This is a genomic window from Vibrio sp. 10N.239.312.C11 (assembly GCF_041466065.1).
Classification (GTDB): Bacteria; Pseudomonadota; Gammaproteobacteria; order Enterobacterales; family Vibrionaceae; genus Vibrio; species Vibrio tasmaniensis_A.
Genome location: NZ_JBFSRZ010000011.1, coordinates 1 through 53,660 on the forward strand (window position 1 = coordinate 1; position 53,660 = coordinate 53,660).

Below are 53,660 nucleotides of genomic sequence, written 5' to 3' on the forward strand. Positions count from 1 at the left end.
TCTTCAAGGGTTACCGTCCACAGTTCTACTTCCGTACAACTGACGTAACAGGCGATATCACTCTACCTGAAGGCGTAGAAATGGTAATGCCAGGTGACAACGTTCAAATGACTGTTGAGCTAATCGCTCCAATCGCAATGGACGAAGGTCTACGTTTCGCAATCCGCGAAGGTGGCCGTACAGTTGGTGCTGGTGTTGTAGCTAAAATCTTCGCTTAATAGCATTTAGATTTTTGCACACTCTTCATTAGAAGAACTGCATAAGAAAAGGGAAGCTTCGGCTTCCCTTTTATTTTTCCACTTTCCACCACTTTTTTTGCTTTCCCTTAGTATAATCCCCGTTCCTTGTCGTTCTACTTTTGTTACACAACTTTTCTTCGAATGCTCTGCACAAATATATTCCGATTATTTTTCCAACACCACTTGCATACTAAAACGTGATCTGTATAATGCATCGCACTGGCTAACGCCGGTTTGTGAACCAATGAGCACTGAGGAGTAGGTCTTACCTAGTAATGTATACTCAGCTTATGTTCGCGGTTAATAAAAATAGTAAACCTTGTGTTTACTTCAAAAGTTAACTGACAATGCGTCCTAATCTTGGATGCTACGGTTTCACATAAATCAATCGGCATTCTCTCGTTCTTTCGAGCTTGAGTGGCGATATTTTTTGTGTAATTTTTAATAATTGGAGCTCTGTCTCATGCAGAACCAACGTATTCGTATCCGCCTTAAAGCGTTTGATTACAAGCTAATCGATGCTTCAACTGCGGAAATCGTTGAAACAGCAAAACGTACTGGCGCACAGGTTCGTGGTCCTATTCCACTTCCTACTCGTAAAGAGCGTTTCACTGTTCTTACCTCTCCACACGTCAACAAAGATGCACGTGATCAGTACGAAATTCGTACTCACAAGCGTTTGATCGACATCGTTGAGCCAACAGATAAAACTGTTGATGCTCTAATGCGTCTTGATCTTGCAGCTGGCGTTGATGTTCAAATCAGCCTAGGTTAAGGGAGATAAGAATAATGATTGGTCTAGTCGGACGTAAAGTGGGTATGACCCGCGTATTTACTGAAGAAGGCGTTTCTATCCCAGTAACTGTTGTTGAGGTTGAAGCGAACCGTATTTCTCAAGTTAAAACTCTTGAGACAGACGGCTACGCAGCAATCCAAGTAACTACTGGTGCTAAGAAAGCTAACCGTGTAACTAAACCTGAAGCTGGTCACTTCGCGAAAGCGGGTGTTGAAGCAGGTCGCGGTCTTTGGGAATTCCGTTTAGAAAACGGCGAAGAGTTTGAAGTTGGCGCTGAGCTAAACGTAGAACTTTTCAACGAAATTAAAAAAGTAGACGTTACTGGTACATCTAAAGGTAAAGGCTTCCAAGGCGCTATCAAGCGTTGGAACTTCTCTACTCAAGATATGACTCACGGTAACTCTTTGTCTCACCGCGCACCGGGTTCAATTGGCCAATGTCAAACTCCAGGCCGCGTGTTTAAAGGCAAGAAAATGGCAGGTCACATGGGTGCTGAGCGTGTAACGACTCAAAACCTAGAGATCGTACGTGTTGACGCTGAGCGCAATCTACTCCTTATTAAAGGTGCAGTACCAGGCTCAACAGGCGGTAACGTGATCGTAAAACCTGCTGTTAAAGCATAACGTCTAGGAGTAAGTAATGGAATTGATGGTTAAAGGTGCTGATGCACTAACTGTTTCCGAGACTACTTTCGGACGTGACTTTAACGAAGCTCTAGTACACCAAGTAGTTGTTGCGTATGCAGCAGGTGCTCGTCAAGGTACTCGTGCTCAAAAGACTCGTTCTGAAGTATCAGGCGGCGGTGCTAAGCCATGGCGCCAAAAAGGTACTGGCCGTGCACGTGCTGGTACAATTCGTAGCCCAATCTGGCGTACAGGTGGTGTTACTTTTGCTGCGAAACCACAAGATCACAGCCAAAAAGTTAACAAGAAAATGTACCGCGGTGCTATGAAAAGCATTCTTTCTGAGTTGATTCGTCAAGAGCGTCTAATCGTTGTTGATAACTTCTCTGTAGAAGCACCAAAAACAAAAGAACTTGTAGCTAAGCTTAAAGAGCTTGAGCTAAATGACGTTCTGATTGTGACTGGCGAAGTAGATGAAAATCTATTCTTAGCTGCTCGTAACCTATACAAAGTAGATGCACGTGATGTTGCTGGTGTTGATCCAGTATCACTAATCGCTTTCGACAAGGTTCTGATGACTGCTGATGCAGTTAAGCAAGTTGAGGAGATGCTAGCATGATCACTGAAGAGCGTATCTTAAAAGTTCTACGTGCTCCGCACATCTCTGAAAAAGCAACTATGGCAGCTGAGAAAGCGAACACTATCGTTTTCAAAGTAGCTAAAGATGCAACTAAGAAAGAGATCAAAGCAGCTGTAGAAAAGCTATTTGAAGTTGAAGTTAAGTCTGTAAATACTCTTGTATTAAAGGGTAAGACCAAACGTCAAGGTATGCGTGAAGGCCGTCGTTCAGACGTTAAGAAAGCCTACGTTACTTTGAAAGAAGGTCAAGATCTTGACTTCGTTGGCGGCGCGGAATAACAGGAGTAGTAAAAATGGCTATTGTTAAATGTAAGCCGACTTCCCCTGGTCGTCGTCACGTCGTTAAAGTTGTTAACGCTGACCTGCACAAGGGTAAGCCATACGCACCACTTCTAGAGAAAAACTCTAAGAACGGTGGTCGTAACAACAACGGTCGTATTACAGTACGTCACATCGGTGGTGGTCATAAACACCATTACCGTCTGGTTGACTTCAAACGTACTAAAGATGGCATCCCAGCGAAAGTTGAGCGTCTAGAATACGATCCAAACCGTAGTGCTAACATCGCTCTAGTTCTGTACGCAGACGGTGAGCGTCGTTACATCATTGCACCTAAAGGTGTTAACGCAGGCGACCAGATTCAATCTGGCGTAGATGCTGCAATCAAAGCAGGTAACACTCTGCCGATGCGCAACATCCCAGTAGGTTCTACTGTACACTGTGTTGAACTTAAGCCTGGTAAAGGTGCACAACTAGCTCGTTCGGCTGGTGCTTATGCTCAAATCATCGCTCGCGATGGTGCATACGTAACTATCCGTCTACGTTCTGGTGAAATGCGCAAAGTTCTTTCTGAAGGTCGTGCAACGATCGGTGAAGTTGGTAACTCTGAGCATATGCTACGTGAACTTGGTAAAGCTGGTGCTTCACGCTGGCGCGGCGTACGTCCAACCGTACGTGGTGTAGTAATGAACCCGGTGGATCACCCACATGGTGGTGGTGAAGGCCGCACATCTGGTGGTCGTCACCCAGTATCTCCTTGGGGCGTTCCTACTAAGGGCTTCAAGACTCGTAAGAATAAGCGCACTGACAAGTACATCGTACGTCGTCGCACTAAATAATTTATAAAGAGGAATCGCCATGCCACGTTCTCTCAAGAAAGGTCCTTTTATTGACCTACACTTGCTGAAGAAGGTAGAGAAAGCGGTGGAAAGCGGAGACAAAAAGCCTATTAAGACTTGGTCCCGTCGCTCAATGATCATCCCAACAATGATTGGTTTGACCATCGCTGTCCATAATGGTCGTCAGCACGTCCCAGTTTTCGTTACCGAAGAAATGATCGGTCACAAACTAGGCGAATTTGCACCAACTCGTACTTATCGCGGTCATGCTGCAGATAAGAAAGCTAAGAAGAAATAAGGAGTAGATGATGGAAGCTTTAGCTAAACATAACTTTGCTCGTATTTCTCCACAGAAAGCTCGCTTAGTTGCAGACCAAATTCGCGGTAAGTCGGTAGACCAGGCTCTAGAAATTCTAACTTTCAGCAACAAAAAAGCTGCTGTTTTAGTTAAGAAAGTTCTTGAGTCAGCTATCGCTAACGCGGAACATAACGAAGGTGCAGATATCGACGATCTAAATGTCGCTAAAATCTTCGTAGATGAGGGCCCTATCATGAAGCGTATTATGCCTCGTGCTAAAGGTCGTGCGGATCGTATCTTGAAGCGTTCAAGCCACATCACTATTGTTGTAGCAGATCGCTAAAGACTAGGAGAGTAAGCAATGGGTCAGAAAGTACATCCTAATGGTATTCGTCTTGGCATCGTCAAGCCTTGGAATGCTACATGGTTTGCTAATACCAACGAATTCGCTGACAACCTAGACGGCGACTTCAAGGTACGTCAGTTCCTTACCAAGGAACTACAAAAAGCATCATTATCTCGTATCGTTATCGAGCGTCCAGCGAAGAGCATCCGTGTGACTATTCACACAGCTCGTCCTGGCGTTGTTATCGGTAAGAAAGGTGAAGACGTAGAGAAGCTACGCGCAGCTGTAGCTAAAATCGCAGGTGTACCAGCGCAAATTAACATCGCTGAAGTACGTAAGCCTGAGCTAGATGGTCAGCTTGTAGCTGATAGCATCGCGTCTCAACTAGAGCGTCGTGTTATGTTCCGTCGTGCAATGAAGCGTGCGGTACAAAATGCTATGCGTCTAGGCGCTAAAGGCATCAAAGTACAAGTAGGCGGCCGTCTTGGCGGTGCTGAAATCGCACGTTCAGAGTGGTACCGTGAAGGCCGTGTGCCTCTACACACTCTACGTGCAGACATTGATTACGCAACTTCTTCGGCTCACACTCAATACGGTGTGATCGGCATTAAAGTTTGGATCTTCAAAGGTGAGATTCTAGGCGGTATGCCAGCTGCTAACGCAGTAGAGCCAAAAGGCGATAAGCCTAAGAAGCAGCGTAAAGGCCGTAAGTAAGGAGTCGAACGATGCTACAACCAAAACGTACTAAGTTCCGCAAGGTTATGACTGGTCGTAACCGTGGTCTAGCTAAAGGTACTGAAGTAAGCTTCGGCGAATTCGGTCTTAAAGCTGTTGGCCGTGGTCGCCTGACTGCACGTCAAATCGAAGCGGCACGTCGTGCTATGACACGTCACATTAAGCGTCAAGGTCAAATCTGGATCCGTGTGTTCCCAGACAAACCGATTACTGAAAAGCCTCTTGAAGTTCGTCAAGGTAAAGGTAAAGGTTCAGTTGCGTACTGGGTTGCTCAAATCCAACCAGGCAAAGTTATGTACGAGATGAATGGCGTACCTGAAGAGTTGGCACGTGAAGCGTTCCGCCTAGCGGCACGTAAACTGCCTGTTAAAACTACTTTTGTAACTAAGCAGGTGATGTGATGAAAGCACAAGATCTACGCGAAAAGAACGTTGAAGAGCTTAACGCTGAGCTATTGAATTTGCTACGTGAACAGTTCAACTTGCGCATGCAAGCTGCAACTGGTCAACTACAGCAAACTCATACTCTAAAAGCTGTACGCCGTGACATCGCACGTGTGAAAACTGTTTTGACTGAAAAGGCAGGCGCATAATGAGCGAAACTAACCGCATCCAGCAAGGCCGTGTAGTAAGTGACAAGATGGACAAGTCTATCGTTGTTGCTATTGAGCGTACTGTAAAACACCCGATTTACGGTAAGTTCATCAAACGCACGACTAAAGTACACGCACACGACGAAGACAACACTTGTGGCCTAGGCGACAAAGTTGAAATCGCTGAGTGTCGTCCTCTGTCTAAGACTAAGTCTTGGACATTGGTTAAAGTTCTAGAAAAAGCGAAGATTTAATCTTTGTAATTCTATAACTTATAAGCGGCTCCAAATAATTTTTTGGAGCCGCTTGTTTTTTGTCTACCCAATTTAAAAAAAGGGTGGTACAATTCGCGTCCCTTTTAAAGAGGCAGCCCGACCCGAGAGGGTCTAGTTTTAATATTTAGCGGAGCACTAACAATGATCCAGATGCAAAGTACACTTGACGCAGCAGATAACTCTGGCGCGCGCAAGGTAATGTGTATTAAGGTTCTGGGTGGCTCTCACCGCCGTTATGCACATATCGGTGACGTCATCAAGGTTACAGTGAAGGAAGCGATTCCTCGCGGTAAAGTAAAGAAAGGTGATGTTCTGAAGGCGGTAGTAGTGCGCACCCGTAAAGGCGTTCGTCGCCCAGACGGTTCTGTCATTCGCTTCGACAGTAATGCTTGTGTATTGTTAAATGACACTACTGAGCAACCAGTCGGCACACGTATCTTTGGTCCTGTGACTCGTGAACTTCGTAACGCGAAATTCATGAAGATTGTATCACTTGCACCTGAAGTTCTGTAAGGAGCGGCAACATGGCAGCTAAAATCCGTCGTAATGACGAAGTAATCATTCTTGCTGGTAAAGATAAAGGCAAGAAAGGTAAAGTAACTAAGGTTCTGACAACTGGTAAAGTTGTTGTTGAAGGCATCAATCTTGTTAAAAAACACCAAAAGCCGGTTCCGGCTCTAGGTCAACAAGGTGGCATCGTTGAACAAGAAGCAGCTATTGATGCTTCTAACGTTGCAGTCTTTAACGCGGCTACTGGTAAAGCAGACCGTATCGGTTTCCGTATCGAAGATGGCAAGAAAGTTCGTTTCTTCAAATCTAACGGCGAAACTGTTTCTAACTAATTAGAAGTAATTTGGAGTTCTACTATGGCGAAACTGCATGATTACTACAAGTCGTCTGTAGTCGCTGAGCTTACCAAAGAGTTCAGCTACACAAGCGTCATGCAAGTCCCTAGGATTGAGAAAATCACCCTAAACATGGGCGTTGGTGAAGCAATCAACGATAAGAAACTGCTAGAAAACGCAGCATCTGATATGGCAACGATCTCTGGTCAAAAGCCTCTTATCACGAAAGCGCGTAAATCTGTAGCTGGTTTCAAAATTCGTGAAGGCTACCCAATTGGTTGTAAAGTAACCTTGCGTGGTGAGCGCATGTGGGAATTTTTAGAGCGTTTAATCTCTATCGCACTTCCACGTGTACGTGATTTCCGTGGTGTTAGCGCTAAGTCTTTTGACGGACGCGGTAACTACAGCATGGGCGTTCGCGAGCAAATCATCTTTCCGGAAATCGACTACGATAAAGTCGATCGTGTCCGCGGTCTTGATATTACTATCACGACATCTGCGGGATCCGATGAGGAAGGCCGAGCTCTGCTGGCTGCCTTTAACTTCCCATTCCGTAAGTAAGGGTAGGGTTACTGTTATGGCTAAACAATCAATGAAAGCACGTGAAGCTAAACGTGCAAAACTAGTAGTTAAGTTCGCTGAAAAGCGTTCTGCGCTAAAAGTTATCATTAGCGATGTAAACGCATCTGAAGAAGATCGTTGGAATGCGGTTCTTAAACTGCAATCTCTTCCACGTGATTCAAGTGCATCACGTCAGCGCAACCGTTGCAACCAAACTGGTCGTCCACACGGTTACCTACGTAAATTCGGTCTAAGCCGTATTAAGGTTCGCGAAGCTTGCATGAAAGGCGAGATTCCGGGTCTTCGTAAGGCTAGCTGGTAATTGCCACTTAATCATTTGGAGTAAATCTTATGAGCATGCAAGATCCGATTTCGGATATGCTGACCCGCGTTCGTAACGGTCAGGCAGCAAATAAAGTTGCTGTAAAAATGCCTTCTTCAAAGCTTAAAGTTGCAATTGCTGCATTACTTAAAGCTGAAGGTTACATCGTAGACTTCGCTGTTGACAGCGAAGCAAAACCTGAGCTAGAAGTTACTCTTAAGTACTTCCAAGCTAAACCTGTAATCGAGCAAATCAAGCGCGTATCACGTCCTGGTCTAAGAGTTTATAAAAATAAAGACTCTTTACCTACAGTGATGGGTGGTCTTGGTATTGCAGTTGTTTCTACTTCCAAGGGTCTGATGTCTGACCGTGCTGCTCGTAAAGCAGGTCTTGGCGGTGAAATCATCTGTTACGTAGCTTAAGGAGTAGATTATGTCTCGTGTTGCTAAAGCACCTGTCGCTATTCCAGCTGGCGTAGAGGTGAAACTAAACGGCCAAGAAGTTACTGTAAAAGGTAGCAAAGGTGAGCTTACTCGCGTTCTTAACAGCGCCGTAGTTATTGCACAGGAAGAAAACAACCTAACTTTCGGTCCGAAAGAAGGTGTTACTAACGCATGGGCACAAGCTGGTACAGCTCGCGCTCTAGTTAATAACATGGTTGTGGGTGTTACTGAGGGCTTCACTAAGAAGCTAACTCTTAAGGGTGTTGGTTACCGTGCTGCTATGAAAGGCAACGCTGTAGGTCTAACTCTTGGTTTTTCTCACCCAGTAGAGCACGCTCTACCTGAAGGTATTAAAGCTGAGTGCCCTAGCCAAACTGAGATCGTTATTACTGGTTGCGATAAGCAAGTAGTAGGTCAAGTTGCGGCTGACATTCGTTCTTACCGTGCTCCTGAGCCTTACAAAGGCAAAGGTGTTCGTTACGCAGATGAAAATGTGCGTACTAAAGAAGCTAAGAAGAAGTAAGGTATCACTATGGATAAGAAAGCATCTCGCATCCGTCGTGCTACACGTGCACGTCGTAAGATTGCAGAACTTGGTGCAACTCGCCTGGTAGTACATCGTACTCCTCGCCATGTTTACGCTCAAGTTATCTCGGCAAACGGCTCTGAGGTTATCGCAGCTGCTTCTACTGTAGAAAAAGCGATCCGTGAGCAAGTTAAGAACACTGGTAACGTCGATGCAGCTAAAGCAGTTGGTAAAGCTGTTGCTGAGCGCGCTCTTGAAAAAGGCGTAGCTTCAGTTGCATTTGACCGTTCTGGTTTCCAATACCACGGTCGAGTAGCGGCGCTAGCAGAATCTGCTCGCGAAGCTGGTCTGAAATTCTAAGGTAGGGTTGGAAGATGGCTAAAGAACAACAACAAGCTAATGATTTGCAAGAAAAGCTGATCGCTGTTAACCGTGTATCTAAGACGGTTAAAGGTGGTCGAATCATGAGCTTCACTGCACTAACAGTAGTTGGTGACGGTAATGGTCGCGTAGGTTTCGGTTACGGCAAAGCTCGTGAAGTACCTGCAGCGATTCAAAAAGCAATGGAAAAAGCGCGTCGTAACATGGTTACTGTTGCGCTTAACGAAGGCACTCTTCACCACCCGGTGAAAGGTCGTCATTCGGGCTCTAAAGTTTACATGCAGCCAGCTGCTGAAGGTACAGGTGTTATTGCCGGTGGTGCAATGCGTGCCGTACTTGAAGTTGCAGGCGTACATAACGTTCTTTCTAAAGCATACGGTTCAACGAACCCAATCAACGTTGTTCGCGCAACGATTGGTGCTCTAGTAGACGTTAAGTCACCAGAAATGGTTGCTGCTAAACGTGGTCTAACTGTTGAATCTATTTCGGAGTAAGCACACGATGGCAACTATTAAAGTAACTCAAACTAAAAGCTCAATTGGTCGCCTACCTAAGCACAAAGCGTGTCTTAAAGGTCTAGGTCTTCGTCGCATCAACCATACAGTAGAACTTGAAGATACTCCGTGCGTACGCGGTATGATCAACAAGGTTTACTACATGGTTAAGATTGAGGAGTAATCAGAATGCGTTTGAATACTCTATCACCGGCTGCTGGCTCTAAACCTTCTAAGAAGCGTGTAGGTCGTGGTATCGGTTCTGGCCTTGGTAAAACAGGTGGCCGCGGTCACAAAGGTCAAAAGTCACGTTCTGGCGGCTCTGTTCGTCCAGGTTTTGAAGGCGGTCAAATGCCTCTAAAACAACGTCTACCTAAATTCGGTTTCACTTCTCGTAAGAGCCTAGTGTCTGCTGAAGTTCGTCTAGCTGAGCTAGCGAAAGTAACAGGTGACGTAGTTGATCTTAACAGCCTTAAAGCTGCTAACGTTATCACTAAGAACATCGAGTTTGTTAAGATCGTTCTTTCTGGTGACCTAAGCAAAGCTGTGACTGTTAAAGGTCTACGCGTGACTAAAGGCGCTAAAGCTGCAATCGAAGCTGCAGGCGGTAAAATCGAGGAATAATCTCGAGGAACGAGGTACAGATGGCTAAGAAACCAGGAAAAGATTTTCGTAGTGCTCAGAGCGGCTTAAGTGAACTAAAGTCGCGCTTATTATTCGTAATTGGTGCACTTTTAGTATTCCGAGCCGGCTCTTTTGTGCCGATCCCTGGTATTGACGCAGCTGTACTTGCCGATTTGTTCGATCAGCAAAAAGGTACCATCGTAGAAATGTTTAACATGTTCTCCGGTGGTGCTCTTGAGCGTGCATCTATATTAGCATTGGGTATCATGCCGTACATTTCGGCATCGATCGTAGTCCAATTGCTAACTGTAGTTCATCCAGCGTTAGCGGAACTCAAAAAAGAGGGTGAAGCAGGCCGTCGTAAGATAAGCCAATATACACGCTACGGCACGCTTGTACTTGCAACATTCCAAGCTATTGGTATCGCAACAGGCTTACCAAACATGGTCGACAATCTGGTTGTTATCAACCAAACCATGTTTACGCTTATTGCTACCGTGAGTTTAGTAACTGGTACCATGTTTTTGATGTGGTTAGGTGAACAAATCACTGAGCGAGGAATCGGTAATGGTATTTCCATTCTGATTTTTGCAGGTATTGTTGCTGGATTGCCTTCTGCAATCGGTCAAACAATCGAGCAAGCGCGTCAAGGTGAATTGCATGTGCTTCTTCTGTTGTTTATCGCGGTATTGTCTTTTGCTGTAATTTACTTCGTAGTTTTCATGGAACGTGGTCAACGTCGTATCGTCGTTAACTATGCGAAGCGTCAACAAGGTCGTAAAGTTTTTGCAGCTCAAAGCTCTCACTTGCCTCTTAAGATTAATATGGCAGGTGTTATTCCAGCGATTTTTGCATCAAGTATTATTTTGTTCCCAGGAACATTAGCACAATGGTTTGGTCAAAATGGTGAAAGCAGCGCGTTCGGTTGGTTAACTGACGTGTCATTAGCTCTTAGCCCTGGTCAACCTTTGTATGTAATGCTTTATGCAGCAGCTATAATCTTCTTCTGTTTCTTCTATACAGCGTTGGTGTTTAACCCGCGTGAAACAGCTGATAATTTGAAGAAGTCTGGTGCATTCGTACCCGGTATCCGCCCAGGTGAGCAGACAGCGAAATATATCGATAAAGTGATGACTAGGCTAACCCTTGCGGGCGCTCTATACATTACTTTTATATGTCTGATTCCTGAATTCATGATGGTCGCGTGGAACGTTCGTTTCTACTTCGGCGGCACATCACTACTAATCGTAGTGGTAGTTATCATGGATTTCATGGCACAGGTACAGACTCATCTGATGTCACAACAGTATGATTCTGTGTTAAAGAAAGCGAATCTGAAAGGTTACGGCCGTTAATTCGGTAGTAATTATTTCGATTCCATTTACGGAGTTTAGCAATGAAAGTTCGTGCTTCCGTTAAAAAAATCTGCCGTAACTGTAAAGTTATCAAGCGTAACGGTGTCGTTCGCGTGATTTGCAGTGAGCCAAAGCATAAGCAACGCCAAGGCTAATCAGCAGAAATTTTTACTTGAAATACTAGGTAGAGTCGAGTATATTCCTCGGCCTACCTTTTGCGTGCAAAAGAAGTAGTATGCCGCAGCGTATCCATAACGGGCTTTGCTGCGGATAATTCTTTTATGAACCCCCTTAGGAGTGAATAATGGCCCGTATAGCCGGCATTAACATTCCTGATCATAAGCATTCTGTAATTGCACTTACTGCAATCTACGGTATTGGCAAAACTCGCTCTCAAGCTATTCTAGCTGAAGTGGGTATTGCTGAAGATGCTAAGATCAGTGAACTAACTGAAGAGCAGATCGATCAACTGCGTGATGGTGTAGCTAAATACACTGTAGAAGGTGATCTACGTCGTGAAGTATCGATGAACATCAAGCGTCTTATGGACCTTGGCTGTTACCGCGGTCTTCGTCATCGTCGCAGTCTACCACTACGTGGACAGCGTACTAAAACCAACGCTCGCACCCGTAAGGGTCCGCGCAAGCCGATCAAGAAATAGTCGGATAAGGTAGAGTACAATGGCAAAACAACCAACTCGCGCGCGTAAGCGCGTACGCAAGCAAGTAGCTGATGGCGTAGCGCACATTCATGCTTCTTTCAACAACACAATCGTAACTATCACTGACCGTCAAGGCAACGCTCTTGCATGGGCTACAGCAGGTGGTTCAGGTTTCCGTGGTTCTCGTAAATCTACTCCGTTCGCAGCACAAGTTGCAGCTGAGCGTTGTGGTGAAATGGCTAAAGAATATGGCCTAAAGAACTTGGAAGTTATGGTTAAGGGTCCAGGTCCAGGTCGCGAATCTACTGTTCGTGCACTGAACGCTGCTGGTTTCCGTATCACTAACATTGTTGATGCGACACCAATCCCTCATAACGGTTGTCGTCCACCTAAGAAACGTCGCGTTTAAGTTTCGTTTCTAGGAATATTGGAGAAAGATCATGGCAAGATATTTGGGTCCTAAGCTGAAGCTTAGCCGTCGCGAAGGTACTGACTTATTCCTTAAGTCTGGTGTCCGTGCGATCGATACCAAGTGTAAAATTGATAACGCACCAGGTGTACACGGCGCTCGTCGCGGTCGTCTATCTGAGTATGGCGTTCAGCTTCGTGAGAAGCAAAAAGTTCGTCGTATTTACGGCGTTCTAGAAAAACAATTCCGCAACTACTACAAAGAAGCTGCACGTCTTAAAGGCAACACAGGTGCAAACCTGCTTCAGCTTCTTGAAGGTCGTCTTGATAACGTAGTTTACCGTATGGGCTTTGGCGCTACTCGTGCTGAATCTCGTCAACTAGTTAGCCACAAGTCTATTCTAGTTAACGGTAAAGTTGTAAACGTTCCTTCTTTCAAAGTAGCGGCAAACGACGTTGTTTCTATCCGCGAGAAAGCTAAACAGCAATCTCGTATTAAAGCGGCTCTAGAAGTTGCTGAACAACGTGAAAAGCCAACTTGGATTGAAGTAGATGCTGGCAAAATGGAAGGTACATTCAAGCGTATGCCTGAGCGTTCTGACCTATCAGCTGACATCAATGAACACTTGATCGTCGAACTTTACTCTAAGTAAGGTTAAAAAAAGAGAGGACACAATGCAGGGTTCTGTAACAGAATTTCTTAAGCCGCGTCTTGTTGACATTGAACAGATCAATACGACACACGCGAAAGTAACTCTTGAGCCATTAGAGCGCGGTTTCGGCCATACTCTAGGTAATGCTCTTCGCCGCATTCTTCTATCTTCTATGCCGGGTTGTGCCGTAACAGAAGTTGAAATCGAAGGTGTGCTACACGAATACAGCACTAAAGAAGGCGTTCAGGAAGATATCCTGGAAATCCTTCTAAACCTTAAAGGTTTAGCTGTACGCGTTGCTGAAGGCAAAGATGAAGTGTTTATTACACTGAACAAATCAGGCTCAGGCCCTGTTGTTGCAGGTGACATCACCCACGATGGTGATGTAGAGATCGCTAACCCTGAGCACGTAATTTGTCACCTAACGGATGACAACGCTGAGATCGCTATGCGTATCAAAGTAGAACGTGGTCGTGGTTACGTTCCAGCTTCAGCTCGTATCCATACTGAAGAAGATGAGCGTCCAATCGGTCGTCTACTTGTTGACGCTACTTACAGCCCGGTCGATAAAATCGCCTATGCTGTTGAAGCGGCACGTGTAGAACAACGTACTGACTTAGACAAGCTTGTTATCGATATGGAAACGAACGGTACTCTAGAACCTGAGGAAGCAATCCGTCGTGCAGCTACTATTTTAGCTGAACAACTGGATGCGTTCGTAGATCTTCGTGATGTACGTGTACCTGAGGAGAAGGAAGAGAAGCCAGAATTCGATCCTATCCTACTACGTCCTGTAGACGATCTTGAACTAACAGTTCGCTCTGCTAACTGTTTGAAAGCAGAAGCGATTCACTACATCGGTGATCTTGTACAGCGCACTGAGGTTGAGCTACTTAAAACGCCAAACCTTGGTAAGAAATCTCTTACAGAGATTAAAGATGTGCTTGCTTCACGTGGTCTTTCTCTAGGCATGCGCCTAGAAAACTGGCCACCAGCGTCAATCGCTGAAGATTAATCGAAAAGTTAGAAGGATTAGGTCATGCGCCATCGTAAAAGTGGTCGTCAACTCAACCGCAACAGCAGTCATCGCAAAGCGATGTTCAGCAACATGGCTAGCTCTCTTGTTCGTCACGAAGTTATTAAAACTACCGTGCCTAAAGCAAAAGAACTACGTCGCGTAATTGAGCCATTGATTACCCTAGCTAAGACAGACAGTGTTGCTAACCGTCGTCTTGCATTTGCTCGCACTCGTGATAACGAAGTTGTGGCAAAACTATTTAATGAACTAGGCCCGCGTTTCGCGGCTCGCCAAGGTGGTTACACTCGCATTCTTAAATGTGGTTTCCGTACTGGTGATAAAGCTCCAATGGCTTACATTGAGCTTGTAGACCGCCCAGCTGCTGAAGAAGCTGCTGAGTAATCTATACTAGATTCTTAATACAAAAGCCGAGCATTAGCTCGGCTTTTTTGTATCTGTAGAATTAGGAGACCCACATAAGAATTGCACCACGATATTTGGCACTTTTCTTTACCTTCTCTGCTCCATTTCTTAATAATATCTCGTATCTCGTATCTCGTATCTCGTATCTCGTATCTCGTATCTCGTATCTCTTTTGTTCAACGCACAAAAAAGAGCACCGAAGCGCCCTTTAAGTATTTTAAATCAATTATTAATCACTGGTTATTACAACCAAATAGCTTCGAGTGAATCAACGAGACCGCTTGTTGCGCCTTGTGACTCTAGCCCTTGAATAATGATTGGTGCAAACGCCGCAACCATTGATGAATCCATACCTAATCCTGAAAATGCATTTTCAACAGATGTTTTTGAGTCCAATACTGACGTTAAACCGGTAGAATCAAGCGTCGACATTCCAGGGAAAAGCATTTCGAGCTCTTGGTTGTCAAAGTTATCAAGGGTATTCTGGGCAAGAGCTAGCATGGAACCTACTCCACCTATAGCTTGCTCATTTGTTACAGATTCTTTGTCACTTAGGGAATTAGCAAGGGTGCTCGTAAATGGTGTTGCTTCATTTTTTTGAGACCACATGTCTACAGCGGTCATAAGGGCTGTTTGTGATAGTTGGGAATAGTTAATATCAGAAGTTGAACTAACTTGTTCTGACTCGCTAGTACCAGCGCAAGATACCACAGCAAGGCTGCTTAAAACGGTGATGAGTACTTTCTTCATTATTCGTCCTTAAGTAATAAAGTAATTTACTCTTTCACTATAAACGAAAAACGGCGATGTAGTCACATCGCCGTTGAGCTAATTCAGTCTAATTTACCTATAGTTTTTTGTTTCACTAAAGGTTTTTATAGAAATTAAAGAATTGCTAGAAGTTCTACTTCGAATACTAGAGCAGCAAATGGTGGGATAGCAGCACCTGCGCCACGCTCACCGTATGCTAGATCTTGAGGGATGTATAGCTTCCACTTAGAGCCAACAGGCATCATTTGTAGAGCTTGTACCCAACCTTGAATTACGCCAGTTACTGGGAATTCTGCAGGTTGACCGCGAGATACAGAGCTATCGAAAACTGTACCGTCAGTTAGTTCGCCGTGGTAGTGAACGCGTACTTGCTTGTCTGCAGTTGGGATTTCGCCAGTACCTTCAGTTAGTACTTCGTACTGAAGACCAGACTCAAGAACTGTAATTTCTGAACGAAGAGCGTTGTCAGCTAGAAAAGCTTCGCCGTCAGCAGCAGCAGCTTTAGCTAGTTCTTGACGTGCAGCTTCACCACGAGTGTGTAGCTCTTGTAGTGCGTTGTTGATTTCGTCAACTTCGATAGCTGGCATGTCGCCAACTAGAGCTGTTGCGATACCAGCAGCGATTGCATCAACGTTTAGGCCTTCAAGACCAGAACCAGCAAGTTGTTGGCCCATTTGTAGACCGATACCGTAGCTAGCTTTTTGCTCTACAGTTTCAAATTTTACTTCAGACATGAAAAGTCACTCTTTTTGTCAGTACGAAAAGGGTAAGAATACCAGTATTAGCAGCCTGAATAAACGGCTAGCCTCTGATCACTTACGCTTTACCGTGTCCAAATCACAGCTATGTCAATTTTCTTGCTTTGCTCTCTGTTGTCGCGGAAAGATCTATACTGTTGGTACTTTGGTTTTTATACTGTAGTTATTCAATGTATAGGACGCAGTGGCATGAATCGTCGTCAAAAGAAAAAACAGAAAGTAGACCACTTAGCAGAGTTCAAGGACCGACTGAATCAGGTCAAAGAGAAACTAAGCTCGATCGATCTAAAGAAAATGAAAACCTCAACAGTGCAAACTTGGGGATCATTGCCGAAATTACACCAGAAATTATTGATGGTGATTTCGCCGATCATATTAATCTTATTGTTTGCACCGCTACCAGAGCCTAAAGTAGACAACGCATCAGCAACATCTCGTGTTGAGCTTGAGATAAATACTGTTGGCTTAAGCGAGCAGAAAAATGCTAAAAGTAATTCTTCTGAGCCAACCAGTTGGCAAGAGTATCTTGTAAAGCAAGGAGATACGTTAGCTCAAGTGTTCCGAAATAATGATCTACCGCTGTCTGATCTTAACGCTTTGGTTCGTATTGAAGGTGCAGACAAGCCGCTTAGCCAGATTCGTAAAGGCCAGCTGGTTCGATTCAAACTAGCCGAGACTGGGCAACTAGACATTCTTCAGCTTGAGAAAGGCAATACTTCGGTGATGTTTTTCCGGTTATCAGATGGTGGCTTTGGTCGCAGTAAATAGATGAATAGTGAACCTGAGTTAAAGCACTTCACCAGACACATATAAACGATAGAAAAGAGCTAAGCATTAGCTCTTTTTTTTGGTCGCTTGAAAGGGGCGAGTGGCAAGATGATGAGCATAATACCGATAAAGGTTAACGTATCTGGTATCTCATCAAACCATATTGCACCTATTAACGCGACAAACACCAGTCCTGAATACTCAGCCAAGGCAATTTGGCTAGAGTGTGCTTTTTGGTAAGCAGCAACCGCAAGGCCGTTGTAACTCAAGATTAACGTTGCACTGAGTGCTATGTATCCCAAATGCTCCACCGATACGGGTTGCCAGTATAGGAAGCACAGTACCAATGATGCTGGAATAGAGAATAACGTTGTCCACCACAGCGTAGTGATCACCGTTTGCTCACTCGGAAGCTTTCTTACCAATACATTGAACAGTGCGAGCGTCAGAGCTGTGCCTAATGCAAACAATGCAGCCCAATGAAATTGCGATGGCCTCAAGACAATCAATGCACCAATAAAACCGATAGTGGTGGCGATGACCTTGCCAAGTGCTGGTTGCTCTTTCAGTAGAAACATAGATAGAGGCAGCATCAACAAGGGCGCGACATAAAATACAGCGTTGGCGGTAGCCAAAGATAAGTGGGTAATCGCGACAACCATACATCCACTGCCAATTAGTATTAGCTGTCCGCGTATGATGGTCACTTTGGCTTGCTGTAAGCGTCGTTGTTCCTTTTTCTGCTGTAGCCACAAAGGGGTGATGATGAGCAGAGATATCAACTGTCGGAAAAAAATATACTGAAGAGGTGGCACTTCGCCATTCAACAGTTTTACCGCTACGTCGGAAAGCGAGGCAAACAAATTACCTGCAATCAGCAATAGGATACCGACAGTGATATTCGACATTACTTCTCTAATCTCATATCAATGTGCGGAATATCGTCTTCCAAGTACATCTCAGAGATCGTTTTGAAGCCGTGGCTCGCATAGAAAGCTTCTAGGTGTTGTTGCGCACCAATATCGATGGTCTTGCTCGGCCAAAGAGCCTCACAGCGTGTTAACGCTTCTTTTATCAATTGATGGCCTAAACCATCACCTCTTGCCGATTGCTTCGTTGCCACTCGACCGATGCTCGTGTTGTCGTAAGAAGTTCCTGGTGGTAACAAGCGTGCACACGCCACTAACTCTGCATCAGCATAGCCAAGCAAGTGTTCAACACCCGCGAGTGTATCTTTACCGTCGAGTTCTGGATAAGGGCAATTTTGTTCAACGACGAACACATCTACTCGTAATTGAAGTAGTTGATAAAGCTGCTGTGTTGAAAGTTCAGAGAAGGGAATTGAGTGCCAAGTGATCATGTTTACATCCAGAGATTATCGATGCTCTGAATGTACTATGTGCGATGATTGTTGGCATTAACTATTGTTAATTCGACCTTTGATTCTGCTCAGGCTGATTGCGGTTATTCCTAGGTAGGCTGCAATTTGATTGTCGTTCAAGCGCTGCTCAAGGTCGGGATAGTGCTCGCAGAACAGCTGATAACGTTGCTCTGGTGTATAGAGCAGCATGAAGCGTTCTTTGTTTTCCTTATGCATCAGTTGTGTTTCTAACAGCTTTAAATACAAAGGATTATTTGATGCACGCCACTCGATAACCGCATTCATTGGCAGCTCTAACATGGTGATGGGTGTCAGCGTTTCTAATAGGTAAGGAGAGGCTTGGTTCTTTATCAGACTCTCAAAGCCGATGATCCAATCTTGTTCCCAGTAGAACTCTTTACTGTATTGCTTACCATCATCAGTGAGGTAGCAAGCATGACATAAGCCTTCAAGTACAAAGTAGATTGAACTCGCCATCTCACCTTGATTGATCAAAATGTGTCTGGTTGGTAGCTCAAGAGGCTTGGCGACAGCAACTAGAGATTCAATCTGACTTTCTGAGAAGTCGAAGCTTTGCAGTTGTTCGATAAAAGAGGTGTGCATGAAAATAACCTAACCCAAATAAGTGTCGAAATCATCGCACTTATTTGAGTGTAGGTACAGAGCAGGCGAAATCAGCGTTGAGCATGTTGCTCTAGATAGTCTTGAGCAAGCTCTCTGCCCATGTATTTACCCAGAGTTTTCAGTGGTACCTTTTTAAGGTTCACCACAATCAAGCCATCCAAGGCATCATTAAATGATGGGTCGACATTAAAACACACCAGTTTACCGTTCATCCCTAGATATTGGCGCAGCAGCACCGGCAGGCCTTTACCTTGCTCCATGCGTGCTAATACTTTAGAGAGCAGAGGCACACTCGCCAGTGACGATAACAGATGATTTTGCCAGAACACATGATTACTGGTATTGAGTGGTGAAGAAGGAGAAACCAGGTTTGCTTTTTCTTCGTCATAATGATGTATCGATAAGGTCGTCGCAATCAACAGGCGAGCATTATGACTGTAATCATTACTGATACTGACTGGGCCGAATAGGTGAGTGTATTGAGGGTGACGATACACGAAGGCCGCGATACCTTTCCACAATAGTAATAGTGAGTTAAGGCTCTTCTGATAAGGCTTGCTCACTACAGAACGCCCAAGCTCGATACTGTTGTCTAAGGTATCGATGAATTCTTGATTGTAGTTAAACAGGCTACGAGAGTAGAGCTTATCAAGTCCGTGCTCAGCGATGAGTTTGTCGACCATACCAAGTCGGTATGCACCCACTAACTCAGCCTTGGTTTTATTCCAAACAAACAGTTGGTGGTAGTAAAGGTCATACTCATCTAAATCACAGGCAAGCCCGCTGCCTTCGCCGACCTCTCTAAAGCTTTCTTCTCTTACTCGACCAATCTCGCGCATTAAATTGGGGATCGACTGGCTCGGCGTGCAATACACCTCAAAATCGCCCTGTTCGAGTAATCTCATTTCTTGAGGAAGTGACGCGACTTCTATAGAGAGTACTTCTGATGGAATAGGCGTAATAACCTGAGTGTCAAAAGAGGGCGCATGGATTGGCGTGTTAGGGCTATCTTGTTGACTCATCAGATAGGTATTGAGTCGCAGATAGTTGACGATATCCATCTCTTGTTCAAACGATTTTATCTCTGAGTATGGGATTGAAGAACCAATAGAGATAGAGATGGTAGTCGCTCTTTTATTAAGAAGTTCACGGCCAAGTAAAGCCGTTCTCAGCAGTGGATGAACTCGTCCGGCTTGGTAGAAAAGCTCACTGTTTTTACCATTGATAAAGATAGGAACCGTAGTGGCTTGGTGTCGTTTAACGAACTTGGCAACCGATTTGCTCCATTCGATGTCTGTCAGTGTTTTTGCCCCTTTACGGTAACTCGATACTTCGCCCGCAGGGAACACAATCAATAGCCCCCCGTCTGCCAAATGACGATTGGCATCTCGAATGGCTTTAGCGTTGGTTCGTTTCGATTCTTTACTATTAAAGACATCGACTCCGATGAAAAGATCATCCAGTTCAGGCAGTCGCTTGAGCAACTCATTCGCCAACACCTTCACATCCTTCCTTACCGATCCTACGAGATCAGCAAGGATCACACCTTCAATCGCGCCAAGCGGGTGGTTAGCCACAATCACAACCGGTCCTTCCTCAGGAATATTGTCAGTGGCGCCTGCTGAAACAGAATAGTCGATATTCAATGCCGACAGGGTGTGATGCATGAATTCAAAACTAGATAACTCATCAGGTCTATCTTGATAGAGTTTATCTAGCTTAGATAGCCCAGTTGCCCACTCGACAACAGACTCACCTAAACCAAAAGGCGTGTAACGTGGTAAACGAAAAGGACTATCAATCATAATGAAGCTACCTTATTGACTAAAGTTGTTTAGGAAACCGTCTTGATTCTTGAAATCTTTCACACTTAAAAATGCACCGCACAACCACACTAGGCATGCCATACCAAACAGTAATCCGCCGTCATAACCGACAATTTCACCCGCTGCATTAAACTCAGGCATTTGAATACCGAGCGGCGTAAACAGATGGAAGAAAATCGCGCCACTCATGATCCCTACGCTCATGATGGCACCCAGGCCATGCCAACGAGTAAACAGCAAAATGGCAGCAATCAATTCAGCGAACCCAATCAAGTAGCCGCCAAATGAACCGAACCAACTTAGTCCAGACCATGTCGCCAAGGTGCCAAAGATATGCTCAGTCTCGTATGAGCCTGTGAACTTAAAAAACAGCGACTGAACAAATACGAAAGCGATAAATGCCGCAGGAATATGTTTAGCTGGAGTGAATGTCATGGTTATTCCCTTATTTGATCAGTTGCGGCCAAACGGTGTCGGCTTTTTGAATATGTTGTGCTCGGTCTTGTTCCCAACGCTGTTTAATCTCTTGGTCGTAGTTGAGGTAAAGCTTGTTATCAACAATTGTCCATTGGTTCGGGTCTCCGGGTGCAAAGTCACTTTTTGCTGAAACAGCCCAAGCGCAATAACCCCCATATTGAGGGGCATATTTTTCAGGATTATTAACAAATAAAGTCAGATTCTTTTCAGAAGAGAAATACCAGTCCGCGCCTTTGTACTCGGTGCTGAATTTTTTACTGCCTTCAATGGGCTTACCTGAAGTGAAATAAGCCACAGTGTCGTAGCCATCGAGCGCCTTGCTGCTAAAGAATCCGGTGTAGATTTCATCCGCGGCAAATACGTAAGGGCTAACAAGTAGCATGACCATGGTTAATAGTTTTCTCATGATGGACTCCATCTATAGATTGATTGCTGGTGATAAATCGAAGGTAAAACGCTGTTGATTTATCTGGCATGGTTTAATGGGTTCACAAGGCGAGCCGGGTGCGTAAAACATAGAGGCTTGGCCGTGTAGATTGCGTAAGTGTGTAAAGCTCACCGTATGTGCGTCTTCGCGATGCATACAGGTCGCTAAATGAGGCTGTTCGCTGTGATGGTGAGAGTGAAAATGAAGTAAATTCTGCTGATTCTTTCCTGTTGTCATAAGCTGATCGTATTTCGCTTGTCGGTAGGCTTGCACTCGCTCTAAATCAACACCGGATGAGAAGAGTGGAGAATCGGTGTCGACGATGTGCTGTTGAATGCCATCCCACATATAGGCGATAACCAAACCATGGTGTTGAGTTAAGTTTGGCGCGAAAGCCAGCAAGGTAAATGGGGCAAAAGAGTGCAGGTCGAGCTTATGAAATGCTTCAGAGAGCTGACTGATATTACGACTCGATGATAGATTCTTGAGTAGCAAACCACGGCTGACTAAAGGTCCAACAGGTACGATGCCTTGATAGTTATTGAGTAGGCATAGCGAAAGCCCAAACTCATTGATACTGATCCAGCTACCACCACCGGTTGGGTCGAGTGGCATGATGATATCGACGCCGTTAGCTCGATATTGTTTAGGTGGCATCGCCAGTGCACGTGTCTTTTGTTCATCACGATTAAAGAAGACCTGATAGCCATTGTCTTCAAGTAGCCAAGATACTGAACACATGATTATTGCTCCCTCAAATAGCTGCTGGTGGTTGGGGCATAACCAAAGGTGTTGCATGTTTCGACATCAAGAAAGGTTGTGATCACCTTGATCATCGCGTAATGATGATTGGCGTGCAGCGCAGCAAAGGTAACCTCTCTTTCTAGCGTAGAAGGCAGGCTGGCGAATACTTGTGTATCCATTGAAACTTCGGTTTGGATCATGATAGGCGCTTCGAGATCTCTGCGGTCTAATCGTTCAAGCCAGTTGATCACGTAATGGATCTCTTTCAACGCAATCGACCTGTCGAATTCCACGGGGTGACCACGACGACGAGTGTTGTAATCAACGGTCGCGTTCTCTTTTAAAATCAGCGCATGAAAAAGATCGAGCGTGTGGCGAGTATGTTCACCAATAGAGCTTGTGACGTGCGGCTTCGCTCGTGTTAGGTAGTCGCTGTCAGAAATCGCTAATAGAAACTCTAAACCCTGATTCAATATCTCTACCGCTCCTTTGATACTAGGAGAGAAAGAAGTGAGGGCGCTCGGTTGGGCTATGGGGTTCATTCATGATCCTCGTACAAAGTTAATCGGTGGTCGGATATTGTTGAACAAGACGTCGCTCTTCTTGCCACGCGTTAAATAAGCTCTTAAAAGAAGGAGGCTGGTGGCCTCTTTGTTTCTGTTGAGCGCCAATATCAAAGAGAATTCGGTATTGCAGGAGTAGCGTTGAAAATATCTCTCGCAGCGGTGTGTTGCGATCCCAGATGTGCCCGGCCTCACTGCTTGCGCCATTGACCTCAAGGATAGTGAAGTCCTCGCCGTTCATTAGGCTGTGCATGTCCTTGAATTTGACGTCGAGTCGTCCAAAGTGAAAACCATCGAAGTCGTCGAATATCTCGTCTAAGCGTTCGGTTAAAGCCTGAGTTATGTATTGGTTGCCGTCTCGGAAGATACAGCCACGGCTATGGCTACCTGCAAACGCGAGTTGGAACTCTTCGCCCTCTGCGAGCACTTGAGCCAATTTATCTTCATGTCTCGGTAAATACAGGTGACTAAGCTGCCCAGCACGCGGGCTATTTTCAATTAACTGCTTGAGTGTCGAGCTGCCATCGCCCACCACCATTGGTGCGTATTTGAGTGTGATCGAGATGATCTCGCCTTGCTTTTTATTTGGGTAGCGAACATAGAAAACACCCGCTTCGGCTTGATAAGGCGCCTTTTCTTGCAATAGAAAGCGAGCATTATTTGGGAAAGATTCAACATACTGCTCAAGTTGATCTTGTGTGTTGATCAGCTTAACGCCAACACCTCGACAACCAAGATCCGGTTTGGCCACAATCGGGAAATCGAGATCCGACTGTATGAGTGCGCTGCGCGCATCTTCGGCTTGTTTCTTACTGCTAAGATCCGTTTTGGTTAAGGTGATAAACGGAGAGATCCAACGCTGACTCGATGATCCGGCAAGGCTCAGTATTTCGTGTTTTGATTCGCCTACCATACCGCTTAACTTAATACTCGGATTGGCGATGAGCGGTAGCGCCCAGTCAAAGTGCCGTAACCCTTGCATCAGGCTTTGAATCACCACTGGCGTGTAGAAGAACCACGTTGGAAGAAACTCATAAGGAGAGACACTGCGTACGGTATCTTTTTCAAGCAAGGGCATGCCTGCATTGATTTGATGTGCTGGAATGACGCGAATATCTTGCGGTGAACTCATGATAATCCTCTAGAGTAGGTTCTATTCATTAATCGATTGCCGATAAACAGCAAAGCGATGGCACACGGGATGATGATCCATTGATATTCAGAGGCTTGCAGCCACGCTGATGTCCCTAAATAGTAGATGGCAGAGAAGACAATGCCAGTCCAGAGCGCAGTGGCACTAATAACGGCAAACAAGAAAGTCGGCAGTGGGATTGCGAAAAAGCCACTTAAGGTAAAACCGACGGTACGAAGGCCGGGAATAAAGCGGATGACAAAAAGACTGCTGAAAGCGTTTTGACGTAATTTAGTGCGAAGTGCACGAAAGTATCGGTTGGTGAGGGCTTTGTAACGAACTCCTCGGAAATAACGTCCTGATTTACCTAGGTAATAGAGGCCGAGATCACCTGTGGCAATGCCGATGAAAATGGCAAGCAACGCGTATTGAGGAAGCATGAGTCCTTGAGTTGCTAAACCTGCCGCAGTAACAATCGCCAGATCTTCAAGCAAGTAAGAAAGCGCGATAATGCCAAGCATCAGCCATAGCAGCGATTCTTCTCCTGTATTTAACCATGCTTGAATACTCTCGACGGTGCTCATCAAATCCCCTTATCTATCCTATAGATGAATGGCTTATTGGCCATTCATTGAGTGTAGTAAATTAAATAGACAGGAGGAGCAGAGAAAAACTTACAGCTGATTAGTGTTTTTTGTGGGGACTTAAATCGATTGACGGTTTGAGTCATGCTGTTTGGGGGTTGAATTAGCGGGTGTTTACGGTGAGAAAAGTAGGGCAGTGGATTCGATTTATAAATAACAAAAGAAAAAGGCTGAGTCGTTAAACTCAGCCTTTCAGAACGTTAACTATGGATTACAAGGTAATCTATTTAGTTAGGTCAATCTGGTAAACAGCAAAACCAACATCGTCAGTCGCAACACGTTTCATCGGGTATTGCCCCTTTTCTTTGATGAACTCTGCCGCTTTGTCGCTTGGAGATGTTTCAAAGCGGATATCTAGCTTTTTATCCGTTTTGATTGGCGCAAATGACCAGTTGTTATCAGCCGTTGGGCTCACTTGACCTTGCTCTTTGCTCACTCGAGAGATGTAGTTCGCTAGAACAGTACGGTTCTCATCTGGTGCATCAAATGCGATGAAGTCTTCACCCGTACCTGGGAACTTATTGCTGTATGCTCGGTAGTTGTTGGTTGCGATCAGGAAGTCTTGCTTCACGTCGATTGGCTTACCTTGGTAAGTTAGACCTACGATACGCTCAGAGCCTTCATTAATAACTTTACAGTTACCATCGTATTTTGCTGGTTGTGTAACATCGATTTGGTACTCAACGCCATCGATGACATCAAAGTTGTAAGTGCGGAAGCCATCCCATTCAACCAACTGCTGTGGTGCGGTCGAATTAACATCTATTTGTTGGAATTGACCAGCAGAACACTCAAGCCACTCTTTTACTTCGTGGCCTGTTACCTTCATTGCAACTAGCGTGTTCGGGTAAAGGTATAAGTCAGCCGCGTTACGGAATGTCAGTTGACCAGATTCAACTTCAGTGAAGTTCGCTGGGTCATTCTTACGGCCGCCTGCTTTGAATGGTGCAGCTGCTGAAAGTACAGGTGTGCCATCTAAGTCTGGATCACCTTGGATGAACTGCTCAACGTAATCTTTTTGCGCAAGGTTCACGATTTGAACAGTTGGATCGTCTTGTACTAGAGACAAGAAGCTGTACATCACATCGTCTGCTTTACCAATCGGTTGGTTAACAAACTCACGAGTACCTGCGTGGTCTTTTTCTAGTGCAGAAACGATGCCTTCATCAGCAGCAGCAAGAGATTTCTTTTCTACCTTGTCGTAGATTGGGCGTGCTTCTGATTGGCCTTTAACAACTTCCCACTTACCGTCTTTTTGTGCAAGTGTTAGATCCATAACACCAACGTGGCTACCCCAGCGGCCTGGCATTACAGCCGCAACGCCGTTCATTGTGCCCGTTTCGTTGTTGATGCCTTGAATGTCATCAAAACCTTTTCCTGGGAATACTGCGTGAGAGTGACCAAATGCGATTGCATCAATGCCGTCTACTTCAGATAGGTAGAACGTTGAGTTCTCTTCGCCATTTTTGTACGGGTCAGTTGATACGCCTGAGTGAGGGATAGCAACGATTACTTCAGCGCCTTCCGCTTTCATTTGAGGCACTAACTCGTTAGCTGTCTCAATGATATCGCGAGCGATCACTTTGCCTTCAAGGTTCTTCTTATCCCACGTCATGATTTGTGGTGGAACAAAACCGATGTAACCCACTTTTACTTCATGTTCTACGCCAGCAGTATCTTCAAAGGTGTGCGTCTTGATGATGTATGGCGTGAAGTAGTGTTCTTTGGTTTCTGCGTCGTAAACGTTAGCACTGATGTACGGGAAATCAGCGTCGTTAATAGATTCTTCTAGGAACTCAAGACCGTAGTTGAATTCGTGGTTACCTAGGTTTGCAGCGTCGTAGCTTAGTTGGTTCATTGCTTTATATGCAGGGTGAACTTCGCCAGCCTCGATGCCTTTGTCTGCCATGTAGTCACCCATTGGGCTACCTTGCAGCAAGTCACCGTTATCAACTAATACGCTGTTGGTTACTTCGCTTTGAGCTTCTTTTACTAGAGTTGCAGTACGTGCTAAGCCGATTTTTTTCGACGGCTTGTCTTTGTAGTAGTCGTAATCCATTAGGTTGGTATGGATATCCGTCGTTTCTACGACACGTAATTTAATCACTTCATCGGTATCTGGTGTTGTTGTGCAGCCTGCTAAAGTCAGACCAAGACCAGCAAGTACAGCCAATGACAAAGGTTTCATTGCAACTTTCATTTTGGAGCTCCAAAGTGGATTAGTAGAAAATTCGTTGCGTAATGTAACAAAATGGAATGAAACAATGATTACAACGAATGTTAATTCGTGACTTAGATCGATTACTTTATAGTGTTCTGCAAGGCGCCTCCCAAAGCTGCTCAATCGATGCGCAACTGATATCGATAATATTAGCCCATTCATTTCACCTATTTATCGATGAATCTCATCCCTTATCAGCTTTTCGAATAAAAAATGAAATTTTAGAATTTCCAGTAATATGAGAGGCTCGTCATAATGCCTATATCAAGGACGTATCAGGCAGATGAATAGCAAGGATAGCTCAAAACGAAGCTTCTGTTTTCTTCTAGTGCCAATACTCCCATTCACTCAAGTGGATGAGTTAAATCCCATGCTTGGCAAGACCAAGTAATGAATTGCTCGTACTGCGAGCCTTAAAGGAAGCACTGAAATGGACCAAGAACGTTTAACCCACCTAAAACAGCTTGAAGCGGAAAGTATTCATATTATCCGTGAAGTTGCTGCTGAGTTTGATAACCCAGTGATGATGTACTCCATCGGTAAAGATTCTTCTGTGATGCTTCATTTAGCTCGCAAAGCGTTTTATCCAGGCAAGATTCCATTCCCACTATTGCACGTTGATACGGATTGGAAATTTCGCGAGATGATTGAGTTTCGTGATCGTACGGCTAAAAAGTACGGCTTTGACCTTTTAGTACATAAGAACCCAGAAGGTATTGAGATGGGGTGTAGCCCATTCGTACATGGCTCTTCTAAGCACACTGACATCATGAAAACTCAAGGCCTTAAGCAGGCGTTAAACAAGTACGGGTTCGATGCCGCTTTTGGTGGTGCGCGTCGTGATGAAGAAAAATCTCGAGCAAAAGAGCGTGTTTATTCTTTCCGCGATAAGAACCATACATGGGATCCAAAAAACCAGCGTCCAGAGCTTTGGCACACCTACAACGGTCAGGTTAATAAGGGCGAAAGCATTCGTGTTTTCCCGCTATCTAACTGGACTGAGCTCGATATCTGGCAATACATCTACCTAGAGAGTATCGATATTGTTCCACTTTACCTTTCAGACAAACGTCCTGTGGTTGAGCGTGATGGCATGCTGATCATGGTTGATGATGACCGTATGGAACTGCAAGAAGGTGAAGTGATTGAAGAAAAAAGCGTTCGTTTCCGTACTTTGGGATGTTACCCACTAACCGGAGCCGTTGAATCTGAGGCGAATACGCTAACAGGTATTATTGAAGAGATGCTGGTGGCGACGTCCAGTGAGCGTCAAGGTCGAGCGATTGACCATGATCAGTCGGGCTCTATGGAGCTGAAAAAGCGCCAAGGTTATTTCTAAGAATCTAAGGAAAGAAAAATGAATAGTGCAGTAGAAGCCGAATTGGCTGAACTAGGGATTGAAGGTTATCTAAGTCAGCATCAGCATAAATCTATGCTTAGATTTTTAACTTGTGGCTCGGTAGACGACGGTAAAAGTACCTTAATCGGTCGCTTGCTCCATGATACAAAACAGATTTATGAAGATCAGTTAGCAGCAGTTCACTCGGATAGCCAACGAGTGGGTACCACAGGTGAGAAACCTGACTTGGCATTGCTTGTTGATGGTTTACAGGCTGAGCGTGAGCAAGGCATCACGATCGATGTGGCTTATCGCTACTTCTCGACTCAAAAACGTAAATTCATTATTGCTGATACCCCAGGGCATGAGCAGTACACGCGTAATATGGCAACAGGCGCTTCAACGTGTGATCTGGCTGTGATCTTGATTGATGCTCGTAAGGGCGTACTGGATCAAACACGTCGTCACTCGTTTATTTCTAACCTGCTTGGCTTGAAGCATTTCATCGTCGCAGTCAACAAAATGGATCTCGTCGACTATTCGCAAGATCGTTTTGAGGAGATTCGCGATCAGTACCTAGAGTTTGCTGAAAACCTAGAAGGTGAAACTAACATTCAGATCTTGCCCGTTTCGGCACTTGAAGGCATTAACGTTGCTGCGCCAAGCAAAGAGCTTGCATGGTTCGAAGGTCCATCGCTATTAGAAGTGTTAGAGAACGTAGACATTGACCAAAAACGTTCTGCGGGCGAATTCCGTTTCCCTGTGCAGTATGTCAATCGTCCTAACTTAGATTTCCGTGGCTTTGCCGGCACCGTGGCTTCTGGTCGTGTCAGCGTCGGTGATGAAATCAAGGCGTTGCCTTCAGGTAAAACCTCTAAGGTGGCAAGCATTGTGACCTTTGATGGTGAACTTGAATCAGCACAAGCGGGTTTGGCGGTAACACTGACTCTTGAAGATGAAATCGATATCAGCCGTGGTGATTTGATTGTGCTAGAAAATGCACAGATTGAATCAACCAACCATGTATTGGCAGACATCGTGTGGATGACAGAGCAACCACTGCAACCGGGTAAAGCTTACGACATCAAGATCGCAGGTAAGAAAACCGTCGGTCAGGTTGAAACGGTTCGTCATCAATATGATATCAACAACCTGTCGACTCACGCTGTTGATGAGTTGCCACTGAATGGTATTGGTTTGTGTGAATGGTCATTGAACGAGACCGTCGCGCTGGATAAATACCGTGAGAGTGCGGACACCGGTGGTTTCATTGTTATCGACCGCCTGACTAATGTGACGGTTGGTGCTGGTTTGATTCGAGACCGTTTGGACTCTGTTGAACAGCAAGTCGGTAACTTCTCTGCATTTGAACTTGAGTTCAACGCATTGGTACGCAAGCACTTCCCTCATTGGGATGCCAAAGATCTAAGCCAACTACTGAAGTCATAAACGACCAAGTAACAGCTTATTGAATCAGGCGGAAACCGATTGTTTCCGCCATAAAGGACGGGTATATGTGGCAACAAGGATTTGTATTAGCGATTTTGCTCGGCATCATTACTTGCCTGCTCGTTACCCGTATTAAGCCAAGCTTTATCTTTGCTGGCGCGGCTTTTATTGCTTTTATGGCTGGTATGATCGACTTGTCGAGCCTAGCCAATAACTTCACTAACTCCTCGTTACTGACTTTAATTCTTCTGATCCTCGCATCAAGTGCGTTGGAGAAAACTCGCTTAATCAGCTGGGTTAGCCGCAATATCTCTGAAGGTAGGCTAGGTACCGTGGTTGCGAAGTTGGGTATTTCCACAGCGCTACTTTCTTCTTTTACTAATAACACAGCGGTGGTTGTCTCTTTGATCGGTGCGATCAAACGCAATCAACAGCACGCGCCATCTAAGTTACTTATCCCTTTGTCATACGCTGCCATTTTAGGCGGAACCCTGACATTGATCGGCACTTCAACCAATTTGATCATCAATAGTTTTGTTGAAGATGCGGGATTGCCAAGCTTAAACTTTTTCACACCAACCTTGATCGGTTTAGCGGTCTTGGTGGGTGGTGTTTTGATTCTTATCCCTCTGAGTTACTTCTTACCAAGCTACGATGATGGGTCGCAGGACGATCTGCCTTACTTTCTAGAGGCGCGAGTTGAACCTGGCTCACCGTTAGTTGGCCGCAGTGTTAGCGAAAATAATCTCAGAGCTTTGAGAAAATTGTTCTTAGCCGAAGTGATTCGCGACGGTAAGACCACGGCTTCGATTGACCCTGATTTTATTCTTCAAGCTCGTGACCGGTTGCTGTTTTGTGGCGACGTTGAAAGCGTAGCGACACTACAAGAAATTCAAGGGTTGACCCTGTTTGGCCAGCATCACCTTAACGGCCAGAGCTTTGTTGAAGTGGTGGTGAGTTCGTCGGCAAGCTTCTGTAATAAAACCCTCAAAACAAGCCAGTTTAGAGACCGTTTCGATGCAGTTGTAGTTGCTATTCGTCGTGGCCATGAGCGCCTTGAAGGTGGGCTAGGGAATATCACATTGACCGCTGGTGATACCTTGATTTTGGTTCCCGGTAAACGCTTTGAAGAACAGCGCCAGCAACACAACAAAGAGTTTGTGTTGATGAATGACTTGGACTCGAGTGCCAAGCTTGATGCCGATAAATCGACGTTTGTGTTGCTCGGCTTTGCCAGTGTGATTGGGTTATCGCTCGCTGATGTAGTCCCTATTATTAAAGGGCTAGCGGGATTTTTATTATTGCTAGTGGCATTTGGTGTAGTACAACTTGGTGAGCTTCGCCGCCGCTTCCCCGTCGATATTGTCGTGATCGTTGGTTCGGCACTCTCTATTGCTCAACTGATGATTTCATCTGGGTTGTCTGAGCGAATGGGGCTGATGTTTATGGAAGCCTTTAATGGCTGGGGCGTGTTTGGAGCGCTAGTCGCGACCTATTTCATGACGTTGGTCCTGACTGAGTTGGTGACCAATAATGCGGCCGCGGCACTCTCGTTCCCAATTGGCTACAGTATGGCTGTCGGTTATGGCGTTGACCCAATGCCGTTTATTATGGCGGTTCTGTTTGGTGCCAGTGCCAGTTTTATTTCGCCATACGGCTACCAAACCAACTTACTTGTTTATAGCGTAGGTAATTACCACCTTACGGATTATCTGCGCATCGGCATCCCAATCTCGATTGTTTATTCGGGTTTGGTGCTGACCCTAATTCCTTATTTTTTCCCATTTTAATGCTGTTTATTTAAAGGACTAATTATGACCGCAGTACTCAAACCAAAAGATGAGAATGTTGTGTGGCATCAACACTCGATTGATAAAACATTCCGCTCTGATCTGAAATCACAAAAGCCAGCCGTGCTCTGGTTCACGGGATTATCTGGTTCTGGGAAGTCGACAGTCGCTGGAGCATTAGAAAATCGCTTGGCACAGCTTGGTTACCATACTTACTTATTGGATGGCGATAATGTGCGTCATGGGTTATGTAGCGACCTTGGCTTCTCTGAGCAGGATCGCCGAGAGAATATCCGTCGTATTGGTGAACTTGCTAAATTGATGGCGGATGCGGGTTTGATTGTATTGTCAGCGTTTATTTCTCCACATCAAGCGGAGAGACAGTTGGTGCGTGATTTATTGCCGGAAGGTGAGTTTCTTGAGGTGTTCGTCAATACACCACTTGAGGTTTGCGAACAGCGTGACCCTAAAGGCCTGTATAAGAAAGCACGTGCTGGAGAGATCCCGAACTTCACAGGTATTAGCTCAGTGTACGAAGCGCCTCAGAGCCCTGAGATAGATCTACCCGCGGGCGAAAAGACACTCGATGAACTGGTCGAATTGTGTATTGATGCTTTAGAGAAGCGTAATATTTTATCCAATTGAGATCGATGGTATGACTAAGGCTACTCTCCTGTTTATCTGCTTAATTCACTGCGGATAAATAGTGCAGCCTTGGTTTTCCGAGACAAGAACCTTATCCTCTAGATTCTCTTCACTCTTATCAATACTCTTCACAGCGTACACCGTCTATTTTTTACAGTATCGATTGTCTAGACGGTGTAGTTCACACTGCTTTTAACTTCTGTTTGAACCGTAAATTTTTGGCTCAATAGCGCAATCAGCTGGTCGTAATACTGCGTGTTAGGCTTGTTGCCAAGTAAGTTGCAAAGCTCATTGCCTGTTGGACTGAATCGGTAGTAAATCAGCTTCACCCCTTTTGATAATGGTGCCAGTGACATGCCCTTACCTTGATAAGTTAAGTGCAGAGCTGGATCGAAATCAATCTCTCCAGATTCTAGTTCTGCGCCCAGAATAATCCCGAGTTCAATCAAGTGGAGCAAGCTAGAGTAGGGAAGGTTGTGTCCACCAAGATTGATGGTGTTGGTGGTGTCCCTTTTACCAAAGCTGAAGATTCCAGCATGGGATTTAAAGCCGAGTAACAGTTTTCTGCTGTTATCACTACCAAAGCTACAACCAAGTGACGCTGCTCTTTGCAGGGTGAGCGCTTCTTTTGGTGTCATGTCTTTTAAGATCTGCAGCGCTTTCATCGAAGTGGAGCCTGGGTTGGTGACTTCTCGTTTCAGTACTTGAGCCCATAGCCTCTGCATCGATGTATTGTGGATCTCTTGTGCCATATCGAAGAAACGGTATAGCCAGTCCTGGTCAGGGTCTCCAGCCGCTTCATCCTTACATGAAGAGTGTGCCAACTTTAGAATCTGTTCTAGGTTCTTTTGGCGAAGTTCTCTACGTTTTTTCTCTCGTAATAGTGCCCGTTCGATAAGCGTACTCTCAGCTTTATCGTTTGGCTTTGCACTATGACTAATTAAGGAATCTAGGCCGAAGCTTTGTGCGATGTGCCGCATTCTGCTTGCACTGTCGGCAATATGAGGCTTTTTCTCATGCTTTTGCTGTGTATCGCTAGCATGCTCAATGATCACTGGCTGTTTGGTTTCTGACATAAGAGTACCCTAAGGAAACGACTTAACTGTCTAAAATGTAACTCTTTATCTTATTGGTGGCTAGATTTTGCGTGCAGAGTTGAAGGTTTCAACAAAATTTTACTTTTGCTAATGATAATAAAATGTTAAATTTGTTGTAATTCTCAAGGAGGAGTTATGAATCAAGTCAATGATAACAAGCTGAAGAAACAGCTTAGTATAGGGTTATTACTCGCTACTTATGTCGCTGTTCTAGCGTACTTGTCTAATTACATCGCATAATTTAGAATAAAATTATCGTTATTAAACTGTTATTGAATGATCTCACTCGTTCAGTGACGGCAGCTCATCCTTGAGCCACCCTTCTAATGACTACATGTCGTCATATTCTTCAATCGCAGTACCTTCAATAAGATAACCTGTTTGAGCTAAGTCGTGGCTTATTGACTCGGTTTTTAGTGTACCTACTAAATAAATCACATCCCATAGCTGCTGTATTGGTGCACCTTTAGGGAACTTCACGTAGATGATTTGGTTCGGCGGCGGTGGCGGTACGTGGATACATGCGCCAAAGTACGGCACTAACAGAAACTCAGTGATCATGTTCTCATCGCCTTCCAATGGAATCACAAAGCCAGGAATCTTGACTGTGCTGCCATTCAGCTCTGGGCGAACAGCGCCAAGTGTCGATTGTTGAGGTTTGTCCATACTGTCGTGGTTAACCATCGGCATGCCAAATGAGTCGAGTTGTGCTCGCTCTGACTCTGGAATCAAGTCAATCCAATCGAGTGTTAATACCGATTCGTCAGTCTGAGTGGTTTCAGCGTGAGCTGTGCTGATAAATGGGAACATAAGTAACCCAAGTATCAGTAGGAATTTGCGTTGCATCGTAGGTTCCTATTTTAGATTCGAATAGTCATGCCATCAGACAATGACTGACGGTAAGCTCTGAAAGCGGGAATAAAGCCAATAATGATTCCGGCAACTTGCACCAACATAAGCAGTTTCCACTCATGAGGTGTGATTGCGGATATCGATATGTTGATACCATAACTTTGTTGCACAATAGGAGCAACTACTGCGATTAGCGCAAACAACACGGCAACACCCAATGTGATACCGAGGAAGGTTAGGGCACTTGCTTCACTGATCAGTAAACCGAACACATGACGAGGCCTTGCTCCCATCGCGCGCAGAATGGCCATCTCTCGACGTCTTTCTTGCAAGCTAGTGAGTAGACTACTCAGCATCCCTAACAGTCCCGCGATTACCACAAACCCTGAAACAATCAGTAGTGCTTGCTCTGCTACGGCCATCATTCCCCACAATTCGTGAAGCGCAATACCTGGCATAATGGCGCTCAACGGTTCTTGGCGGTAGTTATTGATTTCTCGTTGCAGTGCAAAGGTTTGGATCTTCGATTTAAGGCCAACCATCATCGCGGTAATCTGCTTTGGTTGGAAGTCACGTTGCTTTAGCGCTTCAGCATTCGGTGTGTGGCCTAGGTTAGCCCCCGATTCCCAACCAACGTGAATCGCTTCAATGGCCTCTAACGAAACATGCACCGTTTTATCTACTGGTGTGCCGGTTGGCGCGAGTATTCCGACAATGGTGAAGGGCAGGTTGTCGTGGCGACTGAAGGCGACATCACTGATACCGTGCGCCAGAATGATGTGATCACCAATCTTGTAATCTAACTTCTTCGCGACATCGGCACCAATCACGACATCAAATAGCTGATTGAACTCTTTGCCTTGTTGAAAAGTAAGTGGTTGCTTACTTCCATAGCGATAATTATCAAAGTAACTATGGTTAGTGCCCATTACACGAAAGCCTTTATGTGAATCTCCCAATGAGATGGGTATCGCCCACTTTACTGCATTGTGCTGGCTAAATTCTTGATAGCTTTTCCAGTCGATGTTGTTGGTTGCATTACCAATCCTAAATACCGAATAAAGCAGTAGGTTTACCTGACCAGAGCGGCCACCAACAATAAGGTCGGTACCTGAAATCGTATTAGCAAAACTGCTCTTTGCTTCGGTTCTTACACGTTCAACACCGAGTAATAGAATCACTGACACTGCCACGGTGAGAATCGTCAGAATAGCGGTGGCTTTACGGTTGAGTACGCTTTTTAGGGCTAAGTGAGTAATTACTTTCATACGACAACCTTAGCTTGGTTAACGGTTTTTAAATCTATGGTTCGGGTGAACAGCTTTTCTAATGTTGGATCGTGACTGACAAATATCAGAGTAGACCCGGCTTGATTTGCTTGCTCTAGTAACAATTCGATGAAGGCTTCTCGGTTGTCATGATCCAAAGCCGAGGTTGGCTCGTCGGCAATAATGATTTTCGGTTGGCCGATCAAAGCACGAGCGGCAGCAACACGTTGTTGTTGACCAATGCTCAATTCGGTAACAGGCTTGTCCATTAGAGCTTGAGGTAGCTTTAATCGTAGTAATAATTCTTGAGCGGTTGCTTGCAGGCTGTTCTGACTTTCAGCAACTTGCTGCTTGCGAATCTTAGAAAACTGACAAGGAAGCGTCACGTTGTCGATGACTGACAAGTAAGGAAGCAGGTTAAATTGTTGGAATATATAACCAATATGATCGGCTCTGAACTTGTCCCTCTGACGAGGTGTTAGCTGTGTGAGGTCTTGGCCAAGGATAGATACTTCGCCTTGTTCAGCTTGGTTGATTCCGGTCAGTAACCCTAACAATGTTGATTTCCCGCAACCACTAGGCCCTTTGATGAAAAGGTGCTCTTGGGCTTGGATATGCAGTGAGGGGATCTCTAGCGTTGGGGGTAATTCAGGCTTCCAACGAAAGCTGATATTTTCGAGTTTGACCACAAGTGATGAACTGTCAAAAGACATATTAGCTCCAATGATTAAAGCGGTGTATTTACTGGATAGCTATTAGAAAAATAAATTCCCAGAACACACCGATTTGCACAACCAAGTAAGTGACTACTTACTTGGCTGCGTATCTACGTTTAATTCAATCTAATACGGATTAGAATCGAAAACTAATACGATCTGCGTTAAGCACTTCTTGAATTTGAGCGCTGTCAGTTAGAAGGTTTACCGTCATTGATTTTGTGTTGCTGAACTTAGAGAACCATTGAGTGCTCACGGTATCTAGCTTCGCAATATCTGAACATTGGTAATGGTACTCGACAGTGAATTCGCCGTGCCCACCTTCTGAATGGTCGTGGCCTTCATGGTCATCATGATCGTGTTCTGCATGGTCATGGCCTTTGTGGTCATGGTCGTGTTCTGCGTGATCATGGCCTTTGTGGTCGTCATGATCGTGTTCAGCGTGGTCATGGCCTTTGTGGTCATCATGGTCGTGTTCAGCGTGGTCATGGCCTTTGTGGTCGTCATGATCGTGCTCTGCGTGGTCATGGCCTTCATGGTCATCATGATCGCCTTCCAAGGTGTTCGTCACCGACTTGAACTTCAGAGTACAGCTTGCATTTTTGAAACCAAATAGCTCATCTGGCTTGTTTAATTGCGCAATCGCTTGTTCAAATACTTTCTTTTGCTCAGCAGTTTCTGGAGCATGTTCAAAGCCAACCACATCAGCGCCGGGAGCTGTTACTTCAACAAGTAGTTCTTGCCCATCTTGAGCGATGTTCACCTCAACTTTACCGTGCACGTGTGCTTCGTGAGAGCGGAATTCTTCGTTAGCTAGAACATTAGTAGAGACAGTCATACCGATAACAACGGCTAGAATAGTAGGTTTCATGTTTTTTTCCTGAATAAAGGTTAATTAAAAAGTAGTGGTAATTAAGAAATCTTTACAGGAGGTGAACGTGCTAAATAAGCGAAATACAGGCGCTGTAACGAAACGACTGACTCTGTGATAGCGACAGTAAATTCCGAATGGAACTCTGGGATCTGTGGAAGTGAATGCGCCGTTATGAACTGATTTATCGAAAACAGCTCACAATGATGTGAAGAGTGATGATGTGGGTCGATATCCACAATATGTGTCGCTGCTAACACGCTCAACATGAGCATCAGCCCAAGCAAGAAGCCTGTTTTACGTTTCACATTATTAGGTGTGTTTTTCCACATCAGGATGATTAACCACAGAATTAAAAAAGGATACTGTTATAATATAACAATATCCTTTGGTCAGGTCTCGAAAAAGACGCGAATATCTTATTAAAGGCTCGCTTTAATCAACTCAATAACTTGAGTGACTTCTGAGTCGTTTAATGCCCCTTCTTTAACAAACAATATTTTACCTTGCTTGTCTTGAACGATAATCGCTGAGCTCTCTTCTTTTAAAGCCCATGATGACGCTACGGTTCCGTCTTCATCTAGCACCATAGAAGACCATGGAAATTCTTCTTTGCTACTTTCTGCTGACGATTTAACAAAAGATCCAGTTCCCCAAATCGCATCATCTTGGTTGATGATGGTAGTGGTTTGGTAGCTGTCTTCTGTGAATTTCGATGCTGTAATTGCTGCCATCAGTTGTGCGTTGAGCTCTTTCGAGCTGCTACGACCAGCAATTGCTTGAACGACGCGAACTTTACCTAGAAGATCATTGGTTGCCCAAGCTTGATATCCAGTATTTCCGTCGTTTAGTACGATTTCACCATAGTTGCTAACATCGACAGCAGGCAGAGTTGCACCGACTGATAGATTATGAGCATTGGCGAAAAGTGGAGAGGCTGCGGCTAAAAAAGCCAGTAGAGTTTTGTTTTTCATTATATTTTTGTTCCGCTTATTGGTTTGCTTTGGAAGTATAATATGAAATTTGAAAAATGCCTCTTTAACTTTTTTATCGTACGGCGTAGAAATAAGTTGCAGGCTTGTTACCAAAAGGTATAATGCATCAATATCGAGATGAACAATAGATTATCTTGCTGTTTGCTAAAGGAATTAGCGATTGAATGTGCTTTGAATACGTTGGTGTTCAGGTACGTGGCTGTAGTACTCAAATGGAATTGAGGTTGTATTATGTTAAGAAAATTTTCTACTTACCGTCCACATCAGGTGGCGCGTTTCGTTAAAGTCCTGTTCAAAGGCAAGTTTGCTATAGAGGGTATCGGAGAGTTTCGCTTCGACCAAGGCAAGGTGCTTCTTCCTGAAGTTTCAGACAAACAAAAGCTCACTATTTTTAAAGAAGTTAACGGCACGATTGCTGCGCTGCCGGTGTAACTGACTGTTATAGATTTGCATTGCGTCAAATAGATTTCCAATGAAAAAGGGCTTCCTAGCGGAAGCCCTTTTTTAATGGATGTTGTTCTAGTTTGTATGCCTAATACCAATCGTAGTAAATAACTGTTCATCCTAGCTGGTTAAAACACTCGATAACATCGTTAGAAATTTTGATTGTAGAATAACTACTTATCGAAAATTTCTGCCTTGTTCTCAAGCATTTTTCCTGCGCTATTTATGATCACTTACTTACTGTGATTGGTATAACACATTATTGCGGAGGGAAGCACACACCTGTTCCACCCAATCCACAATAACCATTCGGATTTTTAGCTAGGTATTGCTGGTGGTAGGTTTCTGCGAAAAAATATTTTCCAGCTGGCAGAACTTCCGTTGTGATTTCGTTGCCTAATGATTCAGTCATTGCTCGTTGGTATTCACGTTTAGAATGCTCAGCGATAGTCTGTTGTTCTTCGCTGAAGGTGTATATCGCAGAACGGTATTGAGTCCCTAAATCGTTGCCTTGGCGCATCCCTTGAGTTGGGTCATGACGCTCCCAAAAGGTTTCAAGTACTTGAGCGAGAGATGTTTGTTCGCTATCAAAAATGACACGAACGACTTCGGTATGGCCAGTTTGTCCGCTACATACCTGCTCATAAGTGGGGTTCATCGTGTATCCACCAGCGTAGCCAACAGATGTTGAAATAACGCCGTTCAACTGCCAGAACAAACGCTCAGCTCCCCAGAAGCATCCCATACCAAGTAGGACTTCTTGTTGAGAACCCGTAGGAGTATTGAGCAAGTCAGTTTGATTGACGAAATGGCGCTCAGTGATTCGGATTGGGTCAGCATTTCCCGGTAATGCGGTTGCTGCGGAAACCAGTTGTTGTTTGTTTAGCATGTTATATTCCTTTTCGCATACGTTTACCGCGTTAGTTAACATTAGATCTAGGTTTATATTAACTGGAGGCTCATATTAACGGCCGGTTAATATTGATTAAGTCTTTACATTAGACCGTGTTATTGCCGGATTTATTGCAGACTCAATGTCGTTTTAGCGGTATGATTTCTTTTCACTTATTAACGTATTGATAACTTCTTCACCAATTAAACATGATAAGAAAAACTTTACCAGTTCTGATTGGCACTCTACTGTCATCGACGCTCGCTTTTGCTGACGTTTCCCTTGATATTAAAGGGTTGGATGGCGCGCTTGCAGATAATGTGGATGCTTATCTGAGTGCGATTCCTGAAGAAGAGTATTCGGTCTCATTAAGATTTCAATCTCGCTTGGAGTCGATGATCAACGAAGCGTTGAATGCATTAGGCTACTACCAACCTAATATCACATTTACTCATTCTGAAGATGATACCGAATTGACTGTTACGGTTGAGCCGGGAGAGCCGGTTGTTATTTATGCTTCAGATATTGTTCTGACTGGTGAAGCCAAAGATGATCCTGATTTTTGGGCCTTAATAGCTAAGAGCAAGTTGTCTAAAGGTTCGATTTTGAATCATGGTAATTATGACTCTTTAAAATCATCGATCCGCAATCTTGGATTAGCGAAAGGTTACTTCGATGGGGCGTATGATCTTAGTAAGCTAGAAGTGGCTCCTGAATTAAACCGCGCTTATGTTCGTCTTCATTACAACAGTGGTATTCGTTATCACTTTGGCTCTACTCAGGTTACTGGTAGCCAAATAGAAGAAGAGAAGGTGCAGTCACTTAAACCATTTGAAGATGGCGAACCTTACTCGATAACCAAAGTTGGCGAATACAACCAAAACCTTTCCAATACGGATTGGTTCTCTTCAGTCTTTGTTGAGCCTGATTTAAGTCAATTGGGTGAAGGTCGAGAAATTCCGATGAAGGTAAGCCTTGCTCCGCAAGCGCGGAACCAAATTGAAACGGGTATCGGTGTATCAACAGACTTGGGTGTAAAAGGTACCCTTAAATGGAAGAAACCTTGGGTTAATGAGAAAGGTCATAGTTTTAATAGTAGTTTATCGATCTCCAAGCCTGAGCAGACTATTACGGCGGCTTATAAAATCCCATTGGATGACGTGCTTAATGACTACTATCAAATTAAGTATGGAATGAAGAATCTGGATAACCGTGATACCAAGAGTTTGGAGTCAAACTTAGCCTTAGAAAGGTACTGGCGTCTAGATAATGGCTGGCAACGCACGGTATTCATTCGATACCTAGTCGAAAACTATAAACAAGGTTTACAAGACGATTTGGCGCAGTTTGTGTTGCCAGGTGTCTCTTTCTCACGCACTCGAACCCGAGGCGGTTCAATGCCGATGTGGGGCGATAAACAAACCATCATGGTTGAAGCGGCTGATGATACCTTGTTATCTGAAACCCAAGTCGTACGTTTTCAAGGGCAAACCGCATGGATTCGAAGCATTGGTAATAACCACCGAGGTTTAACCCGCCTTCAATTCGGCGGAAACTTTGCGGACGAATTTGATAAGTTATCTCCTTCTTTAAGATTTTTTGCGGGTGGTGATAATAGCATCCGTGGTTATGGCTATGAGTCTATCTCTCCTCGAGATGAAAGTGGCGCACTAACGGGTGCGAAATTCATTGCAACCAGTTCGTTTGAATACCAATATCGCTTAGTTGGGAATTGGTGGGGAGCGGCTTTCTACGATATTGGTGATGCATTCAATGACACGCCAGAGTGGAAACATGGTACTGGTGTAGGGATTCGCTGGGCGTCCCCCGTCGGTCCTGTGAGTTTAGATTTTGCTTGGGGTCTAGATGCGAAAAAAGGTGATGAGTTCCAACTGCACTTTAGTTTAGGGCCAGAATTATGATCAAAGTGGTGGGTCAGTGTATAAAGTGGGCGTCGATTTCATTGACGTCGATTTTGCTATTGTTAATCGCCCTACTAGGTTTTGTTTTGTTCACCAATTCGGGGTTGAATACTGTGTTGTGGGGCGCCGAAAAAGCATTGCCACAACTGAAAGTGGAAAGTACTAAAGGCGCTCTTTTCCCAAGCTTTACGCTTAACAATGTCGAGTTCAAAGATGATAGCCTACATATCGATACCAAGGTTGAAAATTTGACATTGGCTATCAATCCGCGCTGTCTGCTCGACCCTCAAGTGTGTGTTGACCGCTTAGCGATTCAAGGGCTGGATTTCGCACTTACTGAATTGCCACCAGCTTCTACAGAAGCGGCAGAACCTACTCCGCCCGTAACATCGGTAAAAACACCACTACCAATCTTCATTAATCGAATCGCTTTATCTGATATCAAACTGAATATCTTAGGTCATGAAATTGAATGGGGTTTGTTCTCTACTGCCCTGAGTATGCAGGGGGAAAAGCTGACAGTATCGCCAACCTTATTCAATGATCTTAAGGTTAAACTTGCAGAGTCTACTGAAGATCCACAATCAGAAATCGTCGAGCCAGGTACTGCAACTAAGACAGCTATCGAGTTGCCTGAAGTTTGGATTCCTTTACAGATTGTGTTGGAGCGTTTTGATCTCAACCGTTTCACTCTAGAACAAGAAGCGCCAATTGTTGTGAATCACCTCGGGTTAGAAGCTCGCGCGGGTAAACACACGGTTGACGTTTCCAGTCTCGAACTCGATATGCCACAAGCAAGCGCGAACCTAACGACGAAGGTTGAGCTCAAGGGCGGCTATCCGCTAGAGCTTTCTTTGGGTGCGTTGGTGAAAGAAACCGATCTTGCTGGTCAGAAACTGTCTCTGAAAGCACAAGGCAGCGTGGCTAAGTTAAGCCTAGAGTCTCAGTTCTCCGAATTGATTGAGGCAAAGTTGTCTGGGGATATTCAACCCTTAGAACCGACTCTGCCATTTGACCTTGTTTTAGAGGGAGGTAAAGCGCAATGGCCTTTGACAGGTAAAAGTGACTACCAAGCTGCAATTGAGAAATTCAAAGCCGATGGTTCATTAGATGGTTTTAATGTGCAGCTTAAAGCTGAAGCAGATGGTAAGGAGATACCTGCCTTAACAATAGATCTGCAAGGTAAAGGCACCACGGAACAGATTGAACTTGAACGCTTGAAACTGAATACCTTGGGTGGCGAACTAAATGGTGTAGTTAAAGCTAACTGGAAGAAGCTCGTTAATTGGCAAGCCGATGTGACGCTCAAAGACATTCAACCTGGACTACAGTGGCCAGAAGCCGAGGGTAATATTAGCGGAAGCATCGTCACTTCGGGTGAACTGACACAAGCGGGTGGTTGGGCGATTGAACTGCCTAAGCTCGATATTGAGGGGATCCTACGAGAATACCCTCTGGATATCAAAGGGCAGTTGTCAGCGTCAGATCGCAGCGCGAGCGGTGAACCTAAACTGAAAACCAGTGGTTTGAGCTTGGCTCACGGTGTTAATTCGATTAAGGCTCAAGGGCAACTGGATAAGCAATGGGGTATGGGCGTTGCGATTAATTTCCCACAGTTAGATAAGAGTGTTCCAGAGCTGACGGGTAAAGTGATGGGTAATATCCAGCTTAGTGGCCCAACGAAAGAGCCAAAGGTCGATTTCGCGCTTAATGTTGATAAGGTCGATTGGAATAACGAAGCAACACTAGAATCCTTATCACTTAGTGGCTCGGTGGTTCCCCTGCCATTGCCTGAAGCTCAAGCCGATCTTGTATTAAAAGCTAAGAACTTGAGTTATCAAGAACAAAATGTGGAAAGCATTGATTTAACCGTGAATGGCGGTGAGAAGCAGCATACCGTAACACTTGATGTGATATCCGACATCGTGTCGACCAGTTTGGCTATCTCTGGAGAATTGATTCAGAAGCCTTCTCTTATTTGGGATGGGTCGTTAGACAGAGTCAGAATTACCACTCAGCAGGGGCCTTGGGTATTAGATCAACCTGTCGCAATTCAGGCGGATGTCGATAAGCAGTATGCCGACGTTCAAGCGCACTGTTGGAAGCAATCGGGTTCGAGTGTATGTCTGGATGAAGACGTGCGTGTCGGAAAGTCGGGTGAGGCCAAATTGGCGATCAACCAATTCGATTTCGAACAGATTAAAGCGCTCATGCCTAAAGAAACGCAATTACAGGGCTTAGTTAATGCGACGGCTCATGCCAAGTGGTCAGAGCAAGGTGAACCTGAGGTGACGGTAAGCGTCGATATGCCGAAAGGTCAGGCTGTTCAACAAGTTGGTGAGCCAATCACACTCGGTTGGGAAAGCGTTGCATTGAATGCCCAACTAAAAGACAACCAACTGAACGCCGACTTTAAGTTGGATGTGTCTGACAATGGTGACCTGTCTGGCACGGTGTCGTTACCAGACATTCTCGCAGAAGACAAAATGGTCGATGCGGCAATTAAGCTGACAACCTTCCATCTGGACTTCTTACAGCCAATCCTCGGCGAATACAGCCTGTTGAAGGCCGATCTTGAGAGTGACCTACAGGTAAAAGGCTCTTTGATGCATCCTCAAGTCTTTGGTCAATTCTCTGTTGATGGTATTCAAGTCAAAGGCGATGTCACACCAGTCGATATTAAAGATGGTCGTATTGACCTCGATTTTGACGGCTACAGCGCGAAGTTAGATGCCAATGTTGAAACACCCGATGGTCACCTTGATATCGAAGGCTCCGGGGATTGGCAGGATCTTAAAGCATGGCACTCTAATGTCAGAGTGTTTGCCGACGAGTTGATGGTTGATATCCCGCCTATGGTTAAGGTGAAGGTCGTGCCTGATATGACCATTGATGTCACACCGGAATTGGCGAAAATCACTGGTGATATCGCATTACCGTGGGGACGTATTGTTGTCGAAGACTTACCACCGTCAGCGATCGGCGTCTCTTCTGATCAAGTTATCTTGAATAAAGATCTTGAGCCAGAGAGCGAGGACACGATTCCATTCAATGTGATGACCAATATTAATATCTCCATTGGCGATGACTTTAAACTGTCTGCTTTTGGTCTTGAAGGTGATTTGGTCGGCAAGCTCAACGTGGCTCAAAAAGACCAAGGTCCTTTTATCACAGGTGAGGTAAATATCGTCGATGGTACTTACCAATCCTTTGGACAAGATCTCTTGATCAAAGAAGGTAAGATTCTAATGAATGGGCCTCCGGATCAGCCATATGTAGCGATCAATGCGATACGTAACCCTGATAATACTCAGGATGATGTGACTGCTGGTATTCGAGTGACAGGCCCGGCGACAGAGCCGACCATCGAAATTTATTCTGATCCTGCGATGCCGCAAGCCAACGCGTTGTCTTATATTTTGCGTGGTCAAGATATTGATGGTGAGTCGAATGGTTCAATGACAACGACCTTAATTGGCTTAAGCTTGGCGAAGAGCGGCAAGGTTGTCGGCGAAATTGGTGAGGCTTTTGGCGTACAGGACTTGCAACTGGATACTGCAGGCTCTGGAGATGATTCCCAGGTTACGGTCAGCGGCTACATTCTCCCTGGTTTACAGGTGAAGTATGGCGTAGGTATCTTTAACTCGTTAGGTGAGTTTACTGTTCGTTATCGATTGATGCAGGATCTCTATGTTGAAGCCGTATCGGGGCTAGACAGTGCCGTGGATCTTCTCTATCAATTTGAATTCGAGTAACACTTGAGTCGTGATTGATTTGCGGATGCGAATGCTGAGGAGGGGTTATGCAGCAACTTGTTTTTGTTTATGGAACCTTGAGGCAAGGTCAGTCCAACCACCACTATTTGCAGCAGTGTAAGTGCTTAGGAAGGTTTGACACCCCTGAGGAATACGCTCTTTTTGATTTAGGTGCCTATCCGGCGATGATTTCTGGAAAGAAAAATGTCGTTGGCGAGGTCTATATCATTAACGATGAAGTTTTGGCTTCGCTCGATCGGCTAGAAGATGTTCCTGTTGAGTATCGTCGCGAACAAATAGAGACTATATTTGGACTAGCATGGGTATATTTGTATCAGCTTGATCTAACGGCTAATAAAGAAATACTTTCGGGTGACTGGTGTAAGCGGGACAATTCGTAATAGTTACCTATCCGTAACATCTATGTATTCTGAGTTGTAGAACAAAAAGCCAGCATGTAAATGCTGGCTTTTTTAATGGCGTTAACTTGAAAAATAAGCGAGACGGTTAGTCTCGGTTAAGTTCAAGGAACTCTTCTACCTTTTTCACCATGTTCTTAGAACCGACAAAGAAAGGCACACGTTGGTGCAGTTCTGTTGGTTTTATATCCATGATGCGTTGGGCGCCATCGGAGGCAATACCGCCAGCTTGCTCCATGATGAAGGCTATTGGGTTGCACTCGTACAGCAGACGCAGTTTACCTTGAGGGTGGCTTTGTGTACTTGGGTATAAGTAGATACCGCCTTTCAGAAGATTACGGTGGAAATCTGATACTAGAGAACCGATGTAACGTGATGTGTAAGGGCGATTGTCGCTTGGCTCATTTTCTTGGCAGTACTTGATGTACTTCTTAACACCCGTAGGGAAGCGAATGTAGTTACCTTCGTTGATGGAATAAATCTTACCTTCATCAGGGATCATCATGTTTTCATGAGACAGACAGAAGGTGCCCAGAGATGGGTCGTAGGTGAAGCCATTTACACCTGCACCAGTTGTGTAAACAAGCATAGTTGAAGAGCCGTAAATTACGTACCCCGCGGCTACTTGCTTGTGTCCTGGCTGTAGGAAGTCTTCTTGTGTTGGTGGGGTACCAACAGGCGATACTCGACGATAGATAGAGAAGATTGTACCAACAGATACATTGACATCGATGTTTGAAGAACCATCAAGTGGGTCCATCAGAACGACGTATTTTGCGTTTTTGTTGAGCTCTTTATTGAAGGCGACAGCTTCGTCTTCTTCTTCACTTGCAACACCACAAACTTGATCACGAGCTTCTAGAGCCGCTTTAAACTTGTCGTTCGCGTAAAGGTCTAGCTTTTGCTGTTCTTCACCTTGAACGTTGTCTGTACCAACAGCGCCAGTGATGTCGACTAGACCAGCCTTGTTGATCTCACGGTTAACAATTTTTGCAGCAAGTCGAATAGACGACAAAAGGGATGATAGATCACCGCTTGCATGGGGGAAGTCACTCTGTTTCTCAACAATGAACTCACCAAGGGTGCGCATCTCAGACATGTTATTTCCTTAAACTTCTCTCAATATTAGGGGGGATTTGAGCACTATAGAATTTGCCTCTTACTTGGGCTTTATTCACCTAGACGCCTACTTAAATTCTAAAGGTTAGATCTTTTTAATGGTAATGAACTAAGCGACGCAGATCTCACTTACTATGTCGACTAAATTTGTTTTGCATTGCTACTCGCTTTTAATCGCCATTTAATGATAATGAGTGCAGTAGTTTGATTTAGACATGGTTCATTTAGCCAAGCGTTTGGAAGCAATTTATGCATATTCATATCTTAGGAATTTGTGGCACCTTCATGGGAGGTGCTGCGGTATTGGCTCGTCAATTAGGTCACAAGGTTACCGGTAGTGACGCGAATGTTTACCCACCAATGAGCACTTTGTTGGAGTCTCAAGGGATTGAAATTATTGAAGGGTTTGACCCAAGCCAGTTAGAACCAAGGCCAGATCTCGTGGTGATTGGTAATGCGATGAGTCGTGGCAACCCGTGTGTTGAGTATGTATTGGATAACAACCTTAGATACACGTCAGGGCCGCAATGGTTGCAAGAATTCTTGTTGCATGATCGTTGGGTATTAGCGGTATCGGGAACGCATGGCAAGACAACAACATCGAGCATGCTGGCTTGGATTTTAGAAGACTGTGGCTATGCGCCTGGCTTCTTAGTGGGCGGCGTGTTGGGTAACTTTGGTATTTCTGCTCGCCTTGGTGAAAGCATGTTCTTCGTGGTCGAAGCCGACGAATACGACAGTGCTTTTTTTGATAAACGATCTAAGTTCGTTCACTACCACCCAAGAACCTTGGTAATGAATAACCTCGAGTTCGATCATGCTGACATCTTCGATGATCTTGAGGCGATTAAGCGTCAGTTCCACCACTTAGTGCGCACTGTGCCAGGTAATGGCCGAATTTTCTCTCCTAAAGAAGATACGGCTATTCAAGATGTTTTATCTCGCGGATGCTGGAGTGAGATAGAATCGAGTGGTGAACAAGGTGATTGGGATGCCAAGAAGCTGGTTAAAGACGGGTCTCAATTTGGAGTGTACTTCCAAGGCGAATGCGTAGGAACTGTCGACTGGGATTTGGTTGGCGACCATAACGTCAATAATGCTTTGATGGCAATTGCAGCTGCGCGACATGTAGGGGTGACATCTGATTTAGCGTGTGAATCGTTGGCGAAGTTCATCAACACCAAACGTCGTCTAGAGTTTAAAGGCGAAGTGGCAGGCGTTTCTGTCTATGACGATTTTGCTCATCACCCAACGGCAATTGAACTTACGCTGGGCGGCTTACGTAATAAGGTCGACACGAAAAAAATAATTGCCGTTTTAGAGCCTCGTTCTGCCACGATGAAGCGTGGAGTGCACAAAGAAACGCTGGCTGATTCGTTGATGCAAGCGGATTCTACTTACTTATTCCAACCCGATAACATTGATTGGTCGGTACAAGACGTCGCCGATGCGTGTCACCAACCCGCGCACGTGAGTGATGATATGGATGCATTCGTTGCTAAGATTGTCTCTGAGGCAAAAGCGGGTGACCAAATCTTGGTAATGAGTAATGGTGGCTTTGGTGGTATTCACCAGAAACTGTTGGATGGATTGGCACTCAAAGGTTAACGCATCCTCGACCTTATAATTTGAAGTAATTGAGAACATGACAAAACACGATAAAGCGATAACTCTGGCTTTCACTGGCGCATCCGGTGCGCCTTATGGCCTGCGTTTACTTGAATGCCTTTTGGCCGCCGATTATCAGGTCTACTTGCTGATATCATCGGCAGCGCGAGTGGTGTTGGCGACCGAGCATGAACTTAAGTTACCTGCTGGGCCAGATGCTGCGAAACAAGCTTTGGTTAAGCATTTAGATTGCGACCCAGAAAAGCTGGTGGTGTGTGGCAAAGATGATTGGTTCTCACCGGTTGCATCTGGTTCAGCAGCACCGAAGCAGATGGTGGTGTGTCCATGCTCTGCAGGAAGCTTGGCATCGATTGCTCATGGCCTATCAGATAACTTAATCGAGCGTGCAGCCGACGTGGTTATGAAAGAGCGAGGACAGTTGTTGTTGGTGGTTCGTGAGACGCCATTTTCTACGTTGCATCTAGAGAATATGCACAAACTCTCGACCATGGGCGTGACGATTATGCCTGCAGCTCCGGGTTTTTATCATCAACCTAAGTCGATTGAAGACCTGGTCGACTTTATGGTGGCACGCATTCTAGACCATCTTGGTATCGAGCAAGGTTTAGTGCCACGTTGGGGGTACGATCAACGTAATTGATCCAAACTTGATGGCTTATTGTTAAAAATCAAATTACAATCCTGAACACTCATCGGGGAGCGAACCATTCAAATAATGAATGCGAGCTGAGATCAAGCAGACACTTGGGACCCGTAAACCTGAACCAGATAATGCTGGCGTAGGAATTGAGTTAGGAACAACCTCTACCGTTCTCCTCCCTCAAACCTGTGCCGCTCAGACCATGGAGAGCGTCCAGTGAAATTAACATTAACAACTCTTGCTGTTACTACAGCCATCTCTTTTTCTGCCTTCGCAGCAGACAACACCTTAACGGTTTACACTTACGACTCTTTTGCTGCGGATTGGGGCCCTCGTCCTGCCGTTGAAAAAGCATTCGAAGAAAAGTGTGGTTGTGATGTGAATTTTGTCGCGTTAGAAGATGGTGTGTCTATTCTAAACCGCTTACGTCTTGAAGGTGGCAACAGCAAAGCTGACATCATTTTAGGCCTAGATAATAATCTCATGGCTGAAGCGAAATCTACGGGCTTATTGGCTGAGCACAGTGTTGATACATCATCTGTGACGCTTCCTAATGGTTGGAACGACAGTACCTTTGTTCCTTATGATTTTGGTTACTTTGCGTTTATCTATAACAAAGAGAAGCTAGCAAACCCGCCAAAGAGCCTGAAAGAACTGGTTGAGCAACGTGACGATCTTAAGGTTATCTATCAAGATCCACGTACATCAACACCAGGCCAAGGCATGATGCTATGGATGAAGTCGGTTTACGGTGATGAAGCAACTGCAGCATGGAAGAAGCTTGCTCAGAAAACGGTGACTGTGACTAAAGGTTGGTCTGAAGCTTACTCTATGTTCCTAGAAGGCGAGTCTGATTTAGTGTTGTCTTACACAACGTCTCCGGCTTATCACATCATTGCAGAAAGTGATTCTAAGTACGCAGCTGCAAGCTTTGAAGAAGGTCATTACACTCAAGTGGAAGTGGCAGCGAAGGTTAAAGGTAGCAAGAACGAAAAGCTTGCCGGTGAGTTTATGGCATTTATCTTAAGTGATGAGTTCCAATCGGCGATGCCTACTGGCAACTGGATGTACCCAGTGACCGATGTTGAGCTACCAAAAGGGTTCGAGCAACTTACGGTTCCTCAGAAAGCGCTAAGCTTCACACCAGAAGAGATCGCCGAGAAGCGTAAGCCTTGGATTCGTGAATGGCAGAATGCGCTTACTTTTTAACTTACGATTTAACTTATTATTTAGGAACATGAGTTTTCTAACGTACTTTTAAAAAACTAGCTTTCTGTATTTAAAGGTTCATTCGTTATGTTTGGAGTGAACCATTTACGGTAAAAAATCAATTTATGATAAAGAAAACACCTAAGGTCGGGGTTTGGGTTGCGATACTCATTACCACCTTCGTGGTTTCAGCAGTTGGGGCATTGCTTAGCAATGCCCCTTCTCTTGATATCAGCCAAGTATGGTCCGATCCTTACTATTGGCATGTAACGAAATTCAGTTTCTATCAAGCGACACTCTCAACGATGCTGAGTGTTGGCTTTGCTATACCTATTGCTCATGCTCTGTGTCGCAGACAATTTTTTGGACGGGCCTTGTTGTTAAGGCTGTTTGCTTCGACCTTGGTTTTGCCCGTACTAGTTGGCGTATTTGGTTTGCTAGCTATTTATGGAAACAGTGGTTGGTTAGCTAAATTTCTGGCGAACTTCGATATTAAACTGCCATTCTCGATTTATGGGTTGAATGGTATTTTGCTCGCACATGTCTTCTTTAACCTGCCTTATGCTAGCCGTTTACTTTTACAAGCTTTAGATACCGTACCTGCCGAGCAGCATAAGCTGTGTGCTCATTTGGGTATGAGTCATTGGAACAAATTCAGATGGGTTGAATGGCCTCGCTTAAGACAGCAACTGCCACATGTGTGTGGTTTGGTCTTCATGCTGTGTTTTACCAGCTTTGCTACCGTGATGGCACTAGGCGGTGGACCTAAATCAACCACTATCGAACTCGCTATTTATCAGGCGATTAAATTCGACTTTGACCTGCAGGCTGGTGCCTTGCTCGCGATATGGCAAATGCTGCTGTGTGGTGTGCTAGCTGTGAGCATTCAACGCCTATCGAAACCTATTTCAGTGACAGCCAGTCAATTGTCGGAAGAGAAATATTTGGTTAAGGATAGCTGGTGGTCAAAAGCTTGGGATAGCTTTTGGATCATCACCGTCTCAATGCTGGTATTGCCGCCATTAGCTATGGTTATCGTCAGTGGCATTAACTCGCAGGCATTAATCGTACTGAGCAGCGAGCCGTTTTGGGCTGCGTTAATGACCTCGGTTAAAGTCGCGTCATTAGCAAGTGTTATCGCGGTTGGTATTGGTATCGCCATACTGCTGACTAGTCGAGCATGGCGCTTACAGAATAAGAATTTTCGAGCCGATAAAATCGAGCTGATTGGCACTATTATCTTAGTTACTCCCGGGCTTGTGATCAGTACGGGGCTCTTCTTATTACTGCGTTCATTCACCGATGTTTTCAGCTTAGCTTTCTTTATCGTGATTGCAGTAAACAGTTTAATGGCGCTTCCTTACGTAATTAAAACCTTGGCTCAACCTATGCTGCATTTGTCTCAGCAGTATCAGTATGTGTGCGCAAGTTTGGGAATGACTGGTTTCACGCGTTTTAGGCTAGTGGAGTGGCGTGCATTGCGTAAACCGATGGCACAAGCTTTCTCGATCAGCTTTATGTTAGCAATGGGTGACTTAAGTGCGATTGCTTTGTTTGGTAGCCAAGATTTTAGAACTCTGCCTTTGTACCTATTCCAATTATTAGGCAGCTATCAAATGGAAGCCGCAGCTGTGGTTTCCGTGAGCTTACTGTTACTGAGTGTTGGCAGCTTTAGCCTGATTGAATTTTTATTTACTCGAAGATCTAAGCTCGATGCTAAAGAGTTGAGGAACCGATGATGTTAGTGATGAAAGATGTGGACTACCACTATCACAGAGAGTTGTTTTGCTTTGATTTTCAAGCTGAGCAGGGCGATATTGTTGCGCTGATGGGGCCAAGTGGCGCAGGTAAATCAACGCTGTTGGCATTGGTTGCTGGGTTTATTGAGCCCACTTCGGGTGAGATCTCTGTAGCGGGACAATCACTGATTGGCAAAGAAGCACATCAGCGTCCATTAGCGATGTTGTTTCAAGAGCACAACCTGTTTGCCCATCTCACCGTACGTGAAAATATTGGCTTAGGCTTACATCCAGGGCTAAAGCTTACGGCAACCCAAAAGCACGAAGTCGAACAGGCCGCTGCACAAGTGGGTGTCGCTGAGTATTTAGATAGATTGCCTGAGCACTTATCGGGCGGTCAACGTCAGCGTGTCGCGTTAGCTAGATGCTTTGTTCAGCCTCATGATATTTGGTTGCTTGATGAGCCTTTCTCTGCGCTTGACCCTTTGCTTCGTGAGGAAATGCTTAACCTTGTTAGGCGATTAGCCGCCGAGCGAAACATTACGGTATTGATGGTTACTCACCACTTAGGTGATGCACGCAGTATCGCAAATAAGTTCGTTTTTGTAGCGCTAGGTAAGGTGTTGGTTGCAGACTCGATAGAGACACTGACGGCTGAACATCCACAGCAAGAGCTAAGCTCGTTTGTTAAAGCGGGTGAATGATGATTTTTTCACTCCTGTGAGTACTTATTGATATTGAGATCTTCTTGATATCGAGTGCGTCAAAAACAAAAAGACCTAGCATGCGCTAGGTCTTTTATTATCTTTCTGATTAAAGGGCGGCGAAGATTAGTCGCCTAGCTTTAGCTCTTTTAAGATTTGGAATATTTCACGAGAAGACTTAGCCGGTTTGTTTGCCGCTTTCTCTTTGTTAGCTTGACGAGCGAGCTGACGAAGACGTTGACGGTCTGCTTCAGGGTACATTTCCATAACGTCTGAAATGGCCGCATCGCCTTCTGCAACAACACGATCACGCAGTTGTTCTAGTTTGTGCAGTTCAACTGTTGCTTGAGAGTGTTTGTTGCGAATCTTATCTAAAGCCGCTTGAATTGGCTCTGGATCGACACTGCGCATTACTTTACCAATGTATTGAAGTTGACGGCGCTTCGCTTCATTTTTAAAGCGTTGTGCATCTTTAATCGCTTGTGCCAAATCTTCAGACAGCGGAAATTTGTCTAATACAGAAGGCTTTAGGCCAACAAGCTCTTCTCCCAGCTTTTGCAGGGCGTCCATGTCCGTTTTCATTTCTGTCTTACTTACCCAGATGATTTCTTCTTCTGGTTCCCATGGGGCTTTTTGGTTTTTGCGAGCCATCTTTTCTGCCTATGTCACTATCTCAAACGAATATATTGCCTATTTTAGCAAGAATCTTGGGGAGAAAGCGAAATTCTTGTTATCCTACGTAATATTGACCTAAAAAATTAGAATAGATATGGATGTAAAACAGAAAGTCGCCCAACAACGAGTTGAGCTAGAAGCCGCAGTAGCTAAAGCGTTGGATATGGCATCAGTGAGTGCAGACGCCGCTGAGGTTGCTATTACTAAGTCAACGGGTTTAAGTGTTTCAACACGTATGTGTGAAGTGGAAAACGTTGAATTTAATAGTGATGGTGCTCTAGGTATTACTGTTTACCGCGGTCAGAAAAAAGGCAGCGCATCTACATCTGATCTGAGTGAGAAGGCAATTGCTCAAACAGTCGCGGCTGCGCTTGATATCGCTCAGTACACTTCTGAAGACCCGTTTGCTGGTCCTGCAGCAAAAGAATACATGGTAAAAGAAATTCCAGACTTGGATCTTTTCCACCCTGATGAACCAAACCCTGACTATGCCGCTGAGATTGCGATTGCAGCTGAGAAGCAAGCGCTAGCTTATAGCGATAAGATCAAGCAAAGTGATGGTGCAAGCTACGACAGCCATTATGGCGTTAAAGTTTATGGTAACAGCCATGGCTTACTAGCTAGCTACGCATCAAGCCGCCATAGCACGAGCTGCTGTGTGATTGGACAAGGCGCTAACGGTGAGATGGAGCGAGACTATAGCTATACCGTTGCACGTCACCGTGATGAGCTATGGACGCCTGAGCGCGTAGGTCAAGAAGCAGCAGAAAAGACCATTAG

At 44.9% G+C, this 53,660-nt stretch carries 66 protein-coding genes, 1 pseudogene and 1 riboswitch (1 of these 68 running past the window's edge); of the genes and pseudogenes, 44 read left to right on the forward strand and 23 right to left on the reverse strand.

The annotated features are described in order from the left end of the window. The 29 genes and pseudogenes from tuf to rplQ all read left to right on the forward strand — a co-directional run. Window positions 1-218, forward strand: a pseudogene (gene tuf / locus AB6D07_RS06915) (elongation factor Tu); the annotation flags it as partial. Window positions 219-702: 484 nt separating this feature from the next. After that, window positions 703-1,014 (forward strand): 30S ribosomal protein S10, encoded by a 312-nt coding sequence (rpsJ, locus tag AB6D07_RS06920; RefSeq protein WP_004736761.1) that lies wholly within the window; start codon window positions 703-705, stop codon window positions 1,012-1,014. A 14-nt stretch (window positions 1,015-1,028) separates the two neighbouring features. Beyond that, window positions 1,029-1,658 carry a 50S ribosomal protein L3 gene (gene rplC / locus AB6D07_RS06925; RefSeq protein ID WP_004736763.1) on the forward strand — a complete coding sequence of 210 codons (630 nt, stop codon included), beginning with the start codon at window positions 1,029-1,031 and terminating at the stop codon, window positions 1,656-1,658. 16 nt (window positions 1,659-1,674) lie between these two features. Continuing rightward, complete coding sequence (rplD, locus tag AB6D07_RS06930) at window positions 1,675-2,277, forward strand: 50S ribosomal protein L4 (RefSeq protein WP_004736764.1); 603 nt, start codon at window positions 1,675-1,677, stop codon at window positions 2,275-2,277. Next, the gene (gene rplW / locus AB6D07_RS06935; RefSeq protein ID WP_004736765.1) at window positions 2,274-2,576 is read left to right on the forward strand and encodes a 50S ribosomal protein L23; all 303 of its coding nucleotides are present in this window, start codon (window positions 2,274-2,276) and stop codon (window positions 2,574-2,576) included. Before rplD ends, rplW begins: the two co-directional genes overlap by 4 nt. Window positions 2,577-2,590: 14 nt before the next feature. After that, window positions 2,591-3,415 (forward strand): 50S ribosomal protein L2, encoded by an 825-nt coding sequence (gene rplB, locus AB6D07_RS06940; protein WP_012604912.1) that lies wholly within the window; start codon window positions 2,591-2,593, stop codon window positions 3,413-3,415. A gap of 19 nt (window positions 3,416-3,434) precedes the next feature. Next, window positions 3,435-3,713 carry a 30S ribosomal protein S19 gene (rpsS, locus tag AB6D07_RS06945; RefSeq protein ID WP_004736729.1) on the forward strand — a complete coding sequence of 93 codons (279 nt, stop codon included), beginning with the start codon at window positions 3,435-3,437 and terminating at the stop codon, window positions 3,711-3,713. A gap of 10 nt (window positions 3,714-3,723) precedes the next feature. Next, on the forward strand, window positions 3,724-4,056 hold the full coding sequence (gene rplV, locus AB6D07_RS06950; protein ID WP_004736732.1) for a 50S ribosomal protein L22: 333 nt from the start codon (window positions 3,724-3,726) through the stop codon (window positions 4,054-4,056). Window positions 4,057-4,074: 18 nt separating this feature from the next. Next, entirely contained in the window at window positions 4,075-4,773 is a 699-nt protein-coding gene (rpsC, locus tag AB6D07_RS06955) for a 30S ribosomal protein S3 (protein WP_004736734.1), read from the forward strand. 11 nt (window positions 4,774-4,784) lie between these two features. Further along, window positions 4,785-5,195, forward strand: coding sequence for a 50S ribosomal protein L16 (gene rplP, locus AB6D07_RS06960; protein WP_004736736.1), 411 nt, complete (start codon window positions 4,785-4,787; stop codon window positions 5,193-5,195). Continuing rightward, complete coding sequence (gene rpmC / locus AB6D07_RS06965; protein ID WP_004736737.1) at window positions 5,195-5,386, forward strand: 50S ribosomal protein L29; 192 nt, start codon at window positions 5,195-5,197, stop codon at window positions 5,384-5,386. The genes rplP and rpmC overlap by 1 nt, the downstream gene beginning before the upstream one ends. Beyond that, the gene (gene rpsQ, locus AB6D07_RS06970; protein WP_004736739.1) at window positions 5,386-5,640 is read left to right on the forward strand and encodes a 30S ribosomal protein S17; all 255 of its coding nucleotides are present in this window, start codon (window positions 5,386-5,388) and stop codon (window positions 5,638-5,640) included. The genes rpmC and rpsQ overlap by 1 nt, the downstream gene beginning before the upstream one ends. 162 nt (window positions 5,641-5,802) lie before the next feature. After that, window positions 5,803-6,174 carry a 50S ribosomal protein L14 gene (gene rplN / locus AB6D07_RS06975; RefSeq protein WP_004736740.1) on the forward strand — a complete coding sequence of 124 codons (372 nt, stop codon included), beginning with the start codon at window positions 5,803-5,805 and terminating at the stop codon, window positions 6,172-6,174. 11 nt (window positions 6,175-6,185) lie between these two features. Then, a complete protein-coding gene (gene rplX, locus AB6D07_RS06980) occupies window positions 6,186-6,503 on the forward strand; it encodes a 50S ribosomal protein L24 (RefSeq protein WP_004736742.1) in 318 nt (105 codons plus the stop codon). Window positions 6,504-6,527: 24 nt separating this feature from the next. Next, window positions 6,528-7,067 carry a 50S ribosomal protein L5 gene (rplE, locus tag AB6D07_RS06985; RefSeq protein WP_004736744.1) on the forward strand — a complete coding sequence of 180 codons (540 nt, stop codon included), beginning with the start codon at window positions 6,528-6,530 and terminating at the stop codon, window positions 7,065-7,067. 16 nt (window positions 7,068-7,083) lie between these two features. Then, window positions 7,084-7,389 (forward strand): 30S ribosomal protein S14, encoded by a 306-nt coding sequence (gene rpsN / locus AB6D07_RS06990; protein WP_004736747.1) that lies wholly within the window; start codon window positions 7,084-7,086, stop codon window positions 7,387-7,389. 29 nt (window positions 7,390-7,418) lie between these two features. Further along, complete coding sequence (rpsH, locus tag AB6D07_RS06995) at window positions 7,419-7,811, forward strand: 30S ribosomal protein S8 (RefSeq protein WP_009847785.1); 393 nt, start codon at window positions 7,419-7,421, stop codon at window positions 7,809-7,811. A gap of 10 nt (window positions 7,812-7,821) precedes the next feature. After that, window positions 7,822-8,355, forward strand: a complete 534-nt coding sequence (rplF, locus tag AB6D07_RS07000; RefSeq protein ID WP_009847784.1) for a 50S ribosomal protein L6 — start codon at window positions 7,822-7,824, stop codon at window positions 8,353-8,355. Window positions 8,356-8,364: 9 nt separating this feature from the next. Then, the gene (gene rplR, locus AB6D07_RS07005; protein WP_009847783.1) at window positions 8,365-8,718 is read left to right on the forward strand and encodes a 50S ribosomal protein L18; all 354 of its coding nucleotides are present in this window, start codon (window positions 8,365-8,367) and stop codon (window positions 8,716-8,718) included. A 14-nt stretch (window positions 8,719-8,732) separates the two neighbouring features. Then, window positions 8,733-9,233 carry a 30S ribosomal protein S5 gene (rpsE, locus tag AB6D07_RS07010; protein WP_004736754.1) on the forward strand — a complete coding sequence of 167 codons (501 nt, stop codon included), beginning with the start codon at window positions 8,733-8,735 and terminating at the stop codon, window positions 9,231-9,233. A 7-nt stretch (window positions 9,234-9,240) separates the two neighbouring features. Continuing rightward, window positions 9,241-9,417 (forward strand): 50S ribosomal protein L30, encoded by a 177-nt coding sequence (gene rpmD, locus AB6D07_RS07015; protein ID WP_004736756.1) that lies wholly within the window; start codon window positions 9,241-9,243, stop codon window positions 9,415-9,417. 5 nt (window positions 9,418-9,422) lie between these two features. Then, on the forward strand, window positions 9,423-9,857 hold the full coding sequence (gene rplO, locus AB6D07_RS07020) for a 50S ribosomal protein L15 (RefSeq protein ID WP_004736758.1): 435 nt from the start codon (window positions 9,423-9,425) through the stop codon (window positions 9,855-9,857). Between the two features lie 20 nt (window positions 9,858-9,877). Next, window positions 9,878-11,212 (forward strand): preprotein translocase subunit SecY, encoded by a 1,335-nt coding sequence (gene secY / locus AB6D07_RS07025; RefSeq protein WP_004736759.1) that lies wholly within the window; start codon window positions 9,878-9,880, stop codon window positions 11,210-11,212. A 41-nt stretch (window positions 11,213-11,253) separates the two neighbouring features. After that, complete coding sequence (gene rpmJ, locus AB6D07_RS07030) at window positions 11,254-11,367, forward strand: 50S ribosomal protein L36 (RefSeq protein ID WP_000868186.1); 114 nt, start codon at window positions 11,254-11,256, stop codon at window positions 11,365-11,367. Window positions 11,368-11,516: 149 nt separating this feature from the next. Next, window positions 11,517-11,873: a 30S ribosomal protein S13 gene (rpsM, locus tag AB6D07_RS07035; protein WP_004738779.1), complete on the forward strand. Its 357-nt coding sequence runs from the start codon at window positions 11,517-11,519 to the stop codon at window positions 11,871-11,873. 19 nt (window positions 11,874-11,892) lie between these two features. Beyond that, window positions 11,893-12,282: a 30S ribosomal protein S11 gene (gene rpsK, locus AB6D07_RS07040; RefSeq protein ID WP_004738778.1), complete on the forward strand. Its 390-nt coding sequence runs from the start codon at window positions 11,893-11,895 to the stop codon at window positions 12,280-12,282. Window positions 12,283-12,313: 31 nt separating this feature from the next. Then, window positions 12,314-12,934 (forward strand): 30S ribosomal protein S4, encoded by a 621-nt coding sequence (rpsD, locus tag AB6D07_RS07045; protein WP_004738777.1) that lies wholly within the window; start codon window positions 12,314-12,316, stop codon window positions 12,932-12,934. A gap of 22 nt (window positions 12,935-12,956) precedes the next feature. After that, window positions 12,957-13,949 (forward strand): DNA-directed RNA polymerase subunit alpha, encoded by a 993-nt coding sequence (locus AB6D07_RS07050; protein WP_004729813.1) that lies wholly within the window; start codon window positions 12,957-12,959, stop codon window positions 13,947-13,949. Window positions 13,950-13,973: 24 nt separating this feature from the next. Then, window positions 13,974-14,354, forward strand: coding sequence for a 50S ribosomal protein L17 (gene rplQ, locus AB6D07_RS07055; protein ID WP_004729812.1), 381 nt, complete (start codon window positions 13,974-13,976; stop codon window positions 14,352-14,354). A 264-nt stretch (window positions 14,355-14,618) separates the two neighbouring features. Here the strand turns inward: rplQ and AB6D07_RS07060 are convergent, their stop codons facing one another. Then, window positions 14,619-15,125 (reverse strand): DUF2780 domain-containing protein, encoded by a 507-nt coding sequence (locus AB6D07_RS07060; protein WP_017103597.1) that lies wholly within the window; start codon window positions 15,123-15,125, stop codon window positions 14,619-14,621. A gap of 134 nt (window positions 15,126-15,259) precedes the next feature. Beyond that, window positions 15,260-15,880, reverse strand: coding sequence for an FKBP-type peptidyl-prolyl cis-trans isomerase (locus AB6D07_RS07065; protein WP_017103596.1), 621 nt, complete (start codon window positions 15,878-15,880; stop codon window positions 15,260-15,262). 213 nt (window positions 15,881-16,093) lie between these two features. On the opposite strand from AB6D07_RS07065, the gene AB6D07_RS07070 reads away from it, so the two are divergent. Then, on the forward strand, window positions 16,094-16,672 hold the full coding sequence (locus tag AB6D07_RS07070; protein ID WP_029223025.1) for a LysM-like peptidoglycan-binding domain-containing protein: 579 nt from the start codon (window positions 16,094-16,096) through the stop codon (window positions 16,670-16,672). A 59-nt stretch (window positions 16,673-16,731) separates the two neighbouring features. Here the strand turns inward: AB6D07_RS07070 and AB6D07_RS07075 are convergent, their stop codons facing one another. From AB6D07_RS07075 to AB6D07_RS07125, 11 genes are all read right to left on the reverse strand, one after another. Continuing rightward, on the reverse strand, window positions 16,732-17,580 hold the full coding sequence (locus AB6D07_RS07075; RefSeq protein WP_012604900.1) for a DMT family transporter: 849 nt from the start codon (window positions 17,578-17,580) through the stop codon (window positions 16,732-16,734). Next, window positions 17,580-18,032 (reverse strand): GNAT family N-acetyltransferase, encoded by a 453-nt coding sequence (locus AB6D07_RS07080; RefSeq protein WP_017103594.1) that lies wholly within the window; start codon window positions 18,030-18,032, stop codon window positions 17,580-17,582. Before AB6D07_RS07080 ends, AB6D07_RS07075 begins: the two co-directional genes overlap by 1 nt. Window positions 18,033-18,089: 57 nt before the next feature. Then, a complete protein-coding gene (locus AB6D07_RS07085; RefSeq protein WP_017103593.1) occupies window positions 18,090-18,656 on the reverse strand; it encodes a Crp/Fnr family transcriptional regulator in 567 nt (188 codons plus the stop codon). 71 nt (window positions 18,657-18,727) lie between these two features. Next, entirely contained in the window at window positions 18,728-20,482 is a 1,755-nt protein-coding gene (locus tag AB6D07_RS07090; RefSeq protein ID WP_017103592.1) for a lysophospholipid acyltransferase family protein, read from the reverse strand. Window positions 20,483-20,494: 12 nt separating this feature from the next. Beyond that, the gene (locus AB6D07_RS07095) at window positions 20,495-20,938 is read right to left on the reverse strand and encodes a hypothetical protein (RefSeq protein WP_004735264.1); all 444 of its coding nucleotides are present in this window, start codon (window positions 20,936-20,938) and stop codon (window positions 20,495-20,497) included. Window positions 20,939-20,948: 10 nt separating this feature from the next. Then, window positions 20,949-21,386 (reverse strand): YHS domain-containing (seleno)protein, encoded by a 438-nt coding sequence (locus AB6D07_RS07100; protein ID WP_004735265.1) that lies wholly within the window; start codon window positions 21,384-21,386, stop codon window positions 20,949-20,951. Window positions 21,387-21,398: 12 nt separating this feature from the next. Beyond that, window positions 21,399-22,148, reverse strand: a complete 750-nt coding sequence (locus tag AB6D07_RS07105) for an NRDE family protein (RefSeq protein WP_017103591.1) — start codon at window positions 22,146-22,148, stop codon at window positions 21,399-21,401. 2 nt (window positions 22,149-22,150) lie between these two features. Then, complete coding sequence (locus AB6D07_RS07110) at window positions 22,151-22,693, reverse strand: DinB family protein (protein ID WP_017078811.1); 543 nt, start codon at window positions 22,691-22,693, stop codon at window positions 22,151-22,153. 19 nt (window positions 22,694-22,712) lie between these two features. After that, window positions 22,713-23,846, reverse strand: a complete 1,134-nt coding sequence (locus AB6D07_RS07115) for an ATP-grasp domain-containing protein (RefSeq protein WP_017103590.1) — start codon at window positions 23,844-23,846, stop codon at window positions 22,713-22,715. Continuing rightward, window positions 23,843-24,430 carry a DedA family protein gene (locus AB6D07_RS07120; RefSeq protein ID WP_017096577.1) on the reverse strand — a complete coding sequence of 196 codons (588 nt, stop codon included), beginning with the start codon at window positions 24,428-24,430 and terminating at the stop codon, window positions 23,843-23,845. The genes AB6D07_RS07115 and AB6D07_RS07120 overlap by 4 nt, the downstream gene beginning before the upstream one ends. 283 nt (window positions 24,431-24,713) lie before the next feature. After that, window positions 24,714-26,690 carry a bifunctional 2',3'-cyclic-nucleotide 2'-phosphodiesterase/3'-nucleotidase gene (locus AB6D07_RS07125; protein WP_017096578.1) on the reverse strand — a complete coding sequence of 659 codons (1,977 nt, stop codon included), beginning with the start codon at window positions 26,688-26,690 and terminating at the stop codon, window positions 24,714-24,716. A gap of 415 nt (window positions 26,691-27,105) precedes the next feature. On the opposite strand from AB6D07_RS07125, the gene cysD reads away from it, so the two are divergent. The 4 genes from cysD (at window position 27,106) to cysC (ending at window position 31,934) form a co-directional block, all read left to right on the forward strand. Beyond that, window positions 27,106-28,050, forward strand: a complete 945-nt coding sequence (gene cysD, locus AB6D07_RS07130; protein ID WP_226974827.1) for a sulfate adenylyltransferase subunit CysD — start codon at window positions 27,106-27,108, stop codon at window positions 28,048-28,050. A gap of 18 nt (window positions 28,051-28,068) precedes the next feature. Beyond that, window positions 28,069-29,499, forward strand: a complete 1,431-nt coding sequence (gene cysN / locus AB6D07_RS07135) for a sulfate adenylyltransferase subunit CysN (RefSeq protein ID WP_017103589.1) — start codon at window positions 28,069-28,071, stop codon at window positions 29,497-29,499. A gap of 65 nt (window positions 29,500-29,564) precedes the next feature. Then, complete coding sequence (locus tag AB6D07_RS07140; protein ID WP_017080873.1) at window positions 29,565-31,289, forward strand: SLC13 family permease; 1,725 nt, start codon at window positions 29,565-29,567, stop codon at window positions 31,287-31,289. Window positions 31,290-31,313: 24 nt separating this feature from the next. Then, window positions 31,314-31,934: an adenylyl-sulfate kinase gene (cysC, locus tag AB6D07_RS07145; RefSeq protein ID WP_017103588.1), complete on the forward strand. Its 621-nt coding sequence runs from the start codon at window positions 31,314-31,316 to the stop codon at window positions 31,932-31,934. Between the two features lie 167 nt (window positions 31,935-32,101). Here cysC and AB6D07_RS07150 read toward each other — a convergent pair whose 3' ends face one another. From AB6D07_RS07150 to AB6D07_RS07180, 7 genes are all read right to left on the reverse strand, one after another. Further along, a complete protein-coding gene (locus AB6D07_RS07150; protein ID WP_017103587.1) occupies window positions 32,102-33,010 on the reverse strand; it encodes a TIGR03899 family protein in 909 nt (302 codons plus the stop codon). A gap of 351 nt (window positions 33,011-33,361) precedes the next feature. Next, entirely contained in the window at window positions 33,362-33,877 is a 516-nt protein-coding gene (locus AB6D07_RS07155; RefSeq protein ID WP_004735277.1) for a DUF3299 domain-containing protein, read from the reverse strand. A 14-nt stretch (window positions 33,878-33,891) separates the two neighbouring features. Continuing rightward, entirely contained in the window at window positions 33,892-35,151 is a 1,260-nt protein-coding gene (locus AB6D07_RS07160) for an ABC transporter permease (RefSeq protein WP_017103586.1), read from the reverse strand. Beyond that, entirely contained in the window at window positions 35,148-35,864 is a 717-nt protein-coding gene (locus AB6D07_RS07165; protein ID WP_017103585.1) for an ABC transporter ATP-binding protein, read from the reverse strand. Before AB6D07_RS07165 ends, AB6D07_RS07160 begins: the two co-directional genes overlap by 4 nt. Window positions 35,865-36,003: 139 nt before the next feature. Beyond that, the gene (locus AB6D07_RS07170; RefSeq protein WP_371707689.1) at window positions 36,004-36,738 is read right to left on the reverse strand and encodes a DUF2796 domain-containing protein; all 735 of its coding nucleotides are present in this window, start codon (window positions 36,736-36,738) and stop codon (window positions 36,004-36,006) included. Window positions 36,739-36,779: 41 nt separating this feature from the next. Further along, window positions 36,780-37,070 (reverse strand): DUF2607 domain-containing protein, encoded by a 291-nt coding sequence (locus AB6D07_RS07175; RefSeq protein ID WP_012604884.1) that lies wholly within the window; start codon window positions 37,068-37,070, stop codon window positions 36,780-36,782. A gap of 90 nt (window positions 37,071-37,160) precedes the next feature. Continuing rightward, window positions 37,161-37,712 carry a YtfJ family protein gene (locus tag AB6D07_RS07180; RefSeq protein WP_017103583.1) on the reverse strand — a complete coding sequence of 184 codons (552 nt, stop codon included), beginning with the start codon at window positions 37,710-37,712 and terminating at the stop codon, window positions 37,161-37,163. A 252-nt stretch (window positions 37,713-37,964) separates the two neighbouring features. Between AB6D07_RS07180 and AB6D07_RS07185 the strand changes: the two genes are divergently transcribed. After that, on the forward strand, window positions 37,965-38,165 hold the full coding sequence (locus tag AB6D07_RS07185; RefSeq protein WP_017103582.1) for a DUF1107 family protein: 201 nt from the start codon (window positions 37,965-37,967) through the stop codon (window positions 38,163-38,165). A 271-nt stretch (window positions 38,166-38,436) separates the two neighbouring features. Here AB6D07_RS07185 and msrA read toward each other — a convergent pair whose 3' ends face one another. Further along, a complete protein-coding gene (msrA, locus tag AB6D07_RS07190; RefSeq protein ID WP_017103701.1) occupies window positions 38,437-39,066 on the reverse strand; it encodes a peptide-methionine (S)-S-oxide reductase MsrA in 630 nt (209 codons plus the stop codon). A gap of 212 nt (window positions 39,067-39,278) precedes the next feature. Between msrA and AB6D07_RS07195 the strand changes: the two genes are divergently transcribed. Genes AB6D07_RS07195 through AB6D07_RS07205 form a run of 3 tightly spaced genes read left to right on the forward strand, consistent with a single transcriptional unit; the run spans window position 39,279 to window position 45,147 of the window. Continuing rightward, window positions 39,279-40,991, forward strand: coding sequence for an autotransporter assembly complex family protein (locus tag AB6D07_RS07195; RefSeq protein WP_017103700.1), 1,713 nt, complete (start codon window positions 39,279-39,281; stop codon window positions 40,989-40,991). Next, the gene (locus AB6D07_RS07200) at window positions 40,988-44,746 is read left to right on the forward strand and encodes a translocation/assembly module TamB domain-containing protein (RefSeq protein ID WP_017103699.1); all 3,759 of its coding nucleotides are present in this window, start codon (window positions 40,988-40,990) and stop codon (window positions 44,744-44,746) included. The genes AB6D07_RS07195 and AB6D07_RS07200 overlap by 4 nt, the downstream gene beginning before the upstream one ends. Window positions 44,747-44,793: 47 nt before the next feature. Next, window positions 44,794-45,147: a gamma-glutamylcyclotransferase gene (locus AB6D07_RS07205; RefSeq protein WP_017103698.1), complete on the forward strand. Its 354-nt coding sequence runs from the start codon at window positions 44,794-44,796 to the stop codon at window positions 45,145-45,147. Between the two features lie 106 nt (window positions 45,148-45,253). Here AB6D07_RS07205 and fbp read toward each other — a convergent pair whose 3' ends face one another. Beyond that, window positions 45,254-46,264 carry a class 1 fructose-bisphosphatase gene (gene fbp / locus AB6D07_RS07210; protein ID WP_009847754.1) on the reverse strand — a complete coding sequence of 337 codons (1,011 nt, stop codon included), beginning with the start codon at window positions 46,262-46,264 and terminating at the stop codon, window positions 45,254-45,256. A 269-nt stretch (window positions 46,265-46,533) separates the two neighbouring features. Here fbp and mpl point away from each other — a divergent pair, with 269 nt between their 5' ends. From mpl to thiQ, 5 genes are all read left to right on the forward strand, one after another. Beyond that, window positions 46,534-47,892: a UDP-N-acetylmuramate:L-alanyl-gamma-D-glutamyl-meso-diaminopimelate ligase gene (mpl, locus tag AB6D07_RS07215; RefSeq protein WP_017103697.1), complete on the forward strand. Its 1,359-nt coding sequence runs from the start codon at window positions 46,534-46,536 to the stop codon at window positions 47,890-47,892. A 37-nt stretch (window positions 47,893-47,929) separates the two neighbouring features. Continuing rightward, entirely contained in the window at window positions 47,930-48,553 is a 624-nt protein-coding gene (locus AB6D07_RS07220; RefSeq protein WP_009847752.1) for a flavin prenyltransferase UbiX, read from the forward strand. Between the two features lie 43 nt (window positions 48,554-48,596). Further along, window positions 48,597-48,716, forward strand: a riboswitch (TPP riboswitch). Between the two features lie 53 nt (window positions 48,717-48,769). Then, window positions 48,770-49,762, forward strand: a complete 993-nt coding sequence (gene thiB, locus AB6D07_RS07225; RefSeq protein WP_017103696.1) for a thiamine ABC transporter substrate binding subunit — start codon at window positions 48,770-48,772, stop codon at window positions 49,760-49,762. Window positions 49,763-49,887: 125 nt separating this feature from the next. Further along, window positions 49,888-51,501 carry a thiamine/thiamine pyrophosphate ABC transporter permease ThiP gene (gene thiP / locus AB6D07_RS07230; protein ID WP_017103695.1) on the forward strand — a complete coding sequence of 538 codons (1,614 nt, stop codon included), beginning with the start codon at window positions 49,888-49,890 and terminating at the stop codon, window positions 51,499-51,501. Then, window positions 51,501-52,205, forward strand: a complete 705-nt coding sequence (gene thiQ, locus AB6D07_RS07235) for a thiamine ABC transporter ATP-binding protein (protein ID WP_009847749.1) — start codon at window positions 51,501-51,503, stop codon at window positions 52,203-52,205. The genes thiP and thiQ overlap by 1 nt, the downstream gene beginning before the upstream one ends. Window positions 52,206-52,331: 126 nt before the next feature. On the opposite strand, the gene yjgA is transcribed toward thiQ, so the two are convergent. Further along, window positions 52,332-52,856 (reverse strand): ribosome biogenesis factor YjgA, encoded by a 525-nt coding sequence (gene yjgA, locus AB6D07_RS07240; RefSeq protein WP_017103694.1) that lies wholly within the window; start codon window positions 52,854-52,856, stop codon window positions 52,332-52,334. A gap of 118 nt (window positions 52,857-52,974) precedes the next feature. Here yjgA and pmbA point away from each other — a divergent pair, with 118 nt between their 5' ends. Then, on the forward strand, window positions 52,975-53,660 hold the 5' portion of the coding sequence (gene pmbA / locus AB6D07_RS07245; protein ID WP_017103693.1) for a metalloprotease PmbA. 658 nt of this gene lie beyond the right edge of the window; the window shows 686 of its 1,344 coding nt (coding positions 1-686); the start codon lies at window positions 52,975-52,977; its stop codon lies off the right edge, out of view.

What these genes read in the sequence shown, in the direction of transcription:
- rpsJ (WP_004736761.1), top strand. Translation starts at nt 703, where the DNA reads ATGCAGAACCAACGTATTCGTATCCGCCTTAAAGCGTTTGATTACAAG.
- rplC (WP_004736763.1), top strand. Translation starts at nt 1,029, where the DNA reads ATGATTGGTCTAGTCGGACGTAAAGTGGGTATGACCCGCGTATTTACT.
- rplD (WP_004736764.1), top strand. Translation starts at nt 1,675, where the DNA reads ATGGAATTGATGGTTAAAGGTGCTGATGCACTAACTGTTTCCGAGACT.
- rplW (WP_004736765.1), top strand. Translation starts at nt 2,274, where the DNA reads ATGATCACTGAAGAGCGTATCTTAAAAGTTCTACGTGCTCCGCACATC.
- rplB (WP_012604912.1), top strand. Translation starts at nt 2,591, where the DNA reads ATGGCTATTGTTAAATGTAAGCCGACTTCCCCTGGTCGTCGTCACGTC.
- rpsS (WP_004736729.1), top strand. Translation starts at nt 3,435, where the DNA reads ATGCCACGTTCTCTCAAGAAAGGTCCTTTTATTGACCTACACTTGCTG.
- rplV (WP_004736732.1), top strand. Translation starts at nt 3,724, where the DNA reads ATGGAAGCTTTAGCTAAACATAACTTTGCTCGTATTTCTCCACAGAAA.
- rpsC (WP_004736734.1), top strand. Translation starts at nt 4,075, where the DNA reads ATGGGTCAGAAAGTACATCCTAATGGTATTCGTCTTGGCATCGTCAAG.
- rplP (WP_004736736.1), top strand. Translation starts at nt 4,785, where the DNA reads ATGCTACAACCAAAACGTACTAAGTTCCGCAAGGTTATGACTGGTCGT.
- rpmC (WP_004736737.1), top strand. Translation starts at nt 5,195, where the DNA reads ATGAAAGCACAAGATCTACGCGAAAAGAACGTTGAAGAGCTTAACGCT.
- rpsQ (WP_004736739.1), top strand. Translation starts at nt 5,386, where the DNA reads ATGAGCGAAACTAACCGCATCCAGCAAGGCCGTGTAGTAAGTGACAAG.
- rplN (WP_004736740.1), top strand. Translation starts at nt 5,803, where the DNA reads ATGATCCAGATGCAAAGTACACTTGACGCAGCAGATAACTCTGGCGCG.
- rplX (WP_004736742.1), top strand. Translation starts at nt 6,186, where the DNA reads ATGGCAGCTAAAATCCGTCGTAATGACGAAGTAATCATTCTTGCTGGT.
- rplE (WP_004736744.1), top strand. Translation starts at nt 6,528, where the DNA reads ATGGCGAAACTGCATGATTACTACAAGTCGTCTGTAGTCGCTGAGCTT.
- rpsN (WP_004736747.1), top strand. Translation starts at nt 7,084, where the DNA reads ATGGCTAAACAATCAATGAAAGCACGTGAAGCTAAACGTGCAAAACTA.
- rpsH (WP_009847785.1), top strand. Translation starts at nt 7,419, where the DNA reads ATGAGCATGCAAGATCCGATTTCGGATATGCTGACCCGCGTTCGTAAC.
- rplF (WP_009847784.1), top strand. Translation starts at nt 7,822, where the DNA reads ATGTCTCGTGTTGCTAAAGCACCTGTCGCTATTCCAGCTGGCGTAGAG.
- rplR (WP_009847783.1), top strand. Translation starts at nt 8,365, where the DNA reads ATGGATAAGAAAGCATCTCGCATCCGTCGTGCTACACGTGCACGTCGT.
- rpsE (WP_004736754.1), top strand. Translation starts at nt 8,733, where the DNA reads ATGGCTAAAGAACAACAACAAGCTAATGATTTGCAAGAAAAGCTGATC.
- rpmD (WP_004736756.1), top strand. Translation starts at nt 9,241, where the DNA reads ATGGCAACTATTAAAGTAACTCAAACTAAAAGCTCAATTGGTCGCCTA.
- rplO (WP_004736758.1), top strand. Translation starts at nt 9,423, where the DNA reads ATGCGTTTGAATACTCTATCACCGGCTGCTGGCTCTAAACCTTCTAAG.
- secY (WP_004736759.1), top strand. Translation starts at nt 9,878, where the DNA reads ATGGCTAAGAAACCAGGAAAAGATTTTCGTAGTGCTCAGAGCGGCTTA.
- rpmJ (WP_000868186.1), top strand. Translation starts at nt 11,254, where the DNA reads ATGAAAGTTCGTGCTTCCGTTAAAAAAATCTGCCGTAACTGTAAAGTT.
- rpsM (WP_004738779.1), top strand. Translation starts at nt 11,517, where the DNA reads ATGGCCCGTATAGCCGGCATTAACATTCCTGATCATAAGCATTCTGTA.
- rpsK (WP_004738778.1), top strand. Translation starts at nt 11,893, where the DNA reads ATGGCAAAACAACCAACTCGCGCGCGTAAGCGCGTACGCAAGCAAGTA.
- rpsD (WP_004738777.1), top strand. Translation starts at nt 12,314, where the DNA reads ATGGCAAGATATTTGGGTCCTAAGCTGAAGCTTAGCCGTCGCGAAGGT.
- AB6D07_RS07050 (WP_004729813.1), top strand. Translation starts at nt 12,957, where the DNA reads ATGCAGGGTTCTGTAACAGAATTTCTTAAGCCGCGTCTTGTTGACATT.
- rplQ (WP_004729812.1), top strand. Translation starts at nt 13,974, where the DNA reads ATGCGCCATCGTAAAAGTGGTCGTCAACTCAACCGCAACAGCAGTCAT.
- AB6D07_RS07060 (WP_017103597.1), bottom strand. Translation starts at nt 15,125, where the DNA reads ATGAAGAAAGTACTCATCACCGTTTTAAGCAGCCTTGCTGTGGTATCT.
- AB6D07_RS07065 (WP_017103596.1), bottom strand. Translation starts at nt 15,880, where the DNA reads ATGTCTGAAGTAAAATTTGAAACTGTAGAGCAAAAAGCTAGCTACGGT.
- AB6D07_RS07070 (WP_029223025.1), top strand. Translation starts at nt 16,094, where the DNA reads ATGAATCGTCGTCAAAAGAAAAAACAGAAAGTAGACCACTTAGCAGAG.
- AB6D07_RS07075 (WP_012604900.1), bottom strand. Translation starts at nt 17,580, where the DNA reads ATGTCGAATATCACTGTCGGTATCCTATTGCTGATTGCAGGTAATTTG.
- AB6D07_RS07080 (WP_017103594.1), bottom strand. Translation starts at nt 18,032, where the DNA reads ATGATCACTTGGCACTCAATTCCCTTCTCTGAACTTTCAACACAGCAG.
- AB6D07_RS07085 (WP_017103593.1), bottom strand. Translation starts at nt 18,656, where the DNA reads ATGCACACCTCTTTTATCGAACAACTGCAAAGCTTCGACTTCTCAGAA.
- AB6D07_RS07090 (WP_017103592.1), bottom strand. Translation starts at nt 20,482, where the DNA reads ATGATTGATAGTCCTTTTCGTTTACCACGTTACACGCCTTTTGGTTTA.
- AB6D07_RS07095 (WP_004735264.1), bottom strand. Translation starts at nt 20,938, where the DNA reads ATGACATTCACTCCAGCTAAACATATTCCTGCGGCATTTATCGCTTTC.
- AB6D07_RS07100 (WP_004735265.1), bottom strand. Translation starts at nt 21,386, where the DNA reads ATGAGAAAACTATTAACCATGGTCATGCTACTTGTTAGCCCTTACGTA.
- AB6D07_RS07105 (WP_017103591.1), bottom strand. Translation starts at nt 22,148, where the DNA reads ATGTGTTCAGTATCTTGGCTACTTGAAGACAATGGCTATCAGGTCTTC.
- AB6D07_RS07110 (WP_017078811.1), bottom strand. Translation starts at nt 22,693, where the DNA reads ATGAACCCCATAGCCCAACCGAGCGCCCTCACTTCTTTCTCTCCTAGT.
- AB6D07_RS07115 (WP_017103590.1), bottom strand. Translation starts at nt 23,846, where the DNA reads ATGAGTTCACCGCAAGATATTCGCGTCATTCCAGCACATCAAATCAAT.
- AB6D07_RS07120 (WP_017096577.1), bottom strand. Translation starts at nt 24,430, where the DNA reads ATGAGCACCGTCGAGAGTATTCAAGCATGGTTAAATACAGGAGAAGAA.
- AB6D07_RS07125 (WP_017096578.1), bottom strand. Translation starts at nt 26,690, where the DNA reads ATGAAAGTTGCAATGAAACCTTTGTCATTGGCTGTACTTGCTGGTCTT.
- cysN (WP_017103589.1), top strand. Translation starts at nt 28,069, where the DNA reads ATGAATAGTGCAGTAGAAGCCGAATTGGCTGAACTAGGGATTGAAGGT.
- AB6D07_RS07140 (WP_017080873.1), top strand. Translation starts at nt 29,565, where the DNA reads ATGTGGCAACAAGGATTTGTATTAGCGATTTTGCTCGGCATCATTACT.
- cysC (WP_017103588.1), top strand. Translation starts at nt 31,314, where the DNA reads ATGACCGCAGTACTCAAACCAAAAGATGAGAATGTTGTGTGGCATCAA.
- AB6D07_RS07150 (WP_017103587.1), bottom strand. Translation starts at nt 33,010, where the DNA reads ATGTCAGAAACCAAACAGCCAGTGATCATTGAGCATGCTAGCGATACA.
- AB6D07_RS07155 (WP_004735277.1), bottom strand. Translation starts at nt 33,877, where the DNA reads ATGCAACGCAAATTCCTACTGATACTTGGGTTACTTATGTTCCCATTT.
- AB6D07_RS07160 (WP_017103586.1), bottom strand. Translation starts at nt 35,151, where the DNA reads ATGAAAGTAATTACTCACTTAGCCCTAAAAAGCGTACTCAACCGTAAA.
- AB6D07_RS07165 (WP_017103585.1), bottom strand. Translation starts at nt 35,864, where the DNA reads ATGTCTTTTGACAGTTCATCACTTGTGGTCAAACTCGAAAATATCAGC.
- AB6D07_RS07170 (WP_371707689.1), bottom strand. Translation starts at nt 36,738, where the DNA reads ATGAAACCTACTATTCTAGCCGTTGTTATCGGTATGACTGTCTCTACT.
- AB6D07_RS07175 (WP_012604884.1), bottom strand. Translation starts at nt 37,070, where the DNA reads ATGTGGAAAAACACACCTAATAATGTGAAACGTAAAACAGGCTTCTTG.
- AB6D07_RS07180 (WP_017103583.1), bottom strand. Translation starts at nt 37,712, where the DNA reads ATGAAAAACAAAACTCTACTGGCTTTTTTAGCCGCAGCCTCTCCACTT.
- AB6D07_RS07185 (WP_017103582.1), top strand. Translation starts at nt 37,965, where the DNA reads ATGTTAAGAAAATTTTCTACTTACCGTCCACATCAGGTGGCGCGTTTC.
- msrA (WP_017103701.1), bottom strand. Translation starts at nt 39,066, where the DNA reads ATGCTAAACAAACAACAACTGGTTTCCGCAGCAACCGCATTACCGGGA.
- AB6D07_RS07195 (WP_017103700.1), top strand. Translation starts at nt 39,279, where the DNA reads ATGATAAGAAAAACTTTACCAGTTCTGATTGGCACTCTACTGTCATCG.
- AB6D07_RS07200 (WP_017103699.1), top strand. Translation starts at nt 40,988, where the DNA reads ATGATCAAAGTGGTGGGTCAGTGTATAAAGTGGGCGTCGATTTCATTG.
- AB6D07_RS07205 (WP_017103698.1), top strand. Translation starts at nt 44,794, where the DNA reads ATGCAGCAACTTGTTTTTGTTTATGGAACCTTGAGGCAAGGTCAGTCC.
- fbp (WP_009847754.1), bottom strand. Translation starts at nt 46,264, where the DNA reads ATGTCTGAGATGCGCACCCTTGGTGAGTTCATTGTTGAGAAACAGAGT.
- mpl (WP_017103697.1), top strand. Translation starts at nt 46,534, where the DNA reads ATGCATATTCATATCTTAGGAATTTGTGGCACCTTCATGGGAGGTGCT.
- AB6D07_RS07220 (WP_009847752.1), top strand. Translation starts at nt 47,930, where the DNA reads ATGACAAAACACGATAAAGCGATAACTCTGGCTTTCACTGGCGCATCC.
- thiP (WP_017103695.1), top strand. Translation starts at nt 49,888, where the DNA reads ATGATAAAGAAAACACCTAAGGTCGGGGTTTGGGTTGCGATACTCATT.
- thiQ (WP_009847749.1), top strand. Translation starts at nt 51,501, where the DNA reads ATGTTAGTGATGAAAGATGTGGACTACCACTATCACAGAGAGTTGTTT.
- yjgA (WP_017103694.1), bottom strand. Translation starts at nt 52,856, where the DNA reads ATGGCTCGCAAAAACCAAAAAGCCCCATGGGAACCAGAAGAAGAAATC.